The sequence below is a fragment of the Pseudomonas sp. WS 5011 genome, from assembly GCF_012985775.1.
In the GTDB taxonomy this organism is placed as follows: domain Bacteria; phylum Pseudomonadota; class Gammaproteobacteria; order Pseudomonadales; family Pseudomonadaceae; genus Aquipseudomonas; species Aquipseudomonas peli.
Window position 1 is genome coordinate 57,672 of record NZ_JAAQXA010000003.1, and the last position, 57,671, is coordinate 115,342.

The 57,671-nt window shown below is 60.8% G+C and carries 51 protein-coding genes, 1 pseudogene and 1 riboswitch (2 of these 53 cut by a window edge); of the genes and pseudogenes, 31 read left to right on the forward strand and 21 right to left on the reverse strand.

The features are described from left to right. The 4 genes from HBN63_RS04320 to HBN63_RS04335 form a co-directional block, all read right to left on the reverse strand. Positions 1-951 carry the 5' portion of a phosphoglycerate kinase gene (locus HBN63_RS04320; protein ID WP_170048537.1) on the reverse strand. It extends 213 nt beyond the left edge of the window, so the window shows 951 of its 1,164 coding nt (coding positions 1-951); the start codon lies at positions 949-951; the stop codon falls past the left edge of the window. Between the two features lie 3 nt (positions 952-954). Beyond that, positions 955-2,010 carry an erythrose-4-phosphate dehydrogenase gene (gene epd, locus HBN63_RS04325; protein WP_170048538.1) on the reverse strand — a complete coding sequence of 352 codons (1,056 nt, stop codon included), beginning with the start codon at positions 2,008-2,010 and terminating at the stop codon, positions 955-957. A 66-nt stretch (positions 2,011-2,076) separates the two neighbouring features. Continuing rightward, a complete protein-coding gene (tkt, locus tag HBN63_RS04330; RefSeq protein WP_170048539.1) occupies positions 2,077-4,077 on the reverse strand; it encodes a transketolase in 2,001 nt (666 codons plus the stop codon). A 136-nt stretch (positions 4,078-4,213) separates the two neighbouring features. Next, the gene (locus HBN63_RS04335; protein ID WP_170048540.1) at positions 4,214-5,338 is read right to left on the reverse strand and encodes a C4-dicarboxylate ABC transporter; all 1,125 of its coding nucleotides are present in this window, start codon (positions 5,336-5,338) and stop codon (positions 4,214-4,216) included. Positions 5,339-5,448: 110 nt separating this feature from the next. On the opposite strand from HBN63_RS04335, the gene HBN63_RS04340 reads away from it, so the two are divergent. From HBN63_RS04340 to ligB, 4 genes are all read left to right on the forward strand, one after another. Further along, entirely contained in the window at positions 5,449-6,360 is a 912-nt protein-coding gene (locus HBN63_RS04340; RefSeq protein ID WP_170048541.1) for a LysR family transcriptional regulator, read from the forward strand. 46 nt (positions 6,361-6,406) lie between these two features. Further along, positions 6,407-7,420 carry a metalloregulator ArsR/SmtB family transcription factor gene (locus HBN63_RS04345; protein ID WP_170048542.1) on the forward strand — a complete coding sequence of 338 codons (1,014 nt, stop codon included), beginning with the start codon at positions 6,407-6,409 and terminating at the stop codon, positions 7,418-7,420. A gap of 14 nt (positions 7,421-7,434) precedes the next feature. After that, a complete protein-coding gene (metK, locus tag HBN63_RS04350) occupies positions 7,435-8,625 on the forward strand; it encodes a methionine adenosyltransferase (RefSeq protein WP_170048543.1) in 1,191 nt (396 codons plus the stop codon). 118 nt (positions 8,626-8,743) lie between these two features. Continuing rightward, positions 8,744-10,405, forward strand: a complete 1,662-nt coding sequence (gene ligB, locus HBN63_RS04355) for an NAD-dependent DNA ligase LigB (RefSeq protein ID WP_170048544.1) — start codon at positions 8,744-8,746, stop codon at positions 10,403-10,405. 5 nt (positions 10,406-10,410) lie between these two features. On the opposite strand, the gene HBN63_RS04360 is transcribed toward ligB, so the two are convergent. Next, complete coding sequence (locus HBN63_RS04360) at positions 10,411-10,860, reverse strand: cytochrome c (protein ID WP_170048545.1); 450 nt, start codon at positions 10,858-10,860, stop codon at positions 10,411-10,413. Positions 10,861-10,972: 112 nt separating this feature from the next. Next, positions 10,973-11,359 carry an MAPEG family protein gene (locus tag HBN63_RS04365; RefSeq protein WP_090250047.1) on the reverse strand — a complete coding sequence of 129 codons (387 nt, stop codon included), beginning with the start codon at positions 11,357-11,359 and terminating at the stop codon, positions 10,973-10,975. Positions 11,360-11,549: 190 nt separating this feature from the next. Beyond that, positions 11,550-11,643, forward strand: a riboswitch (S-adenosyl-L-homocysteine riboswitch). A 21-nt stretch (positions 11,644-11,664) separates the two neighbouring features. On the opposite strand from HBN63_RS04365, the gene ahcY reads away from it, so the two are divergent. The 5 genes from ahcY (at position 11,665) to HBN63_RS04390 (ending at position 18,472) form a co-directional block, all read left to right on the forward strand. After that, the gene (gene ahcY / locus HBN63_RS04370; protein ID WP_170048546.1) at positions 11,665-13,059 is read left to right on the forward strand and encodes an adenosylhomocysteinase; all 1,395 of its coding nucleotides are present in this window, start codon (positions 11,665-11,667) and stop codon (positions 13,057-13,059) included. 99 nt (positions 13,060-13,158) lie between these two features. Beyond that, positions 13,159-14,004, forward strand: a complete 846-nt coding sequence (gene metF, locus HBN63_RS04375; protein WP_170048547.1) for a methylenetetrahydrofolate reductase [NAD(P)H] — start codon at positions 13,159-13,161, stop codon at positions 14,002-14,004. Positions 14,005-14,192: 188 nt separating this feature from the next. Then, positions 14,193-15,566 (forward strand): nucleotide 5'-monophosphate nucleosidase PpnN, encoded by a 1,374-nt coding sequence (gene ppnN / locus HBN63_RS04380; protein WP_090250055.1) that lies wholly within the window; start codon positions 14,193-14,195, stop codon positions 15,564-15,566. A gap of 104 nt (positions 15,567-15,670) precedes the next feature. After that, a complete protein-coding gene (locus tag HBN63_RS04385; RefSeq protein WP_170048548.1) occupies positions 15,671-16,444 on the forward strand; it encodes a transporter substrate-binding domain-containing protein in 774 nt (257 codons plus the stop codon). A gap of 153 nt (positions 16,445-16,597) precedes the next feature. Continuing rightward, positions 16,598-18,472: a DEAD/DEAH box helicase gene (locus tag HBN63_RS04390; RefSeq protein ID WP_167143365.1), complete on the forward strand. Its 1,875-nt coding sequence runs from the start codon at positions 16,598-16,600 to the stop codon at positions 18,470-18,472. A 90-nt stretch (positions 18,473-18,562) separates the two neighbouring features. On the opposite strand, the gene HBN63_RS04395 is transcribed toward HBN63_RS04390, so the two are convergent. Both HBN63_RS04395 and HBN63_RS04400 read right to left on the reverse strand, forming a co-directional pair. Further along, positions 18,563-19,141 (reverse strand): YceI family protein, encoded by a 579-nt coding sequence (locus HBN63_RS04395; protein WP_090250063.1) that lies wholly within the window; start codon positions 19,139-19,141, stop codon positions 18,563-18,565. Between the two features lie 60 nt (positions 19,142-19,201). Then, positions 19,202-19,747, reverse strand: a complete 546-nt coding sequence (locus HBN63_RS04400; protein ID WP_170048549.1) for a cytochrome b — start codon at positions 19,745-19,747, stop codon at positions 19,202-19,204. 304 nt (positions 19,748-20,051) lie between these two features. Between HBN63_RS04400 and HBN63_RS04405 the strand changes: the two genes are divergently transcribed. Further along, the gene (locus HBN63_RS04405) at positions 20,052-21,458 is read left to right on the forward strand and encodes an adenosylmethionine--8-amino-7-oxononanoate transaminase (protein WP_170048550.1); all 1,407 of its coding nucleotides are present in this window, start codon (positions 20,052-20,054) and stop codon (positions 21,456-21,458) included. 84 nt (positions 21,459-21,542) lie between these two features. After that, the gene (locus HBN63_RS04410) at positions 21,543-22,262 is read left to right on the forward strand and encodes a 16S rRNA (uracil(1498)-N(3))-methyltransferase (protein ID WP_167143373.1); all 720 of its coding nucleotides are present in this window, start codon (positions 21,543-21,545) and stop codon (positions 22,260-22,262) included. 57 nt (positions 22,263-22,319) lie between these two features. Here HBN63_RS04410 and HBN63_RS04415 read toward each other — a convergent pair whose 3' ends face one another. The 8 genes from HBN63_RS04415 to pilG all read right to left on the reverse strand — a co-directional run bounded on the left by HBN63_RS04415 (position 22,320) and on the right by pilG (position 35,842). Beyond that, positions 22,320-22,790, reverse strand: a complete 471-nt coding sequence (locus HBN63_RS04415) for a chemotaxis protein CheW (RefSeq protein ID WP_170048551.1) — start codon at positions 22,788-22,790, stop codon at positions 22,320-22,322. 31 nt (positions 22,791-22,821) lie between these two features. After that, positions 22,822-23,841 (reverse strand): chemotaxis protein CheB, encoded by a 1,020-nt coding sequence (locus tag HBN63_RS04420; RefSeq protein WP_090250076.1) that lies wholly within the window; start codon positions 23,839-23,841, stop codon positions 22,822-22,824. Further along, complete coding sequence (locus tag HBN63_RS04425; RefSeq protein WP_170048695.1) at positions 23,834-31,207, reverse strand: Hpt domain-containing protein; 7,374 nt, start codon at positions 31,205-31,207, stop codon at positions 23,834-23,836. Before HBN63_RS04425 ends, HBN63_RS04420 begins: the two co-directional genes overlap by 8 nt. Positions 31,208-31,384: 177 nt before the next feature. Next, on the reverse strand, positions 31,385-32,242 hold the full coding sequence (locus HBN63_RS04430; RefSeq protein ID WP_160090046.1) for a protein-glutamate O-methyltransferase: 858 nt from the start codon (positions 32,240-32,242) through the stop codon (positions 31,385-31,387). A gap of 68 nt (positions 32,243-32,310) precedes the next feature. Further along, positions 32,311-34,356, reverse strand: a complete 2,046-nt coding sequence (locus tag HBN63_RS04435; protein ID WP_170048552.1) for a methyl-accepting chemotaxis protein — start codon at positions 34,354-34,356, stop codon at positions 32,311-32,313. 84 nt (positions 34,357-34,440) lie between these two features. Further along, positions 34,441-34,977 (reverse strand): chemotaxis protein CheW, encoded by a 537-nt coding sequence (locus HBN63_RS04440; RefSeq protein ID WP_090250084.1) that lies wholly within the window; start codon positions 34,975-34,977, stop codon positions 34,441-34,443. A 44-nt stretch (positions 34,978-35,021) separates the two neighbouring features. Continuing rightward, entirely contained in the window at positions 35,022-35,387 is a 366-nt protein-coding gene (gene pilH, locus HBN63_RS04445; protein WP_090250086.1) for a twitching motility response regulator PilH, read from the reverse strand. A 47-nt stretch (positions 35,388-35,434) separates the two neighbouring features. After that, positions 35,435-35,842: a twitching motility response regulator PilG gene (gene pilG / locus HBN63_RS04450; RefSeq protein ID WP_069516374.1), complete on the reverse strand. Its 408-nt coding sequence runs from the start codon at positions 35,840-35,842 to the stop codon at positions 35,435-35,437. A 240-nt stretch (positions 35,843-36,082) separates the two neighbouring features. Between pilG and gshB the strand changes: the two genes are divergently transcribed. The 7 genes from gshB (at position 36,083) to HBN63_RS04485 (ending at position 41,914) form a co-directional block, all read left to right on the forward strand. After that, positions 36,083-37,045, forward strand: coding sequence for a glutathione synthase (gene gshB, locus HBN63_RS04455; RefSeq protein ID WP_170048553.1), 963 nt, complete (start codon positions 36,083-36,085; stop codon positions 37,043-37,045). A 56-nt stretch (positions 37,046-37,101) separates the two neighbouring features. Continuing rightward, a complete protein-coding gene (locus HBN63_RS04460; RefSeq protein WP_090250092.1) occupies positions 37,102-37,998 on the forward strand; it encodes an energy transducer TonB in 897 nt (298 codons plus the stop codon). A gap of 73 nt (positions 37,999-38,071) precedes the next feature. Further along, positions 38,072-38,641: a YqgE/AlgH family protein gene (locus tag HBN63_RS04465; protein WP_170048554.1), complete on the forward strand. Its 570-nt coding sequence runs from the start codon at positions 38,072-38,074 to the stop codon at positions 38,639-38,641. Beyond that, positions 38,641-39,084: a Holliday junction resolvase RuvX gene (gene ruvX, locus HBN63_RS04470; protein WP_170048555.1), complete on the forward strand. Its 444-nt coding sequence runs from the start codon at positions 38,641-38,643 to the stop codon at positions 39,082-39,084. Before HBN63_RS04465 ends, ruvX begins: the two co-directional genes overlap by 1 nt. Positions 39,085-39,115: 31 nt before the next feature. Continuing rightward, entirely contained in the window at positions 39,116-39,622 is a 507-nt protein-coding gene (gene pyrR / locus HBN63_RS04475; RefSeq protein WP_170048556.1) for a bifunctional pyr operon transcriptional regulator/uracil phosphoribosyltransferase PyrR, read from the forward strand. 10 nt (positions 39,623-39,632) lie between these two features. Beyond that, positions 39,633-40,643, forward strand: a complete 1,011-nt coding sequence (locus tag HBN63_RS04480; RefSeq protein WP_170048557.1) for an aspartate carbamoyltransferase catalytic subunit — start codon at positions 39,633-39,635, stop codon at positions 40,641-40,643. Continuing rightward, positions 40,643-41,914: a dihydroorotase gene (locus HBN63_RS04485; protein WP_170048558.1), complete on the forward strand. Its 1,272-nt coding sequence runs from the start codon at positions 40,643-40,645 to the stop codon at positions 41,912-41,914. The genes HBN63_RS04480 and HBN63_RS04485 overlap by 1 nt, the downstream gene beginning before the upstream one ends. Before the next feature lie 54 nt (positions 41,915-41,968). Here HBN63_RS04485 and HBN63_RS04490 read toward each other — a convergent pair whose 3' ends face one another. Then, entirely contained in the window at positions 41,969-42,367 is a 399-nt protein-coding gene (locus HBN63_RS04490) for a TM2 domain-containing protein (RefSeq protein WP_090250106.1), read from the reverse strand. A 156-nt stretch (positions 42,368-42,523) separates the two neighbouring features. Between HBN63_RS04490 and HBN63_RS04495 the strand changes: the two genes are divergently transcribed. Together HBN63_RS04495 and HBN63_RS04500 are read left to right on the forward strand one after the other, a co-directional pair. After that, entirely contained in the window at positions 42,524-43,735 is a 1,212-nt protein-coding gene (locus HBN63_RS04495; protein ID WP_170048559.1) for a putative DNA modification/repair radical SAM protein, read from the forward strand. Further along, a complete protein-coding gene (locus HBN63_RS04500) occupies positions 43,735-44,613 on the forward strand; it encodes a TIGR03915 family putative DNA repair protein (RefSeq protein ID WP_170048560.1) in 879 nt (292 codons plus the stop codon). The genes HBN63_RS04495 and HBN63_RS04500 overlap by 1 nt, the downstream gene beginning before the upstream one ends. Here the strand turns inward: HBN63_RS04500 and HBN63_RS04505 are convergent. Both HBN63_RS04505 and HBN63_RS04510 read right to left on the reverse strand, forming a co-directional pair. Next, a complete protein-coding gene (locus HBN63_RS04505) occupies positions 44,579-45,724 on the reverse strand; it encodes a PilT/PilU family type 4a pilus ATPase (protein WP_090250113.1) in 1,146 nt (381 codons plus the stop codon). The genes HBN63_RS04500 and HBN63_RS04505 overlap by 35 nt on opposite strands. 106 nt (positions 45,725-45,830) lie before the next feature. After that, positions 45,831-46,865 carry a type IV pilus twitching motility protein PilT gene (locus HBN63_RS04510; RefSeq protein WP_090250115.1) on the reverse strand — a complete coding sequence of 345 codons (1,035 nt, stop codon included), beginning with the start codon at positions 46,863-46,865 and terminating at the stop codon, positions 45,831-45,833. A gap of 63 nt (positions 46,866-46,928) precedes the next feature. Between HBN63_RS04510 and HBN63_RS04515 the strand changes: the two genes are divergently transcribed. The 11 genes from HBN63_RS04515 to HBN63_RS04565 all read left to right on the forward strand — a co-directional run bounded on the left by HBN63_RS04515 (position 46,929) and on the right by HBN63_RS04565 (position 56,050). Beyond that, positions 46,929-47,615 carry a YggS family pyridoxal phosphate-dependent enzyme gene (locus tag HBN63_RS04515; protein WP_170048561.1) on the forward strand — a complete coding sequence of 229 codons (687 nt, stop codon included), beginning with the start codon at positions 46,929-46,931 and terminating at the stop codon, positions 47,613-47,615. 35 nt (positions 47,616-47,650) lie between these two features. Further along, a complete protein-coding gene (gene proC, locus HBN63_RS04520; RefSeq protein WP_170048562.1) occupies positions 47,651-48,469 on the forward strand; it encodes a pyrroline-5-carboxylate reductase in 819 nt (272 codons plus the stop codon). Positions 48,470-48,478: 9 nt separating this feature from the next. After that, positions 48,479-49,069: a YggT family protein gene (locus HBN63_RS04525; protein WP_170048563.1), complete on the forward strand. Its 591-nt coding sequence runs from the start codon at positions 48,479-48,481 to the stop codon at positions 49,067-49,069. A gap of 13 nt (positions 49,070-49,082) precedes the next feature. Further along, positions 49,083-49,379, forward strand: coding sequence for a DUF167 domain-containing protein (locus tag HBN63_RS04530; RefSeq protein WP_167143405.1), 297 nt, complete (start codon positions 49,083-49,085; stop codon positions 49,377-49,379). A gap of 236 nt (positions 49,380-49,615) precedes the next feature. Beyond that, positions 49,616-51,598 (forward strand): dynamin-like GTPase family protein, encoded by a 1,983-nt coding sequence (locus tag HBN63_RS04535; RefSeq protein ID WP_170048564.1) that lies wholly within the window; start codon positions 49,616-49,618, stop codon positions 51,596-51,598. Between the two features lie 108 nt (positions 51,599-51,706). Next, complete coding sequence (locus HBN63_RS04540) at positions 51,707-52,846, forward strand: homoserine O-acetyltransferase (RefSeq protein ID WP_170048565.1); 1,140 nt, start codon at positions 51,707-51,709, stop codon at positions 52,844-52,846. A gap of 2 nt (positions 52,847-52,848) precedes the next feature. Further along, positions 52,849-53,469, forward strand: a complete 621-nt coding sequence (gene metW / locus HBN63_RS04545; RefSeq protein ID WP_090250134.1) for a methionine biosynthesis protein MetW — start codon at positions 52,849-52,851, stop codon at positions 53,467-53,469. Between the two features lie 40 nt (positions 53,470-53,509). Beyond that, positions 53,510-53,929 (forward strand): DUF4426 domain-containing protein, encoded by a 420-nt coding sequence (locus tag HBN63_RS04550; protein WP_090250138.1) that lies wholly within the window; start codon positions 53,510-53,512, stop codon positions 53,927-53,929. A 13-nt stretch (positions 53,930-53,942) separates the two neighbouring features. Beyond that, a complete protein-coding gene (rdgB, locus tag HBN63_RS04555; protein ID WP_170048566.1) occupies positions 53,943-54,539 on the forward strand; it encodes an RdgB/HAM1 family non-canonical purine NTP pyrophosphatase in 597 nt (198 codons plus the stop codon). After that, entirely contained in the window at positions 54,536-55,696 is a 1,161-nt protein-coding gene (gene hemW / locus HBN63_RS04560; protein ID WP_170048567.1) for a radical SAM family heme chaperone HemW, read from the forward strand. The genes rdgB and hemW overlap by 4 nt, the downstream gene beginning before the upstream one ends. Positions 55,697-55,726: 30 nt before the next feature. Continuing rightward, positions 55,727-56,050 (forward strand): DUF3392 domain-containing protein, encoded by a 324-nt coding sequence (locus HBN63_RS04565; protein WP_090380340.1) that lies wholly within the window; start codon positions 55,727-55,729, stop codon positions 56,048-56,050. An 8-nt stretch (positions 56,051-56,058) separates the two neighbouring features. On the opposite strand, the gene HBN63_RS04570 is transcribed toward HBN63_RS04565, so the two are convergent. Together HBN63_RS04570 and HBN63_RS04575 are read right to left on the reverse strand one after the other, a co-directional pair. Continuing rightward, the gene (locus HBN63_RS04570) at positions 56,059-57,138 is read right to left on the reverse strand and encodes an NAD(P)-dependent alcohol dehydrogenase (RefSeq protein ID WP_170048568.1); all 1,080 of its coding nucleotides are present in this window, start codon (positions 57,136-57,138) and stop codon (positions 56,059-56,061) included. Between the two features lie 176 nt (positions 57,139-57,314). Further along, positions 57,315-57,671 (reverse strand): annotated as a pseudogene (locus HBN63_RS04575) (DUF1329 domain-containing protein) (it continues 995 nt past the right edge of the window).

Here is a 57,671-nt window from a genome sequence, read left to right on the forward strand (position 1 = left end):
CTGGTCGAACTCGAACACCCCGACCGGGCCGTTCCACAGGATGGTTTTCGAGGATTTCAGCAACTCGGCAAACTGCGCGGCAGTTTGCGGGCCGATATCCAGAATCATGTCGTCTGCAGCCACATCAGCCACCAGTTTGACGGTGGCTTCGGCGTCTTCGGCGAAGGCTTTGGCGACGACCACATCGACCGGTAACGGCACGCTGACCTTGGCCGCGATGGCCTTGGCAGTCTCAACCAGATCGGCCTCGTACAGCGATTTGCCCACTGGGAAACCGGCTGCGGCTAGGAAGGTATTGGCGATGCCACCGCCGACGATCAGCTGGTCGCAGATCTGGCTCAGGCTGTTGAGCACGTCAAGCTTGGTCGAGACCTTGGAGCCGGCAACGATAGCGGCCATTGGCTTGGCCGGATTACCCAGCGCCTTGCCCAGGGCTTCCAACTCGGCCGCCAGCAGCGGGCCGGCGCAGGCGACCTTGGCGAACTTGGCCGCGCCATGGGTCGAACCCTCAGCGCGGTGAGCGGTACCGAAGGCGTCCATGACGAACACGTCACACAGCGCAGCGTACTGCTGAGCCAGTTCATCGGCGTTTTTCTTCTCGCCCTTGTTGAAGCGCACGTTCTCGAACAGCACGATCTCACCAGCCTTGAGTTCAACGCCGCCGAGGTAATCTTTTACCAGCGGTACGTCGCGGCCCAGGGCTTTGCTCAGGTAGTCCGCAACCGGCGCCAGGCTGTTCTCTTCGCTGAATTCGCCTTCGGTCGGACGACCCAGGTGCGAGCAGACCATGACCGCTGCGCCCTTCTCCAGCGCCAGCTTGATGGTCGGCAGGGAGGCGAGGATGCGCGCGTCGCTCTTCACCGCGCCGTCTTTTACCGGCACGTTGAGGTCTTCGCGGATCAGCACGCGCTTACCGGCGAGGTCGAGGTCGGTCATCTTCAGAACGGTCATATATCAGTCCTTCACGGGGGCTGGAGTAGTCAGGGAGAGAAAGTGTTCAGCAACATCGAGCATGCGGTTGGCAAACCCCCACTCGTTGTCGAACCAAGCCAGCAGGTTGACCAGACGCGGCCCGGAGACGCGAGTCTGGCTGCCATCGACAATGGCCGAGTGCGGGTCATGATTGAAGTCGCAACTGGCGTGCGGCAGTTCGGTGTAGGCCAGCAAGCCTTTGAGCGGGCCGCTTTCCGCTGCCTGGCGCAACACGCGGTTGATCTCATCAGTGGAGGTGTCACGAGCGGTCTGCAGGGTGATGTCCAGGCACGATACGTTCACCGTCGGCACACGAATGGCTTTGGCCTGGATACGTCCGCTGAGTTCCGGCAGCAGGCGCTCGATACCACGGGCCAGACCAGTGGATACCGGAATCACTGACTGAAAGGCCGAGCGCGTGCGGCGCAGGTCTTCGTGGTGGTAGGCATCGATCACCGGCTGGTCGTTCATCGCCGAGTGGATGGTGGTGATCGACACGTATTCGATACCCACCGTCTCATTCAGCAGTTTGAGCAGCGGCACACCACAGTTGGTGGTGCAGGAGGCGTTGGACACCAGCTGCTCGGCGCCGCTCAGGCAATCCTGATTGACCCCGTAGACCACCGTGGCGTCGATATCTGCCTCACTGGCCATCGGTTGCGACAGCAATACGCGCGGCGCGCCAGCATCGATAAAGCGCTGCGCCTCGCTGCGGCTGGTGTACTGACCGGAGCATTCGAGTAGCAGATCAATGTCCAGCGCGGCCCAGTCGATGGCTTCTGGACTGGCCTGGCGCAGCACCTTCACACAGTCGCCATTGATATGCAGGCAATCGCCGTCGACCTTCACCTCACCGGGGAAACGCCCGTGGGTGGAGTCGAAACGCGTCAGGTATTCAATGCTGGCCTGGTCGGCCAGGTCATTCAGCGCGACGATTTCCAGCTGTGCCCCGGCGCCCCGCTCATGCAGCGCACGCAGCACGCAGCGGCCGATACGGCCATAACCGTTGAGGGCAATTCGATAGGGACGCTTGGGCATGGTGATCTCGATAGGGAACCGTAGGATGGGTGAGCCGCAACGCGGCATCACCCATCATTCGCCGGATCAGGCGTCCAGCAGCTCGGCGGCGGTTTCCAGGATGTTTTCGACGGTGAAGCCGAATTCCTCGAACAGCGCCGGCGCGGGGGCAGACTCACCGAAGGTGGTCATGCCGATGATGCGACCTTCCAGACCCACGTATTTGTACCAGTAGTCGGCATGCGAGGCTTCGATGGCGATCCGCGCACCGACTTGCACCGGCAACACGGCCTGCTTGTAGCCGGCGTCCTGCTGGTCGAACACGCTGGTGGACGGCATCGAGACGACGCGCACCTGACGGCCCTGCTCTTCCAGCTTGGCAGCCGCCTGCATGGCCAGGCCGATTTCCGAGCCGGTGGCGATCAGGATCAGTTCCGGCTCACCCGCGCAGTCTTTCAGCACATAACCACCACGAGCGACATCAGCCAGCTGCTGGGCATCGCGGCTCTGGTGCGGCAGGTTCTGACGGCTGAAGATCAGTGCGGACGGGCCGTCGTTGCGCTCGATGGCGTATTTCCACGCCACGGCGGACTCAACGGCGTCGCATGGGCGCCAAGTGTCGAGGTTCGGCGTGCCACGCAGGCTGGCCAGCTGCTCGATTGGCTGATGGGTCGGGCCGTCTTCACCGAGGCCGATGGAGTCGTGGGTAAACACGAACAGCACACGCTGCTTCATCAGTGCGGCCATGCGCACCGCGTTGCGTGCGTATTCCATAAAGATCAGGAAGGTCGCGCCGTAGGGCACGAAGCCGCCGTGCAGGGCCACGCCGTTCATGATCGCGCTCATGCCGAACTCGCGCACGCCGTAGAACATGTAGTTGCCAGACGCGTCGTCTGCCGACACACCTTTGCAGCCTTTCCACAGGGTCAGGTTGGAGCCGGCCAGGTCCGCCGAGCCGCCGAGGAATTCCGGCAGCAGCGGGCCGAAAGCATTCAGGGTGTTCTGGCTGGCCTTGCGGCTGGCGATGGTTTCGCCTTTGGCGGCCACTTCTTGAATATAAGCAGCGGTCTTCTCAGCGAAGTCAGCGGGCAATTCGCCGGCGACGCGGCGCATGAACTCGCTAGCCAGCTCAGGGAAGGCGGCGGCGTAGGCAGCAAAGCGCTCGTTCCACTCGGCCTCGGCGGCCGCACCGGCGGCCTTGGCGTCCCACTCGGCATAGATGTCGGCCGGGATTTCGAACGGGCCATGGTTCCAGCCCAGGGTGGCGCGGGTCAGGGCGATTTCATCGTTACCCAGCGGCGCGCCGTGGCACTCTTCCTTGCCCTGCTTGTTCGGCGAGCCGAAGCCGATGGTGGTTTTGCAGCAGATCAGGGTCGGACGGTCGCTGGTCTTGCGCGCGGTCTCGATGGCCATCTTGATTTCGTCGGCGTCGTGACCGTCGACATTGCGGATCACCTGCCAGCCGTAGGCTTCGAAGCGCGCCGGGGTGTCATCGGTGAACCAGCCTTCGACTTCACCGTCGATGGAAATGCCGTTGTCGTCATAGAACGCCACCAGCTTGCCCAGGCCCAAGGTGCCGGCCAGGGAGCAGACTTCATGGCTGATGCCTTCCATCATGCAGCCGTCGCCGAGGAAGGCGTAGGTGAAGTGGTCAACGATCTGGTGGCCGTCACGGTTGAACTGCGCGCCCAGCACCTTCTCGGCAATGGCGAAACCAACGGCGTTGGCGATGCCCTGGCCGAGCGGGCCAGTGGTGGTCTCTACACCTGGGGTGTAGCCGTATTCCGGGTGACCCGGCGTGCGGCTGTGCAGTTGACGGAAGTTTTTCAGGTCTTCGATGCCCAGGTCGTAGCCAGTCAGGTGCAGCAGCGAATAGATCAGCATCGAGCCGTGGCCGTTGGACAGCACAAAGCGGTCACGGTCGGCGAATTTCGGGTTGCTCGGGTTGTGCTTGAGGAAGTCACGCCACAGGACTTCGGCGATATCCGCCATGCCCATCGGGGCACCGGGGTGGCCGCTGTTGGCTTTCTGCACGGCATCCATGCTGAGGGCACGAATGGCATTGGCTCGCTCACGACGGCTGGGCATCACTGAATCTCCTGCGGGGGCTGCTTGGGCAACTGGGGGTCGAAAAAGGCGGCCATTTTCGCCCAGCGGCGCCATGGGGGCAATCACAGATGGTCGTTAACCCCGGACAATCGGCAATTAGCCCCCGTCAGCCGCCTCAAATCGACGCTTGCGTGGCCAGACAGGGGGCGCGAAACAGCTCTCCGTGCCACAAGCCTTGCAGCGTACGACGCATCACCAGCAACCAGACCAGCACCAGCTTGGCCGCCAGCAGCAGGCCCACCCACATAAAGAACGCCAAACCGGTCATCTGCTGCAGAGCAAAGGTGGCCAGGGTGAACACCCCAAGCGGGAAGGTGAACCCCCACCAACCCAGGTTGAAGGGCAGCTCACGGCGCATGTAATGCTGGGTAAACAGACTGGCCGCGACCAACCACCACAAACCCGCACCCCACAGCGCCAACCCACCGACCAGACCCAGCTGCTGCGCCATTTCGGACGCGCCCTGCAACGCAGTGCCCTGCCAGGCTTGAGGCGCCGCCTGCCCCAGACTGATCAAGCCCAGGCAACCGGTAGCCAGCGGCCCCAGTGGCAGCCAGCTGCTGGCGGCAAAATCCATATCCGGCAACTTGTGCAGAGCCAGGCGCAGCAGCACCAAGGCAATCAGTGCAAACGCCAAGCTCAGCGACAAGCCCCACAGCACATAGCCCAGACTGAGCAGCAGTTGCGCCGACTCAGCCGCCAAATGCGGCGCCAGTGCCGCCGCGCCGCTTGCCACCACTTCGGGTGCGACAATCGGCAGCAGCCAAACCCCGGTGAGGGTTTCCAGCACATGTTTTTGCCGGGTAAACATCAAATACGGCACACCGAGTGCCGCGCCCAGAGCCAAGACCAGCGCCAGCCACCACAAACCATGAGCCAGCGCCACGAGGGAGGCGCCATGCACCGGCGCGGCAAACAACAGCAAACCGTTGATCACCTGCACCAGCCCCATGGGGATCGCCCCCAGAAACATCGACTGCACCGGGTGATCGAGCATCGGCCACAGGGTGTCGCGAAACAGCAGCAGGCGCGCGGCAAACAGCAGGCTGAACAGCGTGAACAACAACACCGTCAGCCACCATAGGCCTTCGGCCAGCAGCAGCTGCCCAGGGAAAGACAGCGGCAGCTTGGCCACCACCTGCGCCAGCACGCCGGTGCCCATGGTCATGGCGAACCAGTTGGGGGTGAATTGACGAACAAAAGCCAGCGGCTCATGCAAACGGGTAAAGGGGCGCAACATCAAGGCATTCCTCATAGACAATCGCCAATGGCGATCCATGACTGGGAGGTTAGGTACAGCCGTGCTATAGGTAAAATACATATAAAAGATATAAGGCATACCTTCTATTTATGAATCTGCATCACCTCAAGGTGTTCCTCGCCATCGCCCAGACCGGCAGCATCAGCGCGGGAGCCGCCCGCCTGTTTATCAGCCAGCCGGCGGTGACCCGTGAGATCCGCGAGCTGGAAGCACGCCTGCGCTTGCCGCTGTTTGACCGACAAAGCCGTGGCGTCACCCTGACCGCTGCCGGACAACGCCTGCTGCCCTACGCCGAGCGCATCTTTGCTCTGGAGCAGGCCGCCGAACGTGACTTGCAGGCCTTCGCCAACCTCGGCTGCGGCGAGCTGCACCTGGGTGCCAGCGCTACTCTGGGCAGCTACCTGCTACCAGCGCTGATTGCGGCCTTTCATCAGCAGTACCCCGACCTGCAGCTGAGCCTGCAGATCGACAACACCGCGACCTGCCTGCAACAGCTGGAAAACAACGCCATCACCCTGGCCTTTATTGAAGGGCCGTTCGCCCCGGAACAATTCAATCACCGTCACCTTGGCACGGATGCGTTACTGCCTGTCGCCAGCCCCAAGCATCCGCTGGCGAGGCAGGCGACCGTCAGCCCTGGGGAACTGGCCGACGCCGCCCTGCTGATACGCGAACCGGGCTCTGGCACCCGCGCTAGTCTGGAGCAGGCCTATCAGACGCTCGGCCTGCAACCACGTATCGCCATGGCCCTGGGCAATAACGAGGCGCTAAAACGCAGCTTGTTGACCGGACAAGCCGTGGCCTGGATTTCCGAACTGGCGGTGCAGGAGGAGCTGCGCAGCGGACAGCTGTGCCAGCTGCCCGTTCGCGACTTACAGATCAGCCGCGATCTGCATGCCGTCTGGCGCCGTGAACACAGCCTGAGCCCCGCGGCGGCCGCGCTGCTGGAACAGGTAGAACAGGCACTGAACACCAGTAAGAGCAATATCAAAACTTTTTGATATTGCTCTTGCTGGATAAAAAGTGACCGACTAGACTGCCCAGCCTATGAATATGCGCGCCTCCAATTTGGCCTTCGAGCCGGTCGATGCCCTCGCCGCCCTGTGCAAGGCCAGCGGTGACGCGTTGCGCCTGAACATTCTGCGCGCCCTGGCCAACGACTCGTTCGGTGTATTGGAGTTGGCGCAGATCTTCGCCACCGGTCAATCCGGCATCAGCCACCATCTCAAGGTGCTGGCCCAGGCTGGCCTGGTGGCCACCCGCCGCGAAGGCAATGCGATTTTCTACCGCCGCGCCCTGGCTCAGGGTGAACAGCTGGGCAGTCGCCTGCATAGCGCGCTGCTTGATGAAATCGATCAGCTACAGCTGCCCGCCGAGGTACAGCAACGCATCGCCCAAGTGCACGGCCAACGCGCCGCCGCCAGCCAGGAGTTCTTCGCCCGCAGCGCGGCCAGCTTCCAGGCGCAGCAGGACTTGATCGCAGGCCTGCCGCAGTACCGCGACAGCGTGCTGGCCCTGCTCGACTCACTGGGTTTTGGCCGTGATGCCAGCGCCGTGGAAATCGGCCCTGGCGATGGCGGCTTTCTCCCGGAATTGGCGCAACGCTTCCAGCAGGTACTGGCCCTGGATAACAGCGCGGCGATGCTTGAACTGGCCCGTCAACGTTGCACCGAGGAAGGCCTGGGCAATGTACAACTGCAGCTGGCCGATGCCCTGCAGGACGACTACCCGGCTGCCGACTGCCTGGTGCTGAACATGGTGCTGCACCACTTCGCCGCCCCGGCCGATGCGCTCAAGCAGCTGGCGCAGCGCGTGAAACCTGGCGGCAGCCTGCTGATCACCGAATTATGCAGCCACAACCAGAGCTGGGCCCGCGAAGCCTGCGGCGACCTGTGGCTAGGCTTCGAACAGGACGACCTGGCGCGCTGGGCCGCCGCTGCCGGCCTCAACACCTGCGAAAGCCTCTATATAGGCCTGCGCAACGGCTTTCAGATTCAGGTTAGGCACTTTGCCAAACCGTCACTCACTCATGGCCTACGGGCTGCAACTACCGGTCACTAACAGGAACCCGCACGATGAGCGAATACTCCCTCTTTACCTCCGAGTCCGTCTCCGAAGGCCATCCCGACAAAATCGCCGACCAAATTTCCGACGCGGTGCTGGACGCCATCATCGCCCAGGACAAACACGCCCGCGTGGCCGTGGAAACCCTGGTCAAGACCGGTGTGGCCATCGTTGCCGGTGAAGTCACCACCAGCGCCTGGGTCGACCTGGAACAGATCGTCCGCGACGTGATCTGTGACATCGGCTACACCAACTCTGACGTCGGCTTCGACGGCGCCACCTGCGGCGTGCTGAACATCATTGGCAAGCAGTCCCCGGACATCAACCAGGGCGTCGACCGCGCCAAGCCGGAAGACCAGGGTGCCGGCGACCAGGGCCTAATGTTCGGCTACGCCAGCAACGAAACCGACGTGCTGATGCCCGCACCGATCTGCTTCAGCCACCGCCTGGTCGAGCGTCAGGCCGAAGCCCGCAAGTCCGGCTTACTGCCATGGCTGCGCCCGGATGCGAAATCCCAGGTCACCTGCCAATACGAAAATGGCAAGGTAGTCGGCATCGATGCGGTGGTGCTGTCCACTCAGCACAACCCGGAAGTGTCGCTGGCTGACCTGCGTGAAGGCGTGATGGAGCTGATCATCAAGCACGCCCTGCCGGCCGAACTGCTGCACAAAGGCACCCAGTTCCACATCAATCCGACCGGCAACTTCGTGATCGGCGGCCCAGTGGGTGACTGCGGTCTGACCGGGCGCAAGATCATCGTCGACTCCTACGGCGGCATGGCCCGTCACGGTGGTGGCGCGTTCTCCGGCAAGGACCCATCCAAGGTTGACCGCTCAGCGGCCTACGCCGGTCGTTACGTGGCGAAGAATATCGTCGCTGCCGGCCTGGCCGAGCGTTGCGAGATTCAGGTGTCCTACGCCATCGGCGTGGCTCAGCCGACCTCGATCTCGATCAACACCTTCGGCACCAACAAGGTGGCAGACGATTTGATCATCAAGCTGGTGCGCGAAGTCTTCGACCTGCGTCCGTACGCCATCACCAAGATGCTCGACCTGCTGCACCCGATGTACCAGGAAACCGCAGCCTACGGTCACTTCGGCCGCACCCCGCAGCAGAAGACCGTTGGCGACGACACCTTCAGCACCTTTACCTGGGAGAAGACCGACAAGGTCGCCGACCTGCGCGCCGCTGCCGGTCTGTAAGCTCAGCGCAACAGCCGAAGCCCCGCCTTGTGCGGGGCTTTTTCTTGCCTGCAATTCGGCCCGCCGAGGCAAAAGCGACTAGGCTGAGTGGGCCATCTGCCGAGCAAGGACGCTCACGATGAACGCCCGCATTGCCTGCCTGCTGTTGTTCTGCAACCCTCTCTGGGCCACCTGCCCCGACTGGTCCGCCCCGCGCGCCGAACGCGAATTGAATGCCCTGAGCCGACAAGTGGCCGAATGGGACGATGCCTACCATCGTCTGGGGCAAAGCCCGGTCGCGGACGAGCTGTATGACCAGGCCAGCGTCACCCTGCAACACTGGCGCAGCTGCTTCCCGCAACCCCATAGCGCGGCAGTTAATTCGCTGGCCAGCAGCACCGGCCCGCAACCGCACCCGGTGGTTCATACAGGCCTGCGTAAGTTGCCGGACAAGCGCGCCATTGCGCAGTGGATGGCTAACCGGGAAGAGCTTTGGATTCAGCCCAAGGTCGATGGCGTGGCCGTCAGCCTGGTGTATCACCAAGGGCACCTGCAGCAACTGATCAGTCGCGGCGACGGCCGTCAGGGGCAGGACTGGACCCAGCTGGCCCACCAGCTGCCAGCAATTCCCGCAGAGCTGCCTTCGGCGCTGAACCTGACCCTTCAAGGCGAGTTGTACTGGCGCAGACCTGGGCATATCCAGCGGCAAGATGGCGGCCAAGGTGCACGCAGTAAGGTAGCCGGCCTGATGAGCCGCAAGGCGTTGAGCCATGAGGACGCAGCCGGTGTTGGCCTGTTTATCTGGGATTGGCCCGATGGCCCAGCCAGCATGCTAGAGCGCCTGCAGCAGCTGAGTGCGCTGGGCTTCACCGACAGCGCCACGTTCAGCCATCCCCTTCGCAGCGTGGCCGACGCCAGCCACTGGCGCGAGCAGTGGTACAGCAGCGCCCTACCCTTCGCCACCGATGGCGTGGTGCTGCGTCAGGCCCAGCGCCCGCAGGCCGCACGCTGGCAAGCAGAACCGCCGCACTGGGCAATGGCCTGGAAGTACCCGGTCGGCCAGGCTCTGGCCGTGGTGCAGGCCGTGGACTTTCGCATCGGCCGCAGCGGGCGCATCACCCCGGTGCTGCGCGTGCAGCCGGTAAAATTGGATGACCGGCGCATCGAATACGTCAGCGCCAACTCACTGCAACGCTGGCAGGCGCTGGATATACGCCCCGGCGACCAGGTGGTGATCCGGCTTTCCGGGCTTACCATCCCGGTGCTCGACAGCGTGTTCTGGCACACCCAAGAGCGCGCTGAATTGCCGGTGCCAGATGCCCGCGCTTACCACACCCTGAGCTGCTGGCAAGCCAGCGCCGCTTGCGCCAGCCAGTTCCGTGCACGCCTGGCATGGCTCAGCGGCAAACAAGGTTTATCTCTGCCGGGGGTGGGCCCGGGCACGTGGGAAACGCTGCTGCGGGCGGGAATGATCAACGGCCTGCTCGACTGGCTGGAGTTAACCCCGGAGCAGTTGAGCCGTGTACCCGGCCTCGGGCCGCGAAGCGCAGCGGCCTTGCAGCAGAGTTTTCAATTGGCCCGCCAACGTCCGCAGCAAGCTTGGCTGCGTGCCCTCGGAGTTCCGTCTCAGGTGCCATTAAACGCGGACTGGGACACGTTGGCGCGGCGCAGCTCGGCTGACTGGCAGCGCCAACCCGGCATCGGCCCGCAACGCGCGGCGCAGCTAACGGCTTTCTTCCAGCACCCAGAGGTGAAAGCCCTGCAGGCGCAGTTGCGTGCCGCGCAGATCGCCGGATTTTGAGGACTTTAGAACGCGCGAAACTCTTCATGACAAGCTTTGCAGCTGTCTTCAACACGCTGCATCGGCGCAACCAGTGTATCGGGTTTTAACGGCTTTGCCGCCGTCGCAGCGACTAGCGCAGCGGTGCTGGTTTCCATGGCGCGAGCCAGCTCCTGAAAACGCGCCTGGCGCTGCCAGACGTCATCCTTGGCACGACTTTCCTCACCGTCATCACGCACCTGCGGAAAGTGCTGCCAGGGCGTGCGGGTCAGTTGATCGAGCTTGGCGGCGCCGTCAACAAATGCCTGTTCCTTGAACGCCAACCGCCCGCGCAGCATGCCGCCAAGGTCTTCACTGACCTTGAGCATCTGCTTGAAAATGCTCTGACGCTGGCCTTGCGGCGAATTGGGATCGACACCGCCGCAGCCGCTTAGAGCCAGCGCCAATACAACCAAAGACAGGGTTTTAAGCTTCATAACACCTTCAAATGCCAACAACCGGGTGGATAACGGGTGACAGTATCGCCACCCAGTACCCACCGGCCAAGCGTGGTGTTTTGCCGCAGAGGACTGAACAGTCCGGCTGCAATCAAGCCGATACGACAAACAGGCTGATGATCAGCCCCATGTTGACGAACCACACCAGTGAACGCACCGGCGCCCAGTCAGCCAGGTAACAGATGAAATAGACAATACGGCTGACGACAAACGCGATCGCCAACTGATCAAGCAATGCCTGCTCAGCACCGCCTGCCAGGTGGGCAATGATCACCGCGGCCGAAAAAGCCGGGGTCACTTCAAAACTGTTGAGCTGGGCGTTGTTGGCCCGCCGCCCGACGCCGCTGAGGCTGTTGAGCAACGCCCGCGGGTCATGGTTATGACGCGGGCTAAAACCACCGCTGACGGCCTTGGCGGTAACCGTCGACAGGTAAGGCAGAAACAGGGCAATCAATACACACCAGTAAGCAATCGTCATGGCAGCTCCGCGTTGAGGGAATAAACATCTGCAGCCTGTATCAGCGCTAACGCAAACACCATGACTGAAGCAGCCAAAAGCGATGGCGCAACAGCCAATTCGCCCGACAGAAAGCCTTGGGCTTATGCGCCAGGCTGGCTATACTTCTCCAGCTTCATGTGGCCGGCACAGCTCCGGTCGCACCCGCCACCTGTCCGAGGGGCGCTGCAGCAAACTCTGGCCACCAGAGATTTGTCAGGCTCGGACAGGGCGTTAACCATACGCATCAACGGCGCCCATTCGCAGACAACGAATGGAGAGCTTTTATGAGCGCCGCTTTTAACGATTTTAAAGTCGCTGACATTTCCCTGGCTGCCTGGGGCCGTCGCGAAACCATCATCGCCGAATCTGAAATGCCTGCTTTGATGGGCCTGCGCCGCAAATACGCCGGCGAGCAGCCGCTCAAGGGCGCGAAGATCATCGGCTGCATCCACATGACCATCCAGACCGCCGTGCTGATCGAAACCCTGACTGCTCTGGGTGCCGAAGTACGCTGGTCGTCGTGCAACATCTTCTCTACTCAGGACCAGGCCGCGGCTGCCATTGCTGCCGCCGGCATCCCGGTATTCGCCTGGAAGGGCGAAACCGAAGAAGAGTACGAGTGGTGCATCGAGCAAACCATCCTCAAGGACGGTAAGCCATGGGACGCCAACATGATCCTCGACGATGGCGGCGACCTGACCGAGACCCTGCACAAGAAATACCCGCAGATGCTGGAGCGCATCCACGGCGTCACCGAAGAGACCACCACCGGCGTGCACCGTCTGCTGGACATGCTGGCCAAGGGCGAGCTGAAGATCCCGGCGATCAACGTCAATGACTCGGTGACCAAGAGCAAAAACGACAACAAATACGGCTGCCGTCACAGCCTGAGCGACGCCATCAAGCGCGGCACCGACCACCTATTGTCCGGCAAGCAAGCGCTGGTTATCGGTTACGGCGACGTGGGCAAGGGCTCCGCGCAGTCGCTGCGTCAGGAAGGCATGATCGTACGCGTGACCGAAGTGGACCCGATCTGCGCCATGCAGGCCTGCATGGACGGCTATGAAGTGGTTTCGCCGTTCATCGACGGCATCAACGACGGCACCGCTGCAAGCATCGACACCGCCCTGCTGAGCAAAATTGACCTGCTGGTGACCACCACCGGTAACGTCAACGTGTGCGACGCCAACATGCTCAAAGCCCTGAAAAAGCGCGCTGTGGTGTGCAACATCGGTCACTTCGACAATGAAATCGACACCGCTTTCATGCGCAAGAACTGGGCATGGGAAGAAGTGAAGCCACAAGTGCACAAGATCCACCGCACCGGCAGCGGCAGCTTCGACCCGCACAACGATGACTACCTGATCCTGCTGGCCGAAGGCCGTCTGGTGAACCTGGGCAACGCCACCGGCCACCCGAGCCGGATCATGGACGGCTCCTTCGCCAACCAGGTACTGGCGCAGATCTTCCTGTTCGAACAGAAGTTTGCTGACTTGTCCGCCGACAAGAAAGCCGAGCGTCTGACCGTGGAAGTGCTGCCTAAGAAGCTCGACGAAGAAGTGGCCCTGGAAATGGTCAAAGGCTTCGGCGGCGTGGTGACCCAACTGACCAGCAAGCAAGCCGAATACATCGGCGTGCCGCAGGAAGGCCCGTTCAAGCCACACGCTTACCGCTACTAATTCGTAGGGTGGATAAGCCTCTGGCTTATCCACCGCCGACTTCCCGCAAGGTGGATGGAACAACGCCCTCCACCTTTCGTCTCCAAGGCTAGACACCCTATGAGCCAAGAACGCCGTTACAGCTTCGAGTTCTTTCCCACCAAAACCGAAGCCGGGCACGAAAAACTGATGAATGTGGCGCGCCAGCTGGCGACCTACAAACCCGATTTCTTCTCCTGCACCTATGGTGCCGGTGGCTCCACCCGCGACCGTACGCTCAACACCGTGCTGCAACTCGACGGCGACGTGAAGGTGCCCACCGCACCGCACCTGTCCTGTGTGGGCGACAGTAAGGCCGAGCTGCGCGAGTTGCTGAACCTGTACAAGAGTTCCGGAATCAAACGCATTGTTGCGCTGCGTGGCGACCTGCCGTCGGGCATGGGCATGGCCAGCGGCGAACTGCGCTACGCCAACGACCTGGTCAGCTTTATTCGCGAAGAAACAGGTGATCACTTCCATATCGAAGTGGCCGCCTACCCGGAAATGCACCCGCAGGCACGCAATTTCGAGGACGACATCGCCAACTTCGTGCGTAAGGCCAAAGCCGGCGCAGACAGCGCGATTACCCAGTACTTCTTCAACGCCGACTGCTACTTCTACTTTGTCGACCGTGTGCGCAAGCTGGGTGTAGATATTCCAGTGGTACCGGGCATCATGCCGATCACCAACTACAGCAAGCTGGCGCGCTTCTCCGACGCCTGCGGTGCGGAAATCCCGCGCTGGGTGCGCAAACAACTGGAAGCCTACGGTGACGACACCAACAGCATCCAGGCGTATGGCGAGCAGGTCATCACTGAAATGTGCGAGCGCCTGCTGCAAGGCGGCGCCCCAGGCCTGCACTTCTACAGCATGAACCAGGCTGAACCCAGCCTGGCGATCTGGAACAACCTCAAGCTGCCACGCTGAGGGGCGATACCGCGTCCATGGCCACTGCACGCGCCATGGACGCTATCCCGCGACACACACCACAGTTTGTGACTTCCCCCAAGTCGGCTGCCTCAGACATATCCTGCCGTGACTCATCACCCACACCGACTTGACCTCAAGGTCAACCCTGCATAGCTTGAAGCTCAAGACCTCCATGGAGTTGCTCAATGGTCAGCAGAAAAACCATCAATGCCTCAGTCACCCCCAAAGGCAGCCTGGAAACCCTCTCGCAGCGTGAAGTGCAACAACTGCGCGAAACCGGTTCCGGCAGCGTCTATGCGCTGTTCCGCCAATGCGCCTTGGCGATCCTCAACACCGGATCGCATAGCGATAACGCCAAGACCATTTTGGAAGCCTACCCAGACTTCGAGATCAATATCCTGCAGCAAGACCGCGGCATCCGCCTGGAGCTGTTCAACGCCCCGGCTGATGCCTTTGTCGATGGCGAAATGATCGCCAGCACCCGTGAAATGCTGTTCAGCGCCCTGCGCGACATCGTCTACACGCAGAGCGAACTGGAAAATCAGCGCATCGATTTTGGCAGCTCTCAAGGCATCACCGATTACGTCTTCCACCTGTTGCGCAACGCCCACACCCTTCGCGCCGGCGCCGAGCCGAAGATTGTGGTGTGCTGGGGTGGCCATTCGATCAGCACCGAAGAATACAAATACACCAAGAAAGTCGGCCACGAACTGGGCCTGCGCGGTCTGGACATCTGCACCGGCTGCGGCCCTGGCGTGATGAAGGGACCGATGAAAGGCGCGACCATCTCCCACGCCAAACAACGCAACGTACATGGCCGCTACCTGGGCCTAACCGAACCCGGGATCATCGCCGCCGAAGCGCCCAACCCGATCGTCAATGAGCTGGTGATCCTGCCGGACATCGAGAAGCGCCTGGAGGCCTTCGTCCGCGTCGGCCACGGCATCATCATCTTCCCCGGCGGCGCGGGCACAGCCGAGGAGTTGCTGTATTTCCTCGGCATCCTCATGCACCCGGATAACCAGAACATCCCCTTCCCGCTCATCATGACCGGGCCACGCAGCGCCGCCGCCTACCTGGAGCAGCTGCATGAGTTTATCGGCGCGACCCTGGGTGAAGCGGCGCAGCAGCGCTATCGCATCATCATCGACAACCCTGAGCAGGTCGCCCGGGAAATGGCTGAAGGGATCAAGGCCGTCAAACAGTTCCGCCGCGAACACAACGACGCCTTCCACTTCAACTGGCTGCTGAAGATCGATGAGAGCTTCCAGCACCCATTCGAGCCAACCCACGCCAACATGGCCAGCCTCAAACTGACTCGCGAGCAACCGGTGCATGAACTGGCCGCCAACCTGCGCCGGGCGTTTTCCGGGATTGTCGCGGGTAATGTCAAGGACAAGGGCATTCGCCTGATCGAGCAGCATGGCCCTTATGAAATTCGCGGTGAACGCGAAATCATGCGCCAGCTCGACCAACTGCTGCAGGCCTTCGTGGATCAACACCGGATGAAACTGCCGGGCAACAGCGCCTATGTACCCTGCTATAAGTTGATCACCTGAGCGTACATGCACACATGTTTATAGGTCATGGGCGGCCGACACACGCAGATAGCAGCTACAGTGAGACAGGGTATCTGCAATGAAGTCTGCGAGGTCACCGCACCATGGTCAGGTTGTATGCACTGCTTTTCCTGCTGTCTTGCAGCGTCACCAGTTTCGCCCAGCCCCTGAAAGTCTGTACCAATGAATGGCCACCCTACACTCTCCTAGAAGACGGTCAGGTGCGCGGAATTGATGCTGATCTTCTGCACCTGGTACTGACAAACCTGAATATCAGTTACGACATTACGCTGGAACCATGGCGGCGCTGCTTGCGCAAGATGAGCGATGGCAAACTGGATATTCTGCTCGATGCGTTCTACAGCGACGAACGCGCCAAAGGCATGATTTTCCCCAATGAAGCCATGGCCGACAGCGCAATGGTGCTGTTCCACGCACGAGCACGCCCTCACCTGATCAACTCGGTGGACGATCTTACCGGCTTGCGGGTTGGCACAGAGCCCGGCTACGCCTACAGCAACCAAGCCTTCGCTAAGGGCACTCACTTTGTGCGTGAGGACGCCCCAACGCTGGACGCCAATATTGGCAAACTCCTGCTGGGGCGCATTGATCTGGTGATAACTGACCGGGCCGTCGGCCTTTACACCGCCAAGACAATGGGCGCCGAAAATGCCATCGCCTACAGTCCGCAACCGCTGTACAGCGACCGGGTGTATGCCGCCTTCAGCAAACGGCCTGCCGTGGCAGCACTGGTGCCTCGCTTCGAGAGCGAATTGCGACGCCTCAAAAGCAGCCCCGAGTACGCAGCAATACTGCGGCGTTATCACCAAGAAGTACCGTCTCAGACCGCCGAGCAGACCGACGCTCGCGCTAACTAGCGGCTCTGTTATACTCGGGCCTTCCCGCCAGGCTTGCGCCCGGATGCTAGCCCCCAGAGGCCAGTAGTACCGGACGGGATTACGCCACCCAAGCGTGATTCAAGCCAGGCAATACACCCCATAGGGCTGCGCCCTCACTAGACAGGATTACACATGTCCTTTGCCTCCCTCGGTCTCTCCGAGGCTTTAGTCCGTGCGGTCGAATCCGCCGGCTACACCCAACCCACTCCGGTGCAACAGCGGGCCATCCCCGCCGCGTTGCAAGGCCGCGACCTGATGGTTGCAGCCCAGACGGGTACAGGTAAGACAGGCGGTTTTGCCCTGCCGATCCTTGAGCGACTGTTCCCCAACGGTCACCCGGATCGCGAACAGCGTCACGGCCCAAAGCAGCCGCGCGTCCTGGTACTGACACCGACCCGCGAACTGGCCGCCCAGGTGCATGACAGCTTCAAGCTGTATGCCCGCGATTTGAAATTCGTCAGCGCCTGCATCTTTGGCGGCGTTGGTATGAACCCGCAGGTCCAGGCCCTGGCCAAGGGCGTCGACGTCCTGGTGGCCTGCCCCGGTCGCCTGCTCGACCTGGCCAACCAGCGCGCCATCGACCTCTCGCACGTGGAAATCCTCGTCCTCGACGAAGCCGACCGCATGCTCGATATGGGCTTTATCCATGACGTGAAGAAGGTCCTCGCCAAGCTGCCAGCCAAGCGCCAGAACCTGCTGTTCTCGGCGACCTTCTCGAAAGACATCACGGATCTGGCCGGCAAGTTGCTGCACAACCCGGAGCGCATCGAGGTCACGCCGCCGAACACCACGGTCGAGCGCATCGAACAGCGTGTATTCCGCGTCCAGGCCAGCCACAAGCGCGCCCTGCTCGCTCACCTGATCACCGCTGGCGCCTGGGAACAGGTACTGGTGTTTACCCGTACCAAGCACGGCGCCAACCGCCTGGCCGAGTACCTGGATAAACACGGCCTGCCAGCTGTGGCGATCCACGGCAACAAGAGCCAGAACGCCCGCACCAAAGCCCTCGCTGACTTCAAGGCCGGCAAGGTACGCATTCTGGTAGCCACTGATATCGCCGCCCGCGGCCTGGATATCGATCAACTGCCGCACGTGGTCAACTTCGAGCTGCCGAATATCGAAGAAGATTACGTGCACCGCATCGGCCGTACCGGCCGTGCCGGGCGCAGCGGTGAGGCGATCTCCCTGGTCGCACCGGATGAAGAGAAGCTGCTCAAGGGCATTGAGCGCATGACCAAGCAGAAGATCGGTGACGGCGATCTGCTGGGTTTTGATGCCAGCACCGTTGAGGCTGAGCGTCCGGAAGTGCGCGAGCCGCAGAAGCCACGTCAACCACGCGGCGCCAAGCCAGAAGGCGAGCGCCATGGCGGTGGCCGCAAGGACAAGGGTAAGGACAGCGGTCGCGACAACAACCGCAGCAAGCCACAGGGCGGCCGCAGCCAACAGCCGCGTGGCGCATCATCAAGCCGCGCCGCCGCACCAGCCGTACCCGCACTCCCTCCGGACCGCGCGCCGGACGAGTTCCGCGACGATGAAATCGATAATTTCGGCAACCGTGCCGACTATGTAAGCCCGAACCAGAACAAGCAGCAGAACCGTGGCCGTCGGCCCGGTGCGCCTGCAGCGCCAAGTGGCCCAAGCGCCAGCAATGGCGTTGGTCTGGGCGCTCGCCCGGCCAAACCACCGCGTAGCAATGGCGGTGGTGCCAATGCTGGCGGTCAAGGCCGTCGTCAGGGCACAGGCTCTGGTGGCCAAGGCGGTCAGGGCCGTAATGGTTCCGGCCGTGCACGTCCGCCGCGTGATACCCGCACCACATCGCTGAACCGCGATGAGCTGCCACGCCAGGAAGCGGCGGTGAAAAGCCCACGCGACAAGCAACCAGTGATCGTGCACAAGGGCTCACGCCTGGACCGCTTCCCGACACCGGAGCAACTTGACGAACTGGCGAGCGCACGTCCGCGCGGCGAAAAGCCGGCCCTGCTGACACGTAACCGCGAAGAGTCATAGTCCGCCAGCCGCACACAAAAACGCCGCCCAATGGGCGGCGTTTTTGTTGGCAGGTCTAATCTCAGGCGGGGTATGCCCCGCCTAGCAGGCTTACTTGCGCACGCCTTCCACCGAGATGATCAGTTCAACGTCCTGAGACGCAGGGCCGAGGTCTTTCTGGATATCGAAGTCTTTCAGCTTCAGCTTGGTGCTGCCTTCGAAGCCAGCACGGTAGCCACCCCATGGGTCCTTACCTTCGCCGATGAACTTGGCGGCAATAACCACCGGCTTGGTCACGCCATTGAGGGTGAGGTCGCCAGTAATGTCGGCAGTGCCTTCACCGGTTGATTTGACCGAGGTTGACGCGAAGGTCGCGGTTGGGTGCTTGCTGACGTTGAGGAAGTCACCGCTGCGGATGTGCTTGTCGCGCTCAGCGTGGTTGGTGTCGACGCTGGTGGTGTTCAGGGTGACATTGACCTTGCTGTCCTGCGGCTTGGCAGCGTCAAAGCTGAAGCTGCCGTCGAAGTCTTTGAACGTGCCGTACAGCCAGCTGTAACCCAAGTGGCTGATCTTGAAATTGACGAAGGCGTGTTGGCCTTGCTTGTCGATGGCGTAATCGGCCGCCATCGCCTGACCAGCGCCGATCAATGCGCCACCCAGTGCCAGGGCTACGAGGGTTTTCTTCAACATGGGTATGCTCCTTGTGAGTGTGAGATGGGGCCAGTCCAGCCCCGGAAACAGCAAACGCAACTAGCGACCGAACATCCGCGTGAGCGTACAGTCACGATCAATAAAGTGGTGTTTCAACGCTGCAAGCGCATGAATGCCGGCAAAAATCACCAGCGTCCACGCCAGGTACTCATGCACCAGCCCAGCGACATCTTCCTGATCAGGAATGCTGGTCAAACTGGCTGGCACTTCAAACAGACCGAATACCGGAATGCCGCGACCGTCTGCCGTGGAAATCAGGTAGCCGGAAATCATCAGCACAAACAGCCCCAGATAGAGAAAGATGTGGCCCAGCTTGCTGGCCATACGCGTCATCCGCCCATGGTTAGGCAGACTCGCCGGGGGCGGACTGAACCAGCGCCACAGCACCCGCGCCAGCATCACGGCAAACAGCACCAGGCCGATGCTCTTGTGCAGGTCCGGAGCCGTCTGACGCCAGCTGCTGTAGTAATCCAGCCCGACCATCCAGTAACCCAGGCCAAACAGACCGAAGACCACCACGGCGACCAGCCAGTGCATAAAGATGCTGACCAGCCCGTAGTGAGAAGAACTATTGCGCCATTGCATTACACACTTTCCGGAGAGAAGGACTAGAACCGCGAGTGGAGCAAGACTAGCAACAAACCTATCGACTAAAAGCGGAATTTTTCGCTTTGAAATATCGGGAAATACGATGCGTAGCCCTAATGCTTTAACTCAGCACGATTAGTCTAGCGGCACACTGCAAAGTTCAGCGCAAGGGCTACAGAAGGCAGAATAGAGCGGACCAGCGGGCGACCAGAGTCATCGTTTAGGGTTGTGCTGCCCATCCACTGCAATGCTTCTGATAGGCTGGGGGCAGATGAGTGTGAGCCGAGGAAGAAGTAAAGCGATGAGCCTGAATGACCAGTGGATGCAGCGTGACCTGAAGGTGCTCTGGCACCCTTGCACGCAAATGAAGGACCACGAACAGCTGCCGCTGATACCGATCAAACGTGGGGAAGGCGTGTGGCTCGAGGACTTCGATGGCAAGCGCTACCTCGACGCGGTCAGCTCCTGGTGGGTCAACGTGTTTGGCCACGCCAACCCGCGGATCAATCAGCGCATCAAAGATCAGGTCGATCAGCTGGAGCATGTGATTCTCGCCGGCTTCAGCCATCAGCCGGTGATCGAATTGTCCGAGCGCTTGGTCAAGATGACACCTGCCGGCCTGGACCGAGTGTTCTACGCCGACAACGGCTCATCCTGCATCGAAGTCGCGCTGAAAATGAGCTTTCACTACTGGCTCAACGTCGGCAAACCGGCGAAGAAGCGCTTCGTTACCCTCTCCAACAGCTACCACGGCGAAACCATCGCGGCCATGTCCGTGGGCGATGTCGCGCTGTTTACCGACACCTACAAGGCGCTGCTACTCGACACCGTCAAGGTGCCCAGTCCGGATTGCTATCACCGCCCCGACGGCATGAGTTGGGAAGAACATTCGAGCAATATGTTCCTGGCCATGGAACAAACCCTGGCCGAGAACCACGGTACCGTCGCTGCGGTAATCGTCGAGCCCCTGATCCAGGGCGCTGGCGGCATGCGCATGTATCACCCGATCTACCTCAAGCTGCTGCGCGAGGCCTGCGACCGCTATGGCGTGCACCTGATTCATGACGAGATCGCCGTTGGCTTCGGCCGCACCGGGACGATGTTCGCCTGCGAACAGGCCGGCATCCGCCCGGACTTCCTCTGCCTCTCGAAAGCCCTAACCGGCGGTTATCTGCCGCTGGCCGCCTGCCTGACCACCAACGAGGTGTATCAGGCGTTCTACGACGACTACTCGACCCTGCGCGCCTTCCTCCACTCACACAGCTACACCGGCAACCCGCTGGCCTGCGCGGCGGCCCTGGCAACCCTAGATATCTTCGAGCAGGACAATGTGATCGAGGCCAACAAGGCCCTGGCCGATCGGATGGCCAGCGCCACCGCACACCTGGCCGATCACCCGCATGTCGCCGAAGTGCGCCAGACTGGCATGGCCCTGGCCATCGAGATGGTGCAGGACAAAGCCAGCAAAACCGCCTACCCCTGGCAGGAACGTCGCGGCCTCAAGGTGTTCCAGCACGCGTTGGAGCGCGGCGCGCTGCTAAGGCCACTGGGCAGCGTGGTGTATTTCCTGCCGCCTTACGTGATCACCCCGGAGCAGATCGACTTTCTCGCCGAGGTGGCCAGCGAAGGCATCGATATCGCCACCCGTACCTCGGTCAGCGTGGCGCAAGGTAATGCCAACTACCCCGGCTTTCGCGATCCGGGCTAAGGCATTCACCCTCAGCCGGCTGTATGCGGCACGCCTGAGGCGTTAAGCTTGCCGCCTCAACTGTGCCGCTGCAGCGATCAATCCATGCGCCTTTCTCGTTTCTTTATCGACGCCCCCCTCTTCATCGGCCAACACGAGCTGCCCGAAGCCCAGGCCCACTATATCGGCCGCGTGCTGCGCCATACCGTGGGCGATGCGGTGCAATTGTTCGATGGCAGCGGCCAGGAATACCGGGGCGAGCTGATCGAGGTGGGCAAGAAAAGCGTGCGCGTCGAGTTGCGCGAAGCCTTTGCCGGCCAGGCAGAATCACCGCTGCATATTCATCTGGGCCAAGGTCTGTCGCGCGGCGAACGAATGGATTGGGCGATTCAAAAGGCCACCGAACTGGGCGCCAATGAAATCAGCCTGATCGTCAGCGAGCGCTGCGAAGTGCGCCTCAAGGATGAACGCGCCGACAAGCGCATGGCGCACTGGCGCCAAGTGGCGATCAGCGCCTGCGAGCAATGCGGTCGCTCGGTGTTGCCGATCATTCATCCGCCGATCAGCCTGAATGACTGGCTGGGGCAGGTAACCGCCGAACTCAAGTTGGTGCTGCACCCGGTCGCTGAGCCTTGGGCCAGCCATCCGCAGCCTCAGTCGCTGGCCTTTCTGATTGGCCCGGAAGGCGGTCTGAACGACAGCGAAGTTGCCTTGGCCAAGACCCAGGGCTTCCACGCCGCCCGCCTCGGCCCGCGCGTGCTACGCACGGAGACTGCGCCGGTGGTGGCGTTAAGCGTGGCGCAGCAGTTGTGGGGCGATTTCTAAGCGCTACATAACATCATAAAAAAGCCCGCTAACGCGGGCTTTTTTGTTTACCGTCAATCAGATCAACCCGGCATCCGCCAGCTTCTGTTCCAGCCCAATCAGGTCCGGAATCTTCAGCACGGCTTCGCCAAATTGAACCGCATCCAGCTCCAGCGGCGACAGGGCGACATCGGCGCGCACCAGATCGGCACCGACCTTGATCGAGCGCGGAATACCCTGCACCAGCACAGCAATAAACTTGACGTTCGGCCGTCCACCCAAAGCGTTGATCACCGCTACGCGCGAGCCGGGGCTGACGCTGACCTGGCCATCCGATGCCGCTTCGAACGACAACAGCGGCAGGCGTAGATCACGCCAGGAAATCTGCCCGAGGAACCAGCCGGGCATGCCTTCACTGGTCTGTGGCGCGCGATAAGGGATCAACTCGGCCACTGCCACGTTGGGCAACAGCAGAGTACGGTCAGTCAGCGGCATCAACAGGCCGGTCAGGCTGTTGGCACTGTTCTGCGTGGCGACGGCTTGGCTCATGAAAATTTCCTGTACAGGGCACAGCCCCAGATTAACGGCACTGCTCGGCCAGGTGATTGACCAAAGCTTCGGCCAGCTCACGCGGATCACCGCTGTGGCTGCTGTAGCCGGCTTCACGCAGGCTGTCCGGCATGCTTGGGCAGGCGCAGCTGTCTGCACGCTGGGTCCAGATCAAGCCACCCTGACGGCGCACATAAGCCGCCGCGGCACTGCCGTCACTGCCCATGCCACTGAACGCAATGACGCCACTCATGGCGCCGAAATGCTGGGCCAGGTTAAGCATCATCTGGTCGATGGACGGGCTATAGGGTTCCGGCCAGCCACGCTCAGATATCTGCATCAGGGCATCATCACTGAAGCCCAGTTCGTGGCTGATTGGTACCACCACCACTTCACCGCAACGCACCGCGTCGCCATGTCGAGCCGGGTTCACATGCCACTGGCTGTGGCGCCCCACAGCTTGCGGTAGCGTGCTCTCGAAACTGGCATCAATATGCTGAGCGTATACAAAGCCCACCGGCAACCCGCCGGGCAAGGCATCGAGAAAGGCTTTTACCGCCGCAGGACCACCCAAAGAGGCAGCCAGCAACCACACTTGACGCGCCGGCTCGCCGGCCACCAGCGGGGTATCGGCCAGAGCAGCCGGCAGATCCAGGCGTGATGGACGTTGCGCTTCAGCCAGCAGGGCTTCCAGGCTTGGGCCGACGGCCTGAGACGGATCGCCCACCAGCTTCTTCAATTTGCCGAACAGACGGCGCTCCCAGCGCGGGTAGTTCTCCGAATGACGCTCGGGGGCGTGGCCTTCGCCAAACAGCACCGGAGCCGAGGCGCTTTCCATCAGGCTGTCGACCAGCGGCAAATCTTCCGACTGCGCCAGATCAACCAGCCACAGGTCAGTTTCGCAGGCGTTCAGGGTTTCCTGATCAAGACGCGCCGGGTCGCTGTTCATCACCACCTGGTAGCCGCTGCCGGTCAACGCTTGCTGCAGCACGTGGCGCTGCAGCGAGGTATCGGCAATCACCGCAATGCGGGCTGCAGTTTTCTCAGTCATTGCGGTTTACCGGGTGGCGACCCACCAGTTGCTGAATGGTTTCAAGCAACAAGGACTCCTGGTAAGGCTTACCAAGGTACTCGTTGACGCCGATGCTCATGGCCCGCTCACGGTGTTTTTCACCGGTACGCGAGGTGATCATAATGATCGGCAAGTCTTTCAAGCCATCATCGTGGCGCACCAGGGTGGCCACTTCGAAGCCGTCCATGCGGGGCATTTCGATGTCCAGCAGCATGATGTCGGGCTTGCGTTCCTGCAGCTGCGAAATGGCATCGACACCGTCCTTGGCGGTCAGTACGTTCATGCCGTTACGCTCAAGCAGGCGGCTGGTAACTTTACGCACCGTGACCGAATCGTCGACCACCATGACCAGCGTCGGCCGATCCGCTTCGATCTCCGCTGCTGTCGCTGACTGCCTGAGCTGGCGTGGCTGCAGCTGAGTGAGCAAATGCGCATGCAGCACGCGGATAGTCGCCAACAGGTCGAGAATCACTACCACGCGGCCGTCACCAAGGATGGTCGCACCGGAAATCCCGTGTACGCCAGCAAACTGCGGACCGAGGCTCTTCACCACGATCTCGCGCGAACCAGCCAGGGAGTCGACCTGCACGGCCACGGCGTGCTCCTTGGAGCGCACCAGAATCACCGGCAGCGGCAGGCTCTGCCCCACCAGTTTGGGCTGCTGACCGTTGTTCAGCAGGTCGCCCAGGTAGCGCAGCTCATAGCTCTGCCCGGCGTACTCGAAGCGCGGTGCATCGGGCGCGTAGTAGGCTTCCAGCTCGTACGGCGAGACCCGCACAATACCTTCGATGGTGTTCAGCGGAATGGCGTAGAGGTCTTCACCCGACAACACCATCAACGCACGGTTGACCGACACGGTGAACGGCAACCGAATGGTGAACGTGGTACCCGTGCCTGGGATCGACTCGATGCTCATCGAGCCACCGAGCTGCTTGACCTCGGAGTGGACCACGTCCATACCCACGCCACGCCCCGATATCTGCGTGACCTTCTCGGCGGTAGAGAACCCGGCCTCGAGGATAAACTGCAGCACTTCGTAGTCGGTCAGATCCGAGTCGGCGTCCATCAGACCGCGCTCGATAGCTTTCCGCTTGACCGCTTCCAGACGAATGCCACCGCCGTCATCGGCCAGGGTCAGGACGATGTCGCCACCCTCACGGCCCAGCGCCAGGCGAATGGTGCCCTGCTCCGGCTTGCCCGCAGCCCGACGCACGTCGGCGGCTTCGATGCCGTGGTCGACGGCGTTACGCAGCATGTGCTCCAGCGGCGCGACGATACGTTCGAGTACGGTACGGTCCATCTCGCCATCGGCGTTGCCAACAACAAACTCGACCTGCTTGCCCAACTCACCGGAAATCTGCCGCACGATACGGCGTAGGCGTGGTACCAGACGGTCGAACGGCACCATGCGCGTACGCATCAGGCCTTCCTGCAGCTCGGAGTTGACCCGCGCTTGTTGCAGCAGCAGGGTCTCCGCATCGCGGTTACGCGCGGCCAGGGTTTCTTTCAGGTCGAGCAAGTCGGATGCGGACTCGAACAGTGCGCGCGACAGCTGCTGCAGCTGAGAGTGGCGGTCCATTTCCAGTGGGTCGAAATCCTCATAGCCCATACGCTCGGCTTCAGCCTCAATACGGCTGAGGATCTGCGCCTGGGTTTCGGTATCGAGGCGGCGCAACTGGTCACGTACGCGGTCGATGGTGGCTTCCATCTCACTCAGGGTGAAACCAAAGTCGCTGACCTGCTGCTCAACACGGCCACGGAAAATCGAGGTTTCACCGGCCAGGTTAACCAGACCTTCAAGCAGTTCGGCCGGCACTTTGACCAGTTCCTGCGGGGCACGACGCGAAGCGGCTTCCTGAGCGGCCTCTTCAGCGCGGCGCACGAACGGTAGCACCTTGGCCACCAGTTCCTGCGCAGGCATGGCACTGGCCGCAACAATAGGAGCGCTCAATTCCGGCATACGCGCCGCTTGCTCGACCGCGGGCTCAGGCGCTTGCGGGCTCGCGGAATCAGCCACCAGGCTATCATTCAGGCGCTGACGCAGCGCGTCGAGTTCCTGCTGCAAGCCTTCAAAACCCGACTGCACATCAACAAACAGACTCTGCGGCCACGGCGCGCCCTGGGCTTGCGCTTCGGTCAGGTGTTGCTCGAGGCTGTGAGTGAGGTCGCCCAGGCGCTTCTGTCCAGCCAGGCGTGCACCACCTTTGAGGGTGTGCAGGATGCGCAGCATATCGTCGATGGCGGCGCCGTCTTCACGGTCAGCCTCCCAACGGCCGATGGCAACTTCCATGGCTTCCAACAGGTCGTCACCTTCCTCAAGGAAGATGTCGAGGATGTCCGATTCGGCATCGTCATCCTCTTCGGCCTCAGCGGCCTTAAGGGCCACCGCGGACGGCATGCTGAGTTGCTCATCCGGATTGCTACGGAAACGCTTGATGGTTTCGATCAGCGCCTCGCCACTTGGTACACCGCGCTTGCCGCGTACGGCTTCAAGCATCTCAGCCAGGCTGTCGTGACAGGCCTGAAGCAGCGTGAACAGGTCCTGGCTGGCGCGCAAACGCCCTTGGCCAAGGCCTTCGTAGAGGAATTCCAGCTCGTGGGCCAGATCACCGATTTCACGGATTTCAGCCATGCGTGCACCACCCTTGAGGGTGTGCAGATCACGCTGCAGCGACTCCAATTCCAGGCTGTTGTTGACGTCGCCCATCCAGCGTTGCAACGCCGCACCGGCGCTGTCGATGATGTCGAAACCTTCTTCGAGGAAGATTTCCACCAGTTCAGGATCACGCTCGTCATCCAATACAGCAGGCGCAGCAATAGCAACCGGTGCTGGCTCTAGCTCGGGAGCAGTGTCGAGAAGCTCGGCAGACTCGACTTCGCTTTCAACAGCAGAGTCGACCCATGGCAGCTCATCGAGCTCTACAACGGGCAATTCGAACGCGTTTATCTCCGACGTTGCGGTGTCCTGCGGATCGCTATCCGCCGGCTCCAGCGGGGCGTCGGCGAGGATACCGAAGTCGATCTCTTCTTCAATCTCTGGCAGCTCAGCAGGCTCAGGCTCTGCCAGATCAAACGACTCGATCATCGGCAGGGCTTCGGCTTCGGCTTCGGCTTCGGCTTCGGCTTCGGCTTCGGCTTCGGCAACAGGCTCAGAGGTAATAGGAGGCACTGGCAAGCTTTGCCCGCCACTCTGGCGGAAGCTGCGAATGGCCTCGATCGGCTCCAGCGGCGACGGCATGGCGACGCGCGCCTGCAGCTGCTCCAGCAGCTGTGCCAGGGAGTCATGGCTCTGCTGAAGCAGGTTCGCTAGTGGTTGCGAGAAGCTGTAGCGGCGATCAACCAGACCTTCGTACAAGGATTCGAGTTCATGGGCGAGATCGCCAATCGGGCGAATCTCGGCCATGCGTGCACCACCCTTGAGGGTGTGCAAGTCACGTTGCAGCGAGGACAACGCCGCCTTGTTGTCCGTATCGGCCAACCAGCGCTCCAGCGCCTGGCCGGCGCTCTCGAGGATATCGACTGCTTCTTCGAGGAAGATCGACACCATTTCCTCGTCGAGCGACTCGTACAGCGAAGCGACTGGTGCGTCGGCCAACAGCTCACAGGCGTCCTCGGTAACAGGTGCCGCCAGTTGTTCAACGTCCGGCAGATCAAGCGGCTCGGCCAATTCGTCCGGCGCGTCCTGAATGAGTGCTTCCAGCGTAGCCGTGGCGTCGGCAAGCTCGACGATCTCGATACCGGTGTCACCATTGTTGGACAGGAGTGCCAGGGTATTAGGGTCCAGCGCTTCCAGCAGCAGGTTGCGCAGGGCCATTACGCGCTCGGGAGCACCGCTGACCTGCAGGCCAGCAGCTACCTGATCCATCATGCCAATCAGCGCTTCGTGGGCTTGTTCGGCTTCGCTAAAGAAGCGCTCACTGACCGCCAGACGACCTTCCTCGACCGCACCATAGAGGTCAAGCAGGGCTTCGCAGAGTTCATCAATTTGCGGCAACTCGGCCATCTCGGCGCCGCGTCCCAGGGTGGTCAGTTCGTCCAGCAGGGAGGTCAACTCCTGACGCTCGGACGGGTGCTCGCGCCATTTGCGCAGCAAGTCTTCAGCATCCAGCAGGATGTCCATGCCTTCGGCGAGGAAGATGCTGATCATCTGCGGGTCGCGTTTCACACCTTGATCGGTCTGCCGGCTATTTTCGGCGTGCTCGAGACGGTCACTGTGCAACTTTTGTACGCGCTCAAGGAACTCGGCCGCACCCGGCAAAACGGCCAGAGGCTGGCTTTCCAGCTGTTCAAGACCAAGGCGGAAGAGTTTCTCTGCGCTGCTCAGCAGCTCCGCTTCGGCCAGGTCCATTGGGATCAAGTTGGCTTTGAATTCTTTGACCAGTTTTTCCAGCGGCGAAGCAATCTCGGCCACCGGTTGAATACCGGCCATCGAGGCGCTGCCCTTGAGGGTGTGCAGAGCACGCTGCAAGTCATCAGTGACTGGCTGCGGCAGTTCCTGAGCACAGTCAGCCAAGAAGCCGACCAGTGTATCGAGGTGCATTTCCGCTTCGTTACGGAAAATCTCCAGCAACTGCGGATCGAGCCCGTCCTCATCCTCAATAATTTCGCTGGTAGCTACTGGGCCGCCCTCGGGCTCCGCTACCAGCTCAACCGGGGCTTGAGGTTTTGGGAGGCTTCGACCTTTGGCCAGGGCATGTGCCGTTGCAGCCAGGTGGTCAACATCGTCACGCTGACGTTGCGCTTTATTGGCAAATTCATCGACCAGAGACGGCATCAGCGCGACCACATCGGCGATGACCTGCTGTACGTCGGCACCCGGCTGAATGCTGCGATCAAGCACACGGTTGAGCAGGTTCTCAATCGCCCAACCCAACTCACCAATAACCAGGGCGCGGACCATACGACCACTGCCTTTGAGGGTGTGGAACGCGCGACGGATCTCGGTCAGGGCATCCTTGTTTTCAGTGTCAGCACACCACTGCGGGAAAAACTCGCTAATGGTCTCCAGCACTTCACCGACTTCTTCGATAAAGACTTCCAGCAATTCTTCATCAATTGGCTCTTCATCAGCCGGTGGCGGCAGCAGGCTGGGCGGCACATCATGAGCCGGCGGATTAATCGCCTGCACTGGAGCAGCCATCACATCAGCCATCGACAGCGCTTTTTCAGCCACAACAGGTTCTGCTTCTTCACTCACCAGAGCGCTGGGCAGCTCAACTTCGGGCAACTCGAGTGCAGCCAGTTCAGCTTCATTCCAGTTGGCCGGGCTGTCGCTTTCGTCCAGCTCAAAACTGCCGAGTTGCAGCTCTTCACCGGCGAAGGGTTGCTCCGGCTGAGACTCAGCCAGCGGCAGGGGGTCGGCATCGGGTAGGTCGATACTGAAATCAATCAGTTCAAGCTCGGCACTCGGCGCTTCAGACGCCCATTTGGCATCGCTGGATGACGCGTCAATCGCCGTCGAATCCAGGCCAGCAAACTCCGCACTGAAATCGTCGGTCAGCTCCAAGCTCAACGGTTCTTCTGCAACCGGCTCTAAGTTGAGCTCAACTTCTACAGGCGCCTCAGGCTCGGCGCTGAGCACCTCCATATCGTCCAACGGATCAGCCAATGGAGCAAAGGACTCTATCGGCGGCTCGACTCGATCGAGAATCGACGGTTTTTCTTTCAGCGGATAACCCAAGCTTTCCAGGCTTTCCTCGGCCACGTCGAGAATCAGATCGCCTTGGGTCGCATGGTCTTCTGCCAAACGCTCAAGGTAGTACTCAACGCTGGTAATGGCGTCCGCCAGGGTGTCGAGGTTCTGCCAGTTGGGTACGGCCTTGCGCGCCAACAGCTGTTCCTGGATATAGCGGTTGCAGGCATTCAGCAGGTCGGCAGCACGCTGCAGCGGAATCATCGCCAGGCCACCACGCACCTGAGTCAGCAACTCAGGCACGCGGGCCAGGTGTTCGTGGTTCCACTGCGAGGCAATAAATTCGATGATCGCGTCTTTGGCCTGCTCCAGGCCATTGCGCGCTTCCTTGATCACCAGCTGGTGAATCTGCGCCACGTCGGTGGTTGGCAGATGGCTTTCTTCGCGGCCGCTATCCTGTGATGGACCGACCATACCGGCCAAGGTGGCTTCGACGTACAGCAGCGCCCCAGCCACGTCCATCAATACGGCATCGCTCGGCTCGCCTTGCCCCCTGGCAAGGCCACTGACAACATCAAGCTGATCGGCAATGACTTTGCGCGGCTGCCCAAAGCCCAAAACCGCGAGGGTGTCGGCAATTTGCTTGAGTGGTGCTGCAAGGGCATCCAGGTCGGTGACCTGAGTGCGGTCGCTGCGCACAAATAGATCGAGACTATCCTTGACCCGCACCAGCTCTTCACACAATGCAGCCACCACCGAACGCATCGCATCGCGATCCGGACCGGCTAGGCGGGCACGCTCTTCGTCGACAACATCGTTGTCCGGCAGCGCATCGTCGAGGCGATATTGCTCTTTGAGGTTGCGCACGCGCGGCGACTGCGCCGACGACTTGGCCACATAGAACAGCAGGTTCTTGCTTAGTTCGTCAGGAGCGGCCTGGTTAAGACCATCGGCGCCCTGCTCGAGCAGACGCTTGAGTTCCTTATCAACCTGACGCAACAAGGTGCGAATCGAGGTGCCATTGGCCACGCTGCCGTTGGCCAGACCTTCGACCACGCCCGAGGCGATCTGCCATAGCGGGCCGAGCGGCGAGTCCTTGCAGAGGTTTTCCAGGCGCGCGAAAACCCGTGCCATATAGCCCAGATTGGTCGGCAGGTCCTGGTTACGGATTACCCCAACCAGAGCCATTTGCAGCATTTGCCGCAGCTTGCGCAGCAACACTGGCAGTTCGGCGGTACGCAGCTGGTCGATAGTTTCATGGGGCAGCGCGGGTGTGCGGCCGGACATATCCGGGGCAAACAGGCTGGTTTCCGAGAGTAGTTTTTCCCCACGCGCAGCGCGCAGGTCGTTGAGGAGTGGCAACACGACCATCGGCAGGTCGCGGCGGGCAGTCTGGATACGATCAAGGTACACCGGCAGCTGCAGAATCGACTGCATCAGCACTTCCAGGGCTTCACCCTGGTTGGTCACCCGGCCATCGATCAAAGCACCGGCCAGCTGTTCCATTTCCTCAGCCAGTAGCGCCGCGCCGAAAAACTCGACCATTTGCAAGGTGCCGAGCACCTGATGCACATAGGTCTGGCAGAAACGCATGCGCGTGGCGTCCTGGGGGTTCTCGACGAACGCCTCCAGCGCCTGACGCGCCTGCTTCAGGGTTTCCGCGATCTCGCCCTTAACCCATTCCAGGGCGACATAATCGTGCCGATCACCCATAGCCACTCCACTCATATACTTGGCTCTTCTGCCTTATCAAGCTGCTGAAAAACTACCTGCGTTGCCATAGCTGCGTTAAAAGCAGGCTCGAACTGCTCATTTACAGCTCGTAAACTCCGCGTTCTCGCCTGCTTTTGCCTTGCACTGGCTGCCTCGCTTACGTTTTTCAACAGCCTGTTATCCCTTGCGGGTAAACGCCAGCACTCGCTCGTCGGCTACCGGGATCAACTCCGGATGCTGCCAACCTGCTACTTCGCCCACTCCCACCACCAGCAACCCCCCGGGCACCAGGCGCTCGGCCAGGCGGTTGAGGATCTCGCGGCGGCGCCAGCGACGAAAATAGATCAACAAGTTCTGACAAAAAATAACGTCCATTCCGGACATCGGTGCCTTGGCCAGCTCCAGCACATTGAGCCGGGCGCAACACACGCGCGCGGCCAAATTCGGCACTACTTTGAAACGTCCATCGTCCTGGGCCAGAAAATAGCGCTGGCACAGATCGGCATCCAACTGCTCCAGACGGCGCGCACCATATTGACCATCGCGCGCCTTGCTCAGGGCATTCAGGCTGATGTCAGTACCTGTTACCCCGAAATGATCCGGGTGTTCACTTTCACGCAACACTTCAGCCGCACTGATGGCCAGCGAGTAAGGCTCTTCGCCGCTGGCACAGCCAACACTCCAAAGTTCCCATGGCTGCGTCACGCCCTGCTGCAAACGCTCACGCAAATAGCTTTCGAGCACTTCAAAGGAAGGACGATGACGAAAGAAACGGGTTTCCTGCACAGTCAGCCGATCCAGCAGGGTCGACCATTCCACCGCACCGCGAGGACCATCAGTGACTTGCCGGTAATACGTGGCGTAGTCCATAACGCCCAGCTCGCGCATACGCGCACTCAGATTGGTCTGCAAAAACGCCCGCCGCCGTTCATTGAGAACGACCCCGGTACGCTCCTCAAGCAGCGTCTGCCAGTCACGAAACTCCGTGGCTGTCATGTCTGCCAGAGGCTGCAAGGCCCAGACGCCTGACTGCATGTCGTGCCCCTCGCTCACGGCCATAGTCCTTGTGCGACAGGCCTTTCAGCCTGCCGCGCAGCACCTGATTACGCCTGCTCCCCACCCGGCAAGGTAAAGCCGGATACCGACTTACGCATCTCACTGGCCATCTTGGCCAGGTTACCAATGCTCTTGGCAGTGGCAGTGGTACCGGAGGAGGTTTGCGAGGTGATTTCCTGAATCACGTTCATCGTATTGGAAATGTGGCCAGCCGACGATGCTTGCTGGCGAGCAGCGTTGGAGATGTTCTGAATCAAGGCCGCGAGGGTCTTGGAAACCTTCTCGATCTCTTCCAGTGCAACCCCGGCGTCCTGCGCCAGACGAGCACCGCGCACCACTTCAGAAGTCGTTTGCTCCATCGAGATAACGGCTTCGTTGGTGTCGGTCTGAATCGTCTTAACCAGCGCTTCGATCTGCTTGGTTGCCGCAGAGGAACGTTCTGCGAGGCGTTGTACTTCGTCCGCTACCACGGCGAAGCCTCGACCCGCGTCACCCGCCATGGATGCCTGGATCGCGGCGTTCAGTGCGAGGATGTTGGTCTGGTCAGCAATGTCGTTAATCAGGCTAACGATGTCACCGATCTCCTGGGACGATTCACCGAGGCGCTTAATACGCTTGGAGGTGTCCTGGATCTGCTCACGGATGTTATCCATGCCGGTGATGGTGTTGTGCACCACTTCGTTGCCCTTGTTGGCGATGGCTACGGAACGCTCTGCTACCGCGGAGGATTCCGAGGCGTTTGCCGATACCTGGTCAATCGACACGGCCATTTCGTTGATCGCCGCAGAGGCACCAGCAATTTCCTGTGCTTGGTGCTCGGAAGCCTCGGCCAGGTGCATCGCCGTGGCCTGGGTTTCCTGGGCTGCACCGGCTACCTGAACGGCGGTCAGGTTGATCGTGGCTACCAGGTCGCGCAGCTGGTCGATGGAGTAGTTGATGGAGTCAGCGATGGCACCGGTGAAGTCTTCGGTTACCGTCGCGGCTACTGTCAGGTCACCGTCTGCGAGGTCAGCAATTTCGTCGAGCAGTCGCAGAATCGCTGCCTGGTTCCGTTCGTTCTTCTCAGCGGTGGACGCCAGACGACGGTTGGTTTCCCGCACCATCACCAGGCCAATCAGGATAATCGAACCGAGCGCCAAAGCACCCAGCACGTAACCAATCAGGGTGTTGATGGCACGACCTGTAGCCAGGTCATCAAAACCGACGGCCAGGTCGGAAGCTTTGTCCAACAGGGTCTGCGAGACAGTGAAAATCACGTTCGCCGACTCGCGCACCTGGAACAGTTCAGGCGAGGTTTCGAGAATCTCGTCTACAGAACCCGATACAAACTCGAACAGCTCGGAAATTTCCGCCAGACGTTCGAGGGCTTCCTCGTCGCTTACCTGGGTAATTTCCATGGCGGCGTTGCCTTCAAGCATGGCCGCCAATACACGGCCGAACAGGCTGGCATCACGACCAAACATGTCAGCGGCCTGAACCGAGTCCTGGTCACCGGCAAGTACCTTGTTTACCGAACCCAAGATACGTTCTGCCAGCAAGGATTGGCGCTGAGCAACCGAAACCTGAGCGGCTGGCGCACCGCTTTCCAGCAGGATATCGACGACTTCTTCGTACTCGACCTGCAGCTGCGGAATGGTTTCCGCCAGGGTGGCAGCTACCTGGTGCAGCGACAGTACGGTCTGTTCGTTGGCCAGAATGGCGTCGGTGTTCTGCCGCAGCGTATCCCAATCCTGCTGCACAACAGCAATCTGAGGCTGCAGAGATTCTGGCGCTGCAGGCAAGCCGGTTTCCTCGTTACCGTCGGTCAGATAACCCCAGCGAGTCTGGAAGTCGTTACGCGCATCACGCAACAAGGCAAACGCTTCGGCCGTACCGGCCGCCGCTTCCGTGGAGTTTTTTGCGATACGCTGGGACAGTACGCGTAGCTCACCGGCGTGACCGATGAACTCCGTGTCGTAGTTGGATTGAGTGTTGATGTAGGCGAAGTTGGCGAACAACAGCACGATCGAAACGATCAGGACAATAAACAGCCCCGCAATCAATGTGCTACTGCGCGCACCTGCTAACAAATTACCTGCATTTAGTTTTTTCATTTACTGGCCCCCGCCTGGACCGACCGCACTACGGTTCCCATGTAACGCCAAAAGGCCGGCAACGCCGACCCCACCGATAAACTGTTAATACGCCACGTCGAGAAAACCCGGGTTTTGGGCCAGCGCGTGTGGGCTGAACACCAACCAGGGCTGTTCACGTTGAAAGACTCCGTGGATAAAGGGTGCTATGGACGCCTCGAGCGGCGGCAGCTGCTCAGAGAAGGTATCCACAGGAAAATGCTGCATGCCAAACACTTCATCGACCGTCAGGCCAGCAAAGACTTCCTGGTGATCAACCACCAGCACGCGACGCTTCTTACGCAGTGGTGACAACTCATTGCCGAAGAAACCACACAGGTCCATCACTGGCAGCAAGCGACCACGCACGTTGGCCACACCCTTGACCCAGCTTTTTACGCCAGGCAGCAAGGTATGCCGCGGCTCATGCAAAACCTCACCCACTTCGCCCATGGGCGCGACAAAAAAACGCTCGCCCATACGGAAGCCAATACCGCTCCAGGTCTGCACGACCGCTTGCTGCGAAGGCAAGCCAGCAGCGAGCGAACGACAGAGCCTGTCGATATCCTGAAGAGTTTGAAACGGAGTTTGCGCGTCCGACATGCCAGCTGCGGCCTTATTCTTTTTTAATTGCGGACTGATCGGATTTAGCCGGCCAATACCGCATTCAAGGTTTTAACCAGAGTGTCTTCATCAACCGGCTTGGTCAGGTAATCCTTCGCACCCTGGCGCTTACCCCAGACCTTGTCGGTTTCCTGATCCTTGGTGGTCACGATGATCACCGGGATGTGACTGGTGTCCGCATCCTTGGTCAGCTGGCGGGTCGCCTGAAAGCCATTCAGGCCAGGCATGACGATGTCCATCAGCACAGCGTCAGGCTTTTCCTGACGCGCTAGGGCAACGCCGTCCGCACCATTTTCCGCTTTCAGTACCTGATGGCCGTGCTTTTCCAGCATAGCGGTCAGTTTGTACATCTCAGTCGGCGAGTCATCAACAATCAGAATTCGAGCCATGGTGTTTCCCAATACTTTAAAAAGGCGTGCGACTGTTTAGCCGGACGTCAGGAGGCTTGCTCCACCGGTACAAAGTCCGGCACATGAGCTTTGATCGCACCGAGCAACTCTTCTTTGCTGAAAGGTTTGGTCAGGTACTGATCAGAGCCGACAATGCGCCCCTTGGCTTTATCGAACAAACCGTCTTTGGAAGACAGCATGATCACCGGGGTGGATTTGAAAGCGCTGTTGTTCTTGATCAAGGCACAGGTCTGATAGCCATCGAGCCGCGGCATCATAATGTCGACAAAAATGATGTTCGGATGGGTATCGGCGATCTTTGCCAAAGCATCGAAGCCGTCAACTGCGGTAATTACATCGCAGCCCACCTTTTTCAGCAGGGTTTCCGCGGTACGACGAATCGTTTTCGAATCGTCGATCACCATTACCCTCAAACCCTCGGAATGCTGTTCCATGTTTGCCCTACCATCGCCTCGGTGAGTCGTTATTTTTGCGTTATATCAGTGCGCCTGAGGCCCTGTCACCGACGGGCTACAACCCAATCGTCGGGCCTTTTTAGCACACTCTCCTGATGCAATCTATAAGCCGCACGGGGCCAAGGTTTTTCCTTGACCACCCGACTTGTCAGCGCCACCCTGACGCCACATCACGTCTTAGAACACTTTAATCGCTGCCATTTTACGGAGAACACCGCCATGAGCGTCCGCCTCGGCATTGTCATGGACCCCATCGCCCAGATCGCCTTCAAGAAGGACAGCTCGCTGGCCATGTTGCTGGCCGCCCAAGCGCGCGGCTGGACCCTCTTTTATATGGAACAGAAAGACCTCTACCAAGCCAAAGGCCAAGCACGCGCTCGCCTGTCAGAGCTTAGCGTATTCAACGACCCCCAGCGCTGGTTCGAACTCGGCGCCGAGCAGGACATCGCCCTGAGTGACTTGGACGTGATCCTGATGCGTAAGGATCCGCCCTTCGACAATGAGTTCGTCTACTCCACCTACCTGCTGGAGCAAGCCGAGGACGCAGGGGTTCTGGTCGTCAACCGTCCGCAAAGCCTGCGCGACTGCAATGAAAAGTACTTTGCTACCCAATTCAGCCAATACACGCCGCCGACCGTGGTCAGCCGCAGGGCCGACATTCTGCGCGAGTTTGCCAAAGAGCAGCGTGACATCATTCTCAAACCCCTCGATGGTATGGGCGGATCGATGATATTTCGTCATCGCGAAGGTGATCCCAACCTGTCCGTGATTCTCGAGACGCTGACCAACCACGGCCAGCAGCAGATCATGGCCCAGGGTTACCTGCCGGCAATCAAGGACGGTGACAAGCGCATCCTGATGATTGATGGTGAGCCTGTGCCATATTGCCTGGCGCGGATTCCTGCCGCTGGAGAGACGCGCGGCAACCTCGCCGCCGGCGGACGCGGGGAAGCCAGACCGCTGACCGAACGCGACCGTGAAATCGCCACTGCCGTCGGCCCTACTCTGCGCGAGAAAGGCCTACTGTTTGTCGGCCTAGACGTAATCGGCGAGCACCTAACCGAGATCAACGTAACCAGTCCGACCTGCATCCGCGAGATCGACGCGGCCTTCGATACCCGCATCAGCGAGCAGCTGATGGACAAGATTGCCGAGAAGCTCAATGCGCGCAGTGCTTCATAGACTTTTCCATGCACCCTCGGCAGACTGCGCGGCAACCTGAGCAGACCCGAAACGCGATGAACGCAGCCGCCCAACTCCCTGAACTTTCCAGCGCCGGCGTACAGCCGGCGGACCGCCTGGGCTTTACGCTGTTCCTCGCTGCCGTACTGCATGCCGCGCTGATCCTAGGCCTGGGCTTTACTTTGGCCGAGCCAAGCCAAATCAGCAAAACCCTGGAAATCACCCTGTCCACCTTCAAAAGCGAAGAAAAGCCCAAAGAGGCCGACTTCCTCGCCCAGGACAACCAGCAAGGCAGCGGCACCCTGGAACACAAGGCAGCGCCAAAGACCACCGAGCAGGCGCTGTTTCAAGACAGCGAAGTCAAACGCATCACCCCGCCCGCTGCCCCTCAGCAACCAGCAGTACGCCAGGAAGCACCCAAGGCCGCCGTTGCCACGCGCACCCCGCAACAACAGAAAACCCCGGTCAAACGCGAAGAAGCCAAGCCCACTCCGCAAGCCCGGCCAGCGCCGGTGTTCGACAGCGCGCAACTGTCTTCGGAAATCGCCAGCCTGGAAGCCGAACTGGCCCAGGAAGTTCAGCAATACGCCAAGCGCCCGAAGATCCACCGCCTCAACGCCGCCTCAACCATGCGCGACAAAGGTGCCTGGTATAAAGATGAGTGGCGCAAGAAGGTCGAGCGGGTCGGCAACCTCAACTACCCGGATGAAGCGCGCCGCCAGGGTATTTATGGCAGCCTGCGCCTGCTGGTGTCGATCAACCGTGACGGCACCCTGTACGAAGTGCAGGTACTGGAATCCTCCGGCCAGCGCACGCTCGACCAGGCCGCCCTACGCATCGTACGCCTGGCCGCGCCGTTCGCACCGTTTACTGGCGACCTGGCCGATGTCGACCGCCTGGAAATCATCCGCACTTGGCGCTTCGAACGCGGCGACCGCCTGTCGAGTAACTGATCAGGCAGACTTTTACCGGCCGCAACAAGCGCAGCGCTTGAAGCCAATGGCCTGAAGCCTGAAACTAACGCCCATGAAAGACGCCAGCCCTAGCTACCTTAAGCATCACTTCCTGATCGCCATGCCGCACATGGCCGATCCGCATTTTGCGCAGACTGTCACCTACCTGATTGATCACAACGAGTACGGCGCCATGGGCCTGGTGATCAACAAGCCCAACGGCCTCAACCTGGCTGACGTACTCGAGCAACTGCGTCCGGATGAAGAGCCGCCGGTGCTGTGCCAGAGCCTGCCGATCTTTACCGGCGGCCCGGTGCAGACTGACCGCGGCTTTGTCCTGCACCCCAGCGGCCCGCAGTTTCAGGCCACCCTGGAGTTGGGCGAGCTGGGCCTGTCGACCTCGCAGGACGTGCTGTTCGCCATTGCCGACGGTACTGGTCCGGAGAAATACCTGATCACCCTCGGCTATGCCGGCTGGGAAGCTGGACAGCTGGAAGCCGAGCTGGCCGACAACGCCTGGCTGACCTGCCCGGCTGACAACAGCATTCTGTTCGAACTGCCCTTTGACCAACGCTTGAACGCCGCGGCTGCGCGCCTGGGTGTCAACCTCAGTTTGCTCACCTCACAAGCCGGGCACGCCTGATGGCCGAGGCGAACGCAAAACCGCTACGCCTGCTGCTGGGCTTCGATTACGGCAGCAAACAGATCGGCGTTGCGGTCGGCCAGGTGATCACCGGCCAGGCCCGCGAGCTGTGCATCCTCAAGGCGCAGAACGGTGTGCCGGACTGGCAGAAAGTTGAAGCGCTGATCAAGGAATGGCAGCCGGACGCCATCGTCGTTGGCCTGCCACTGAACATGGATGGCACGAAAAGCGAGATGAGTGACCGCGCCGAGAAATTCGCCCGCCGCCTTAACGGCCGCTTCAACCTGCCCGTGCACACCCACGACGAACGACTGACCACCTACGAAGCCAAGGGCCAGCGCCTACAACAGGGACAGAACAGCGGCTACCGCGAACGCCCGGTCGACGCCCTGGCCGCAGCCTTACTCCTACAAGGTTGGCTCGAAGAAAATTGCCTGGGCTGACGCCTACTAAGATTGCACCTGGAGTGTTGCCATGAGCTTACCCAACCCGACCGAACTGCTGCCGCAAATGGCCGCCGCCCTGACCGGCCACCTGAACAGCCGACAGATCAGCGAGCCACGCTTTATCGGCATCCGCACTGGCGGCGTCTGGGTAGCCCAGGCGCTGCTGGAAACCCTCGGCCGCGACGACGCGCTGGGGATTCTCGATGTGTCCTTCTACCGTGACGACTTCACCCAGAATGGTCTGCACCCGCAAGTGCAGCCGTCCGAGCTGCCGTTCGAGATCGAAGGCCAGCACTTGGTGCTGATTGATGACGTGTTGATGAGCGGCCGTACCATCCGCGCCGCGCTCAACGAACTGTTCGATTACGGCCGCCCGGCCAGCGTGACCCTGGTCAGCCTGCTTGATCTCAATGCCCGCGAGCTGCCGGTTCGCCCCGACGTGGTCGGCGCGACCCTGTCGCTGGCGGCGGATCAGCGGGTAAAATTGGCCGGCCCCACGCCGCTGACCCTCGAACTCCAGACGCTTGCCAACTGAGACTCGCCAGATGACGACCATAGCCGCCAAGCGCCCGCTGCAGCTGAATGACCAAGGCCAACTGCGCCACTTTCTGTCCCTCGACGGCCTGCCGCGCGAGCTGCTGACAGAAATCCTCGACACCGCCGACTCCTTCCTCGAAGTCGGCGCGCGCGCCGTGAAGAAAGTCCCGTTGCTGCGCGGCAAGACCGTGTGCAACGTGTTCTTCGAGAATTCCACGCGCACCCGCACCACCTTCGAGCTGGCGGCCCAGCGCCTATCGGCCGACGTGATCAGCCTCAACGTGTCGACCAGCTCCACCAGCAAGGGCGAAACGCTGTTCGACACCCTGCGCAACCTGGAAGCCATGGCCGCCGACATCTTCGTCGTGCGTCACGCTGACTCCGGTGCCGCACACTTTATCGCCGAGCATGTGTGCCCGAACCTGGCGATCATCAACGGTGGCGACGGCCGTCACGCCCACCCGACTCAGGGCATGCTCGATATGCTGACCATTCGCCGGCATAAAGGCAGCTTCGAGAACCTCTCGGTGGCCATCGTCGGCGATATCCTGCACTCACGGGTGGCACGCTCGAACATGCTCGCGCTGAAGACACTCGGTTGCCCGGATATCCGCGTAATTGCACCAAAGACCCTACTGCCGGTCGGTATCGAGCAATACGGCGTGACCGTTTACAGCGACCTCGCTTCAGGCCTCAAGGACGTCGACGTGGTAATCATGCTGCGCCTACAGCGTGAACGCATGACAGGCGGCCTGCTGCCCAGCGAAGGCGAGTTCTACCGCCTGTTCGGCCTGACCGAAGAACGCCTCAAGCTGGCCAAGCCAGATGCGCTGGTCATGCACCCGGGGCCGATCAACCGCGGCGTGGAGATCGAATCGGCGGTGGCTGACGGCCCGCAGTCGGTAATTCTCAACCAGGTCACCTACGGCATCGCCATCCGCATGGCCGTACTGTCTATGGCCATGAGCGGCCAGAACGCCCAGCGCCAACTCAATCAAGATGCCGAGGAGCAGAACTGATGCGTATCCGTATCCTCGGAGCCCGGGTAATCGACCCCAGCAGCGGCTTCGATCAACAAGCCGATATCTATATCGAAAGCGGCAAGATTCTCGCCATCGGCCAGATTCCTGCCGGCTTCGTCGCCGAGCAGAGCATCGACGCCCAAGGCCTGATCGCCGCACCTGGCCTGGTCGACCTCAACGTCGCCCTGCGCGAGCCTGGCTATAGCCGCAAAGGCAGCATCGCCACGGAAACCTTGGCCGCAGCAGCCGGCGGCGTCACCAGCCTGTGCTGCCCACCATTTACCAAGCCAGTGCTGGATACCCCAGCCGTGGCCGAGCTGATTCTCGACCGCGCCCGCGAAGCCGGGCACACCAAGGTGTTCCCGATTGGCGCACTGAGCAAAGGCCTGGAAGGCGAGCAACTGGCCGAACTGGTAGCCCTGCGCGACGCGGGCTGCGTGGCCTTCGGCAATGGCCTGGACAGTTTCCGCAATAACCGCACCCTGCGCCGCGCCCTGGAATACGCCGCCACCTTCGACCTGACGGTGATCTTCCATTCTCAGGATCACGACCTGGCTGAAGGCGGCCTCGCCCATGAAGGCGCCACCGCCAGCTTCCTCGGCCTGCCGGGCATTCCAGAAAGCGCCGAAACCGTGGCACTGGCCCGCGACCTGCTGCTGGTCGAACAGACAGGCGTGCGTGCGCACTTCAGCCAACTGACCAGCGCCCGTGGCGCCCAGCTGATCGCCGACGCTCAGGCCCGTGGCCTGCCAGTTACGGCCGATGTGGCCTTGTATCAGCTGATCCTTACCGATGAAGCGCTCAGCGACTTCTCCAGCCTATACCACGTGCAACCACCGCTGCGCACCGCTGCTGACCGCGACGGGCTGCGCGCCGCCGTGAAAAGCGGGGTGATCTCGGCCATATCCAGCCACCATCAGCCGCATGAGCGCGACGCCAAGCTGGCACCCTTCGGTGCCACCGAGCCCGGCATCAGCAGCGTGCAACTGTTACTGCCGCTGGCGATGAGCCTGGTGCAGGATGGCCTGCTCGACCTGCCCACCCTGCTCGCCCGCCTCAGCAGTGGCCCGGCGCAAGCGCTGCGTCTGCCGGCTGGCAAACTGAGCGTGGGCGCTCCCGCCGACCTGCTGCTGCTTGATCCTCGAGCCTCGACGCTGGCTGGGGAGAGCTGGTATTCGAAAGGTGCTAATTGCCCGTTTATCGGTCACTGCCTGCCCAGCGCCGTGCGCTACACCTTGGTAGACGGGCATATCAGCTACCAGGCGTGATGCCTCATGCCACAAAAAAGCCCGCCAATTGGCGGGCTTTTTCTAGCCTGAACCTTAACTGCGCTCAGCGTTCTTGATCGACACCTGGGAGTTCAGCGTCCAGAAGTCATACAGCACACCGAGCAGGAACAGACCACCCGTAAACAGGTAGATGATCCCGGTGATCCACTTGCCTTGGTACATGCGGTGCACACCGAAGATGCCGAGGAAAGTCAGCAAGATCCAGGCGACGTTGTAATCAGTATCGCCGGCGGTAAAGCGCAGATCAGCCTCGCGATCCATCGCCGGAATCAGAAACAGGTCGACGATCCAGCCAATAAACAGCAGGCCGAAGGTGAAGAACCAGATGGTTCCGGTTACTGGCTTGCCGTAATAGAAACGGTGCGCGCCGAGAAAACCGAAAATCCACAGCAGATAGCCGATAAGTTTGCTGTGCGTGTCCTGTCGCTGCATAGGTGTGCCTCCTGATGGCTGGTATCACTTTGACGCCACACTCTACGCAAGGTTCGCTGCCCTGGGAAATCCACGGCACGTTCAGTCATCCCAACGCTTGATGCCTGCTGAAGATTGCTAAATACTGTATGCATAAACAGTTAAGCAGGCATCACCATGCAGCTGATCGAAAAACTCACGGTACTTGCCGACGCCGCCAAATACGACGCTTCTTGCGCCAGCAGCGGCGCACCCAACCGCAGTTCAAAAGGCAAAAGCGGCATCGGCTCGACCAATGGCATGGGCATCTGTCACAGCTTCACCCCAGATGGACGCTGCGTGGCGCTGTTGAAGATCCTGCTGACCAATTTCTGCCTGTATGACTGCCAGTACTGCGTAAACCGCCGCTCCAGCGACGTACCGCGCGCGCGATTTAACCCAGAAGAAGTGGTGACCCTGACCCTCGACTTCTACAAACGCAATTGCATCAGCGGGCTGTTTCTCAGCTCGGGGATTATCCGTTCGGCCGACTACACCATGGAGCAACTGGTCCGTGTGGCCAAGCTGCTGCGTGAAGAGCACGAATTTCGCGGCTATATCCACCTCAAGACCATTCCCGACGCCGACCCGCTATTAATTGCCGAAGCAGGGCGTTATGCCGACCGCCTTAGCGTGAATATCGAACTGCCCACCGAAAGCAGCCTGATTCGCCTGGCCCCGGAAAAGCAGGTGCGAACCATCAAGCAGGCCATGCACTCGATCCACCAGGGCGAGAGCGAAGCGCGCGCGGAAAAGCGCGCACCGCGTTTCGCCCCGGCTGGGCAGAGCACACAGATGATCATTGGTGCCGATGCCACCGACGACAGCACCATTCTGCACACTGCCGCGTCGCTCTACGGCAACTACCGCCTGCGCCGGGTGTATTACTCGGCATTCAGCCCGATCCCGCAGAGCCCGAACACCGTACCCTTCGAAGCGCCGCCCTTGTTACGCGAGCACCGCCTGTATCAAGCCGACTTCCTGCTGCGCGGCTACGGTTTCGACGTGAATGAGCTGCTCAGCGGCCCCGGCAACCTGGCGCTGGATATCGACCCGAAACTGGCCTGGGCACTGAACAACCGTGAGCACTTCCCCGTCGACCTCAATCGCGCCGAACCGGCAATGATCGCTCGCGTGCCGGGAATCGGCGTGCTCAGTGCGAAACGCTTGGTCGCCTTGCGCCGGCAGAAGCGCATCCGCTTTGAAGACCTGACGCGCCTGCGCTGCGCCCTGGAAAAGGCCAAGCCCTTTATCGTCACCCATGATTATCGCCCCCTGCAGGCCAGCCGCGAATCCCTGCTGCTGCGCCAGCAGCTCAGCGAAACCCCGGCACAAATGGCGCTGTGGTGATGCACCACGCCTCATTCGACGGCAGCTTTGCCGGTTGGCGCGAGGTTGCCAGAAACCTGGTGCAGCACGGTATACCGCCGCATCAGATCACGTGGTTGGGCAACAACGACAGCGGCGGGTTGTTTGACCAAGCACCGATAAGCCTCGAGTCTACAGTGACAAACCCTGCACCGCGGATCCCCAAGCAGCTGCTGGAGCTGCTGCAAAGCGCCGTACACTTTCGTGTCGAGGACCGCTGGAGCCTTCTCTACCGGATTCTCTGGCGGGTCGCTCAGGGTGATCGCGCAGCCATGCTGCCGGGAGACATCGATGGCAGCCAGCTGCATAAACGGCTAAAAGCGGTGCGCCGCGAAGCCCACCACCTGCATGCCTTTCTGCGTTTTCACCCGCGCCCCGAAGACGCCGAAGGCCCACAACTGGTGGCCTGGCATGAGCCGGCCCATGACATCCTGGCCAGTGCCAGTGGGCACTTTGCCGAGCGCCTAGGGCGCACCCGCTGGTTGATTGCCACACCGGATGACGGTGTGTATTGGGATGGCCAGCGCCTGCATTACCAGCGACCCTGCCCGAGTGAGTGGCAACGCATGGCGCAAACGCCCGAGGATACTGGGGAAGCCCTGTGGCTGGCGTATTACGGCAGCACGTTCAACCCTGCGCGGCTCAACCGCAGCGCACTGGAAACCAGCATGCCGGTGCGTTTCTGGAGAAACCTCCCGGAAGGCCCGCTGATTCCGCAACTGATGAGCCAAGCCCGCGCCGGCGCGCAACGCGATGGCCAAGCCGAAACCGTCGCGCGACAGGGTGGTAAACGTATTCATCACCCCAACGCGAAACCGGCGCCAATCAACGAAAACGACGACCTGGATCGTCCTGACTGACTTCCAGTGACAAACCCTGCGCCATGCTGCTCAGGTGATCGCCATCCGTTTCCGAACCGAGCTTGATCATCAGGCGCAGGTCGTTGGCCGAATCCGCATACAGCAGCGCATCTTCGTAGGTGATCTCGCCCTGGCTGTAGAGGTTGTACAGCGCCTGGTCGAAGGTCTGCATACCCTGCTCGGTGGAGCGTTTCATCAGCGCCTTGAGCTCATGCACTTCACCCTTGCGAATCAAGTCGGCCGCCAGCGGGGTGTTGATCAATACCTCAATCACTGCGCGGCGGCCTTTGCCGTCCGGGGTTGGGATCAGTTGCTGGGCGACGATGGCCTTGAGGTTGAGCGACAGGTCCATCCACACCTGGTTCTGCCGATCGGAGGGGAAGAAGTTGATGATGCGGTCAAGCGCCTGGTTGGCGTTGTTGGCGTGCAGCGTAGCCAGACACAAGTGCCCTGTCTCGGCGAAGGCAACGGCATGGTCCATGGTTTCGCGGGTACGCACCTCACCGATGAGAATCACGTCCGGCGCCTGGCGCAGGGTGTTCTTCAACGCCACTTCAAAGGATTCGGTGTCGATGCCCACCTCACGCTGAGTGACGATGCAGCTCTGGTGCTGGTGGATGTATTCAATTGGGTCTTCGATGGAAATGATGTGGCCGCTGCTGTTCTTGTTGCGGTAGCCGATCATTGCAGCCAGCGAGGTCGATTTACCGGTACCGGTCGCACCGACAAACAACACCAGGCCACGTTTGGTCAGAGCCAATTTCTTGAGGATTTCCGGCAGTTTCAGCTCGTCCAGCGTCGGGATATTGGTCTCGATACGACGCAGCACCATCCCCGCCAGGTTACGTTGATAAAACGCACTAACGCGGAAGCGGCCGACGCCGCGTGCGCTGATGGCAAAGTTGCACTCATGGTTCTCGGTAAAATCGCGGCGCTGCTGCTCATTCATCACCGCATGCACGGTTTCACGCGTCTGCTCTGGCGACATGGGCGTCTTGGTGATCGGCATAATCTTGCCGTTGACCTTCATCGACGGCGGTACGCCAGCGGTAATAAACAGGTCAGAGCCGCCCTTTTCCACCATCAGGCGCAGCAGTTTTTCGAATTCCATCGTTGTTCGCCCATGTGCATCACGCGGTTATGCAAGGCCAGCGGCAGACGCGTGAATGGCCGCTGGGCTGAACCCGACAGGCGAATGCCGGCCAGGTACTGTCGATTTAGAAGTTTTCTGGCGTTTTGGCTTTTTCGCGCGCGGCTTCGCGGCTGACGATGCCCTTGGTCACCAGAGTTTTCAGGCAGGAATCCAGGGTCTGCATACCCAGCGAGCCACCGGTCTGGATTGCCGAATACATCTGCGCCACCTTATCCTCGCGGATCAGGTTACGGATGGCCGGAGTGCCAATCATGATTTCGTGGGCCGCCACACGACCGCCGCCGATCTTCTTCAGCAGGGTCTGCGAGATAACCGATTGCAGCGATTCGGAGAGCATGGAACGAACCATGGACTTCTCTTCGGCCGGGAATACGTCAACCACGCGGTCGATGGTTTTGGCCGCCGAGGTAGTGTGCAAAGTGCCGAATACCAGGTGACCGGTTTCCGCTGCGGTCAGAGCCAGGCGGATAGTTTCCAGGTCACGCATCTCGCCGACCAGGATGATGTCCGGGTCTTCCCGCAGTGCCGAGCGCAGGGCTTCGGAGAAGCCGAGGGTGTCGCGGTGCACCTCACGCTGGTTGATCAGGCACTTTTTCGACTCGTGAACGAATTCGATTGGGTCTTCGACGGTGAGGATGTGGTGGTACTTGTTACTGTTTATATAGTCGAGCATCGCCGCCAGGGTGGTCGACTTGCCCGAACCGGTTGGCCCGGTTACCAGCACCAGGCCGCGCGGCACATCGGAAATTTTGCGGAAGATCTCGCCCATGCCGAGGTCTTCCATGCTCAGCACTTTCGACGGAATGGTCCGGAATACCGCGCCAGAACCACGGTTCTGGTTGAAGGCGTTAACCCGGAAACGCGCCACGCCGGGTACTTCGAAGGAGAAGTCGGTCTCGAGGAACTCCTCGAAATCTTTGCGCTGCTTGTCGTTCATGATGTCGTAGATCAGTGCGTGCACCTGTTTATGGTCCAACGCAGGCAAATTGATCCGGCGAACATCACCGTCGACCCGAATCATCGGAGGCAGGCCAGCGGAGAGATGCAGGTCCGATGCACCTTGCTTGGCGCTGAAGGCCAGCAATTCAGTGATATCCATGGGACTCCCTAATGACAGACAAGCAGGTAGAATGCCGCGAAACCCAGGCGGCGGGCGCAAGTAATGTCCACGATAGCAGAGAATATTGCAAAGGTCGGAGTGCGCATCCGTGAGGCGGCGCAAGCCTCGCAGCGAGATTGTGCGACTGTTGGCCTACTCGCGGTGAGCAAAACCAAACCGGCCGAAGCGATTCGCCAGGCCTTTGCAGCCGGCACCTACGATTTCGGTGAGAACTACCTGCAGGAAGCCCTAGAAAAGCAGGCCGAATTGAGCGACCTGCCGCTGACCTGGCACTTTATCGGTCCGATCCAATCGAACAAAACCAAGCCCATCGCCGAGCACTTTGCCTGGGTGCACTCGGTGGACCGCCTGAAAATCGCCCAGCGTCTGTCTGATCAACGTCCGGCGCATCTGCCGCCGTTGAATATCTGCCTGCAGGTGAATGTTAGCGGTGAGGCCAGCAAATCCGGCTGCAACCCAGATGAGCTGCAGGCCCTGGCACAAGCGGTTACACAACTGCCCAACCTGCGCCTGCGAGGATTGATGACAATTCCCGAGCCCACCGATGACCCCAGCGAGCAACGCGCCGCCTTCGCCCGCCTGCGCGAGCTGATGCAAGGTCTGAACCTGGACCTCGACACCTTGTCCATGGGCATGAGCCATGACCTAGAAGCCGCCATCGCCGAAGGCGCAACCTGGGTCAGGATTGGCACCGCCCTCTTCGGCGCTCGTGACTACAGCACAACCTGATTGAGTTTGCCTTCAGCTATAAAAGGAAGCCCGTTATGACCACGCCTCGCATTGCCTTTATCGGCGCCGGCAATATGGCCGCCAGCCTGATCGGCGGACTGCGCGCCCAGGGCACTGATGCCAGCGCCATTCGTGCCAGTGACCGCGGCGCCGAACAGCGCAACAAGATCAGCGCCGAACATGGCATCGAAACCTTTGCCAGCAACGCTGAGGCGATTCAGGGCGCGGACGTGATCGTGCTGTCGATCAAGCCGCAGGTGATGAAAGAAGTCTGCCTGGATCTCGCCGCACATATCGGCGAACAGCAGCTGGTGGTGTCGATTGCCGCCGGCATCAGCTGCGCCAGCCTGGAAAACTGGCTCGGCCCACGTGCGATTGTGCGCTGCATGCCCAACACGCCGGCGCTGCTGCGCCAGGGCGTCAGCGGTCTGTATAGCAATACTCAGGTTTCGCCGGCCCAGCGCCAACAGGCCGAACAGCTGCTCAGCGCCGTCGGCCTGGCGCTGTGGCTGGATCAGGAAGCACAGATCAATGCCGTGACCGCCGTGTCCGGCAGCGGCCCGGCATACTTCTTCCTGCTGATTGAAGCCATGACCGCCGCGGGCGAGAAACTCGGCCTGCCGCGCGAAACTGCTGCCCAGCTGACACTGCACACCGCCCTCGGCGCTGCCCGTATGGCTGTGGCCAGCGATGTCGATGCCAGCGAACTACGCCGCCGGGTAACCTCACCGGCTGGCACCACCGAGGCTGCGATCAAGACCTTCCAGGCTGACGGCTTCGAGACCTTGGTCGAGAAAGCCCTGAATGCCGCCGCCCACCGCTCTGCCGAGCTCGCCGAACAACTCGGTCAATAAGGAACGAAAATGATCGGACTCAACACCGCCGCCGTTTACATCCTGCAGACCATTGGCAGCCTCTACCTGCTGATCGTATTGCTGCGTTTTATCCTGCAACTGGTACGTGCAGACTTCTACAACCCGCTCAGCCAATTCATTGTGCGTGCCACCCATCCGCTGCTGAAACCGCTGCGCAAGGTGATTCCAAGCGTCGCCGGGCTTGATCTGGCCTCGCTGGTGCTAGCCATTGTGGTGCAGCTCGTGCTGATGGCACTCACCCTGATGCTCCTTGGTTATGGCCTGGAGAACCCGCTGCAGCTGCTGGTGTGGTCGATCATTGGCGTCACTGCACTGTTCCTCAAGGTGTTCTTCTTCGCCCTGATCATCAGCGTGATTCTGTCCTGGGTCGCCCAAGGCAGCCATAACCCCACCGCCATGCTGATCAATCAGATCTGCGAGCCACTGCTGTCGCCAATTCGCCGCATTCTGCCGAGCATGGGCGGGCTGGATCTGTCGCCGATCGTCGCGTTCCTGCTCCTCAACCTGATCGACATGCTGGTGATCCGCAACTTGGCGGTCATGACAGGCATGTACAAAGGCCTCAGTTTGGCAATCTGACCGCGAGCGCCGGATGAGCCACTTTCGCTGGGACGGCGCCGACCTGATTCTCGAGTGCCACCTGCAGCCTAAGGCGAGCAAGGATGAGTTCGCGGGGCTGCACGGTGAGCGGGTGAAAATCCGTCTTACCGCACCGCCTGTAGATGGCAAAGCCAATGCCCAGCTGCTGGCGTTCCTCGCCAGCGTATTTGCAGTCAGCAAAAGCCAGGTCAGCCTGGAAAGCGGTCAACAAAGCCGGCAAAAGCGCGTGCGCATCAAACAACCACAGCGTTTACCCACTGAACTCGCACTGACCGCTCGGTCATCCTGACCGACCATAAGGCGGGCGGGCGACGACGTGCGATTGACGCCATAGCTGCGACCCGCATAATGCCAGGCAGGTCAATCCACGAACGTCGTGGATCTGGCGCAATTGCGCAGGCTTTAAAGCATTATCTGCCGCGTCAGTTACCCACGCGGTACCGTTCAATGTGTGCCCGACTCAACCTGGGTGCCGTATAGCCCAGTCGCCCCACAATGGATGCGCCAACCGGAGGAAAGCCCAGGATGAGCATGGAACGTCTCAGTCAGCAGGTCGATGCTTACGTCGCCTGGAAGCGCGAGCTGATGCGCGAAATCACCCGCTATCGCAGCTGGCTGCTGACCAATCGGCTCAACTCTGAGGCCGTGGAGGCCAAGCTTGAGCGCGCGCTCAAACTGTTGCGCACTGACCATATCACCCTGGCTTTTGTCGGTGAGTTCTCACGCGGCAAGACCGAGCTGATCAACAGCCTGTTCTTCTCCTCCTACGGCCAGCGCATGCTGCCGTCCCAGGCTGGGCGCACCACCATGTGCCCTACCGAGCTGTTCTTCGACCCACGTTCGGAGCGCTCCTATATCCGCCTGCTGCCGATCGAGACCCGCGTGTCCGAGGCCAGTGTGGCGCAGTTCAAACGGATTCCGCGGCACTGGGTAAATATTCCGCTGGACCTCAGCGACCCGGACAACATGGTTCAGGCCTTTATCCAGGTCGCCAGCACCAAACCCATGCCGGTCGAACAGGCGATTGCTCTGGGCTTTCACCCGGACATGCTGGAAAGCACCAATAAGCCCGGCGAAGTGCTGGTGCCAGCCTGGCGTCACGCCATGGTCAACTTCGACCACCCGTTGCTGCGTCAGGGTTTGCGCATCCTCGACACCCCAGGCCTGAACGCCCTCGGCAGTGAGCCGGAGCTGACCTTGTCGATGCTGCCTAGCGCACAGGCGATCATATTTCTGCTGTCCGCCGATACCGGCGTGACTGCCAGCGACATGGCCGTATGGCAACAGCATATCCGCCAACTCGACGAAGACACCCAGACCAGTCTGTTCGCCGTGTTGAACAAGATCGACGTGCTCTGGGATGACCTGGCCGGCGAAGCCTTTGTACAGAACGCCATCCGCCAGATCCAGACCAGCACCGCACGCCAGCTCGGCATCCGCGTCGAGGACGTGCTGCCGCTGTCGGCCAAGCAGGCGATGCTGGCCAAGGTGCGCAAGGACCCAGAACTGCTGGCCCGCAGCCAGATGAGCAATCTGGAAAACTTGCTTTGCGAACGCATCATCGCGCAGAAGGAACGCCTGCTTGAAGACCGCGTGGTCAATCAGGTGCTGAGGCTGCTGCAGAACAGCCAGCACGTGCTCAACCTGCGTCTGGAAAAGGTCAACGAGCAACAGGGCCTGCTGAGCAATCACCAGCACGACAACGGCCAGATGCTGTTCGAGCTGACCGCCAAGACCAAGGAAGACCACAGCCAGCACCATAAACGCCTGCTTGGCCTGAAAACCAACCAGCGCTTGCTCAAACGTCAGGGCGACCTGCTGCGCCACGCCTCGCGCAGCGAGCGCCTGGACGAACACCTGAACAAGGTACGCAAGAACCTCACTGGCAGCTGGACCACCCTGGGTATCAACCAGGCCATCCTGCATTTCTTCCGCAGCGTGGAGCAGGACCTGCACAACCTGGCGCAGGAAGCCGATATGGCCAACAAGATGGTCGCTGCCATCTACCGTCGGCACAACGAAGAGAACCCGCTGCATGGCGTCGACGCACCGCAGTTCAACGTCAACCGCTACCTGCGTGAGCTCAAGCAGCAACAGACCAAGGCCGACCAGTTCCGCCTGCAGCTGAAAACCCTGCTGACCGAACAGCGCAGCCTCACCAAACGCTTCTTCGCCACCCTGGTGCAGGAAGTGATCGGCCTGCACCAGCGCATGCGCCAGGAAGCCGAGCAGTGGGCCAGCGATGCGCTGATGCCGCTGATGCAGCACACCCTGGAGCACAAGCAGCTGCTGGAAACCCACATGCTGCGGCTCAAGGCCCTGGCCCAGGAAACCCAACAGGCGCGCCAGCGCGGCCAGCAACTGGCGCGTTACAGCGGCGAACTGGAGCAGCAACTGGCGCAGGCCAACGACATGCTGCGCATCCTGCGGCGCCCTGCCCCCGTGCAGCGCCAGGGCAAGGTGGTCAACCTGCCAGGAGCTGCACGCCCGCACAGCATCGGCGAATAGCCCCGGTTCAGCTCTGCCATATCCGCCGTACCCCAGCCGCCCCATGCGCTTGCCGCCTGGGGCGGCGCTCTTTAGACTGCGGCTCTTCCTTTATTGCGAGCAGGGTCGATGTCGACTGCCTTTCCCCAAGACTCTGTTGGCCTGGTAACCCCGCAGGTGCTGCACTTTGCAGAACCTCTGGCGCTGGCCTGCGGGCGCAGCCTGGCCGACTACCAACTGATCTTCGAAACCTATGGCGAGCTGAATGCCACGGCGAGCAACGCCGTGCTGATCTGCCACGCCCTGTCCGGCCACCACCATGCTGCCGGTTATCACAGCGCCGATGACCGTAAACCGGGCTGGTGGGACAGCTGTATCGGTCCCGGCAAACCCATCGACACCAACAAGTTCTTTGTCGTCAGCCTGAACAACCTCGGCGGCTGCAACGGTTCCACCGGCCCCAGCAGCACCAACCCGGCGACCGGCAAGCCCTTTGGCGCGGACTTCCCGGTAATGACCGTGGAAGACTGGGTACACAGCCAGGCGCGGCTTGCCGACAACCTCGGCATCCAGCAGTGGGCAGCGGTGATCGGCGGTAGCCTCGGCGGTATGCAGGCCATGCAATGGACCATCAGCTACCCCGAGCGCGTGCGTCACTGCCTGGCCATCGCCTCGGCGCCCAAGCTATCGGCGCAGAACATCGCCTTCAACGAAGTGGCGCGTCAGGCGATCCTCACTGACCCGCAATTCCATGGCGGACACTTTCAGGAACAGGGCGTGATCCCCAAGCGCGGGCTGATGCTGGCGCGCATGGTCGGCCACATCACCTACCTGTCGGATGACGCCATGGGCGAAAAATTCGGCCGTGGCCTGAAGAGCGAGAAGCTCAACTACGACTTCCACAGCGTCGAGTTCCAGGTGGAAAGCTACCTGCGCTACCAGGGCGAGGAGTTCTCCGGACGCTTTGACGCCAACACCTACCTGCTGATGACCAAGGCGCTGGACTACTTCGACCCGGCGGCAACTTTCGATGGCGACCTGGCCAAGACCCTGGCCCACGTCAGCGCCGATTTCTGCGTGATGTCCTTCACCACCGACTGGCGCTTCTCGCCGGCACGCTCACGGGAAATCGTCGATGCGCTGACCGCCGCGCGGAAAAACGTCTGCTACCTGGAAATCGATGCGCCCCAGGGCCACGACGCCTTCCTCATGCCGATCCCGCGCTACCTGCAGGCGTTCGACAGCTATATGAAACGGATTAAGGTGTAGCCATGCGCGCGGATCTCGACATCATCCAAGAGTGGATTCCCGCCGGTAGCCGGGTGCTTGACCTGGGTTGCGGCAATGGCGAGCTGCTCGCCTGGCTGGCCGAACACAAGCAGGTCTCCGGTTACGGCCTGGAAATCGATGCGGACAACATCGCCCAGTGCGTGAGCAAGGGCGTCAATGTGATCGAGCAGAACCTCGACAAGGGCCTGGGCAACTTTGCCAGCAACAGCTTCGACGTGGTGGTTATGACCCAGTCGCTGCAAGCCCTGCATTACCCGGACAAAGTACTGGCGGAGATGCTGCGCGTCGGCAAGACCTGCATCATCACCTTCCCCAACTTCGGCCACTGGCACTGCCGCTGGTACCTCACCACCAAGGGCCGTATGCCAGTGTCGGATTTTCTCCCGTACACCTGGTTCAACACGCCGAACATCCATTTCTGCACCTTCGAAGACTTCGAAAAGCTGTGCCACGATCAGGGCGCAAAAGTCATGGATCGTCTGGCCGTGGACCGCGACCACCGGCACGGCTGGGCCAGTCGGATCTGGCCTAATCTTTTAGGTGAAATCGGCATTTACCGGATCAGCGGGCCTACTGCCCAGGATGTTCAAATCGCCAATTGAGCGGCCTTATCCCAGGCCGCTGTCCATCTGGAGAACCCTTATGCGTCGCATCGCACTTTTATTTATCGCCCTGTGCCTGAGCCTGCCTGCGCTGGCTGAACGCAAGCAGACGTTCGGCGACCTCGACGTGCACTACATCACCTTCAACTCCAGCTTTCTGCAGCCGGACATAGCCGCAGCCAACGGCCTGGTCCGCAGCAAAACTCAGGGCGTGGTGAACATTTCCGTACTCAAAGCCGGCAAGGCCAGTAGCGCCAGCGTCAGTGGCGAAGTGAAGGATCTGGTCGGCCGCAGCCAGCCGCTGACCTTCAAGCAGGTCAACGAAGGTGAAGCCATCTATTACCTGGCGCAATTCACCTTCAGCCAGCGTGAAATGCTGCGTTTCACCATCAACGTGCGCGCGGCCGATGGCGTGGCGCACAGTTTTAATTTCAACCAGGAAGTCTTCCCAGACGAATGATGGCCCTGAATACATGATGCCTTTCAACGAGCTTGTACTCGCCAGCCATAACGCCGGCAAACTCAAAGAGCTGCAGGCCATGCTCGGCAGCAGCGTACGCGTGCGCTCCGTCGGCGAGTTCTCCATGGTCGAGCCGGAAGAAACCGGCTTATCGTTTATCGAAAACGCCATTCTCAAAGCACGCAATGCTGCCCGCCTGTCCGGCATGCCGGCGCTGGCCGATGACTCCGGCCTGGCGGTGGATTTTCTCGGTGGCGCACCGGGCATCTACTCGGCGCGCTACGCCGATGGCCAGGGTGATGCGGCGAATAATGCCAAGCTGCTCGATGCCCTGAAAGAGGTGCCGGATGCCGAGCGCGGCGCGCAGTTCGTCTGTTGCCTGGCGCTGGTACGGCATGCCGACGACCCGCTGCCGATCATCTGCGAAGGCCTCTGGCACGGGCGCATCCTGCACGCCGCGCAAGGCGTGGAAGGCTTCGGCTATGACCCGCTGTTCTGGGTGCCCGAGCGCGACTGCTCCAGCGCCGAACTGCCGGCGGCCGATAAAAACCAGATCAGCCACCGCGCACGCGCCATGGCCCTGCTGAAACAGCGGCTGGGCCTGGCATGACCACGGCGTCCGGCGGTGGCTTCGCGCTGCCGCCACTTGCACTCTATGTGCACATTCCCTGGTGCGTAAAGAAGTGCCCGTATTGCGACTTCAACTCCCACACCGCCGGGCCAAACCTGCCGGAGGAAGAGTACGTCGACGCCCTGCTGGCCGATCTCGATGCTGATCTGGCGCAGGCGCATAACCGGCCGCTGATTTCGATTTTCTTTGGCGGCGGCACCCCTAGCCTGTTTTCGGCCAAGGCCCTCGGTCGCCTGCTTGAAGGCGTAGAGCGGCGCGTGCCGTTTGCCGCCGATATCGAAATCACCCTGGAAGCCAACCCAGGAACCTTCGAGCAGGCCAAGTTCAAGGACTACCGCAGCCTCGGCATTAATCGCCTGTCAATTGGCGTACAGAGTTTCCAGGCGCCCAAGCTGATCGCTTTGGGCCGAATCCACGACGGCGACGAAGCGGTGCATGCCGCCGATATGGCACGCGCCGCCGGCTTCGACAATTTCAACCTCGACCTGATGCACGGCCTGCCAAATCAGTCCATCGAGGATGCCCTCAGCGATCTGCGCACCGCCATTGCTCAAGGGCCGACGCACCTGTCCTGGTATCAACTGACGGTGGAGCCGAACACGGTGTTCTGGAACCAGCCGCCGGTGATGCCGGAGGACGATATTCTCTGGGACATTCAGGAAGCCGGACAGGCCCTGCTGGCCGCTGAAGGTTACGCGCAGTACGAAGTTTCAGCCTACGCCCAGGCCGGCAAGGCCGCGCGGCACAACCTGAACTACTGGACCTTCGGTGACTTTCTCGGCATCGGCGCCGGCGCTCACGCCAAACTCAGCCAGCCGGACGGGCGCATCAGCCGTAGCTGGAAAACCCGCCTGCCCAAAGACTACCTAGACCGCAGCAAACGCTTCAGCGCCGGCGAACGCGTCCTGGGTGCTGATGAACTGCCCTTCGAATTTTTGATGAATGTGCTGCGCCTCACGGACGGCGTCGCCAGCGAATTGTTCACTCAGCGCACCGGCCTGCCGCTCAGCCAACTCGCCGCAGCGCGTATTGAAGCGCAAAAGCGCGGCCTGCTGCACAGCGATCCGACACGCCTGTGCGCCACCCGCGAAGGCCAGCTGTTTCTCAACGACCTGCTGCAGTATTTTCTACCCTGACGCACACGCCGCCACGGCTAAGGACACCGGATGGACCTGCTACTCGACCTGATCGTCACCCTGTCGCGCTGGAGCCGCAGCCACCTCTACGATATATCCCTGGCGATCATGGCCACCCTGCTGGTGCTCTTCGGCCCTGGGATCAATGCCTGGGTGCAACGCAATACCAGCAGCATGAACTTCATCTTCCGCACGCTGATCTTCGTGCTGCTCTGCGCAGTGGGCTACGGCCTGCTGATCGTCTTCGCCACACCGTATCTGGCCAAAGGCCTGGGCTTCTTCAACAACTTCACCCTGGCCCCGGTGCTGATTCTGGTGTTCTTTATCATCGGCATCCTCGCCGACCGCAGCTGACTCAGCACTTACGCAAACGGCTTGATCGCCACCTTGAGCACGCCATCGCGCTGATGTGCGAAGAGATCATAGGCGGCGACGATGTCATCCAGCGCATACTGGTGTGTCACCAGCGCGCCGAAATCGACGCGTCCGGAGGCCACCACATTGATCAGCCGGCGCATGCGTTCCTTACCGCCCGGGCACAGTGAGGTAACGATCTTGTGGTCACCCAAACCGGCATGAAACGCCGTCAGGGGAATCACCAGATCCGTTGAATACACACCCAGGCTGGACAACGTGCCACCCGGCTTGAGCACGCGAAGCGCACTTTCGAAAGTGGATTGCAGGCCCAATGCTTCGATGGCCGCATCCACACCACGGCCACCGGTCAGGCGCAGGATCTCTTCGACCACATCGACCTGGTTGAAGTTAAGGGTGATGTCCGCGCCCATCTGCCGGGCAATCTGCAAGCGCTGCTCGACACCATCGACCACGATGATGGTGCTCGCCCCGCGCAGCTTGGCCCCGGCCGTGGCGCACAAGCCAATCGGCCCCTGGGCGAAGACGGCGACCACATCACCGATCTTGATATTCGCGGCTTCTGCACCGGCAAACCCGGTGGACATGATGTCCGGACACATCAGCACCTGCTCGTCAGTCAGGCCATCCGGCACTGGGGCCAGGTTGCCCTGAGCGTCTGGCACCAGCACATACTCGGCCTGGGTGCCGTCGATGCTGTTGCCGAAGCGCCAGCCGCCCATGGGTTTGTAGCCATGGCAGCTGCAGCCGCCATCCTGAGAAGAATAACCGTCCTGACTAGCGTAGGAGCTGAAGCTTGGGCAGATGGCTCCGGCGATCACCCGCTGCCCCTCGTGGTAACCCTGTACGTTGCTCCCCAGCTTCTCGATGATGCCAACCGGTTCGTGGCCGATGGTCAGTCCCTTGGCCACTGGGTATTCACCCTTGAGGATGTGCACATCGGTGCCGCAGATGGTCGTGGTGGTAATCCGTACCAACGCATCATTGGGTCCAACGGGTGGGATGGGCTTGTCCACCAGTTCGATGCGTCCAGGCTCGATAAACACAGCTGCTTTCATCATGCTCATGGTCAGGCTCCTTGTATGCGCTAGCACAGAGCCCTGACTGTAGTCGGATGACAGCTCGGCTACTTGTCCTGCATCAACGGCCGGCGCAGTTCGCGTAATGCTCCAAGGCCACACAGCCTCAATCGCCGGGCATAAAAAAACCGCCTGCAAGAGGCGGCTTTTCAGTGCGATGAGGCTCAGTTACCTTCGCGACGCAGCGCCTGCGGGGTGAAATCGCGCGGCGTCAGCTTGGCGTTGAAGTTGTACATAGGCTCATTGTTATCCAGGCCGTCGACAAAGTAACGCTTGCCCTTGAAGTCATAGATGGTCTCCAGGGTGCTGCCGAACATCGGCACGTCGTAGTAGCTGATCGGATGGCTTTCCTGCACACCGCTCAGCTCGCCGCTCTTGTCGTATAGGTCGGCGGCGAGGATCTGCCAGCTGTCTTCATCGATATAGAAGCGACGCTTGGCATACGGGTGGCTGAAGCCCTTGCGCAGCTCAGCATCGACAACCCAGACGCGGTGCAGCTCATACCGCAGCAGTTCCGGATT

Coding starts and splice junctions, on each gene's coding strand:
- HBN63_RS04515 (WP_170048561.1), top strand. CDS start 46,929: ATGTCCACGATAGCAGAGAATATTGCAAAGGTCGGAGTGCGCATCCGT.
- HBN63_RS04420 (WP_090250076.1), bottom strand. CDS start 23,841: ATGACTGAGAAAACTGCAGCCCGCATTGCGGTGATTGCCGATACCTCG.
- HBN63_RS04385 (WP_170048548.1), top strand. CDS start 15,671: ATGGTCAGGTTGTATGCACTGCTTTTCCTGCTGTCTTGCAGCGTCACC.
- HBN63_RS04365 (WP_090250047.1), bottom strand. CDS start 11,359: ATGACGATTGCTTACTGGTGTGTATTGATTGCCCTGTTTCTGCCTTAC.
- HBN63_RS04540 (WP_170048565.1), top strand. CDS start 51,707: ATGTCGACTGCCTTTCCCCAAGACTCTGTTGGCCTGGTAACCCCGCAG.
- HBN63_RS04345 (WP_170048542.1), top strand. CDS start 6,407: ATGAATATGCGCGCCTCCAATTTGGCCTTCGAGCCGGTCGATGCCCTC.
- HBN63_RS04550 (WP_090250138.1), top strand. CDS start 53,510: ATGCGTCGCATCGCACTTTTATTTATCGCCCTGTGCCTGAGCCTGCCT.
- HBN63_RS04505 (WP_090250113.1), bottom strand. CDS start 45,724: ATGGAATTCGAAAAACTGCTGCGCCTGATGGTGGAAAAGGGCGGCTCT.
- HBN63_RS04340 (WP_170048541.1), top strand. CDS start 5,449: ATGAATCTGCATCACCTCAAGGTGTTCCTCGCCATCGCCCAGACCGGC.
- HBN63_RS04335 (WP_170048540.1), bottom strand. CDS start 5,338: ATGTTGCGCCCCTTTACCCGTTTGCATGAGCCGCTGGCTTTTGTTCGT.
- HBN63_RS04430 (WP_160090046.1), bottom strand. CDS start 32,242: ATGCAGTCAGGCGTCTGGGCCTTGCAGCCTCTGGCAGACATGACAGCC.
- HBN63_RS04525 (WP_170048563.1), top strand. CDS start 48,479: ATGATCGGACTCAACACCGCCGCCGTTTACATCCTGCAGACCATTGGC.
- HBN63_RS04425 (WP_170048695.1), bottom strand. CDS start 31,207: ATGGGTGATCGGCACGATTATGTCGCCCTGGAATGGGTTAAGGGCGAG.
- HBN63_RS04390 (WP_167143365.1), top strand. CDS start 16,598: ATGTCCTTTGCCTCCCTCGGTCTCTCCGAGGCTTTAGTCCGTGCGGTC.
- HBN63_RS04435 (WP_170048552.1), bottom strand. CDS start 34,356: ATGAAAAAACTAAATGCAGGTAATTTGTTAGCAGGTGCGCGCAGTAGC.
- HBN63_RS04535 (WP_170048564.1), top strand. CDS start 49,616: ATGAGCATGGAACGTCTCAGTCAGCAGGTCGATGCTTACGTCGCCTGG.
- epd (WP_170048538.1), bottom strand. CDS start 2,010: ATGCCCAAGCGTCCCTATCGAATTGCCCTCAACGGTTATGGCCGTATC.
- HBN63_RS04530 (WP_167143405.1), top strand. CDS start 49,083: ATGAGCCACTTTCGCTGGGACGGCGCCGACCTGATTCTCGAGTGCCAC.
- gshB (WP_170048553.1), top strand. CDS start 36,083: ATGAGCGTCCGCCTCGGCATTGTCATGGACCCCATCGCCCAGATCGCC.
- HBN63_RS04480 (WP_170048557.1), top strand. CDS start 39,633: ATGACGACCATAGCCGCCAAGCGCCCGCTGCAGCTGAATGACCAAGGC.
- metW (WP_090250134.1), top strand. CDS start 52,849: ATGCGCGCGGATCTCGACATCATCCAAGAGTGGATTCCCGCCGGTAGC.
- metF (WP_170048547.1), top strand. CDS start 13,159: ATGAGCCAAGAACGCCGTTACAGCTTCGAGTTCTTTCCCACCAAAACC.
- HBN63_RS04410 (WP_167143373.1), top strand. CDS start 21,543: ATGCGCCTTTCTCGTTTCTTTATCGACGCCCCCCTCTTCATCGGCCAA.
- hemW (WP_170048567.1), top strand. CDS start 54,536: ATGACCACGGCGTCCGGCGGTGGCTTCGCGCTGCCGCCACTTGCACTC.
- proC (WP_170048562.1), top strand. CDS start 47,651: ATGACCACGCCTCGCATTGCCTTTATCGGCGCCGGCAATATGGCCGCC.
- HBN63_RS04405 (WP_170048550.1), top strand. CDS start 20,052: ATGAGCCTGAATGACCAGTGGATGCAGCGTGACCTGAAGGTGCTCTGG.
- ahcY (WP_170048546.1), top strand. CDS start 11,665: ATGAGCGCCGCTTTTAACGATTTTAAAGTCGCTGACATTTCCCTGGCT.
- HBN63_RS04460 (WP_090250092.1), top strand. CDS start 37,102: ATGAACGCAGCCGCCCAACTCCCTGAACTTTCCAGCGCCGGCGTACAG.
- ligB (WP_170048544.1), top strand. CDS start 8,744: ATGAACGCCCGCATTGCCTGCCTGCTGTTGTTCTGCAACCCTCTCTGG.
- HBN63_RS04465 (WP_170048554.1), top strand. CDS start 38,072: ATGAAAGACGCCAGCCCTAGCTACCTTAAGCATCACTTCCTGATCGCC.
- tkt (WP_170048539.1), bottom strand. CDS start 4,077: ATGCCCAGCCGTCGTGAGCGAGCCAATGCCATTCGTGCCCTCAGCATG.
- pilG (WP_069516374.1), bottom strand. CDS start 35,842: ATGGAACAGCATTCCGAGGGTTTGAGGGTAATGGTGATCGACGATTCG.
- HBN63_RS04565 (WP_090380340.1), top strand. CDS start 55,727: ATGGACCTGCTACTCGACCTGATCGTCACCCTGTCGCGCTGGAGCCGC.
- HBN63_RS04490 (WP_090250106.1), bottom strand. CDS start 42,367: ATGCAGCGACAGGACACGCACAGCAAACTTATCGGCTATCTGCTGTGG.
- HBN63_RS04500 (WP_170048560.1), top strand. CDS start 43,735: ATGCACCACGCCTCATTCGACGGCAGCTTTGCCGGTTGGCGCGAGGTT.
- HBN63_RS04570 (WP_170048568.1), bottom strand. CDS start 57,138: ATGAGCATGATGAAAGCAGCTGTGTTTATCGAGCCTGGACGCATCGAA.
- HBN63_RS04510 (WP_090250115.1), bottom strand. CDS start 46,865: ATGGATATCACTGAATTGCTGGCCTTCAGCGCCAAGCAAGGTGCATCG.
- HBN63_RS04395 (WP_090250063.1), bottom strand. CDS start 19,141: ATGTTGAAGAAAACCCTCGTAGCCCTGGCACTGGGTGGCGCATTGATC.
- rdgB (WP_170048566.1), top strand. CDS start 53,943: ATGATGCCTTTCAACGAGCTTGTACTCGCCAGCCATAACGCCGGCAAA.
- ppnN (WP_090250055.1), top strand. CDS start 14,193: ATGGTCAGCAGAAAAACCATCAATGCCTCAGTCACCCCCAAAGGCAGC.
- metK (WP_170048543.1), top strand. CDS start 7,435: ATGAGCGAATACTCCCTCTTTACCTCCGAGTCCGTCTCCGAAGGCCAT.
- HBN63_RS04485 (WP_170048558.1), top strand. CDS start 40,643: ATGCGTATCCGTATCCTCGGAGCCCGGGTAATCGACCCCAGCAGCGGC.
- HBN63_RS04440 (WP_090250084.1), bottom strand. CDS start 34,977: ATGTCGGACGCGCAAACTCCGTTTCAAACTCTTCAGGATATCGACAGG.
- HBN63_RS04415 (WP_170048551.1), bottom strand. CDS start 22,790: ATGAGCCAAGCCGTCGCCACGCAGAACAGTGCCAACAGCCTGACCGGC.
- HBN63_RS04495 (WP_170048559.1), top strand. CDS start 42,524: ATGCAGCTGATCGAAAAACTCACGGTACTTGCCGACGCCGCCAAATAC.
- ruvX (WP_170048555.1), top strand. CDS start 38,641: ATGGCCGAGGCGAACGCAAAACCGCTACGCCTGCTGCTGGGCTTCGAT.
- pilH (WP_090250086.1), bottom strand. CDS start 35,387: ATGGCTCGAATTCTGATTGTTGATGACTCGCCGACTGAGATGTACAAA.
- pyrR (WP_170048556.1), top strand. CDS start 39,116: ATGAGCTTACCCAACCCGACCGAACTGCTGCCGCAAATGGCCGCCGCC.
- HBN63_RS04360 (WP_170048545.1), bottom strand. CDS start 10,860: ATGAAGCTTAAAACCCTGTCTTTGGTTGTATTGGCGCTGGCTCTAAGC.
- HBN63_RS04400 (WP_170048549.1), bottom strand. CDS start 19,747: ATGCAATGGCGCAATAGTTCTTCTCACTACGGGCTGGTCAGCATCTTT.